Annotated in this window: 23 protein-coding genes and 1 pseudogene (2 of these 24 only partly in view); 14 read left to right on the top strand and 10 right to left on the bottom strand. The window is 67.9% G+C overall.

Going from position 1 to position 57,671, the window contains the following annotated elements:
• The 4 genes in view from AAFP35_RS05885 to AAFP35_RS05870 are tightly spaced (each overlapping or abutting the next) and all read left to right on the top strand, a layout consistent with a single transcriptional unit that may run on beyond the window.
• Positions 1–4,622, top strand: partial view of an amino acid adenylation domain-containing protein gene (locus AAFP35_RS05885; RefSeq protein WP_419220618.1) — the final stretch only. It extends 8,968 nt beyond the left edge of the window; the window shows 4,622 of its 13,590 coding nt (coding positions 8,969–13,590); its start codon lies off the left edge, out of view; it ends in the stop codon at positions 4,620–4,622.
• A complete protein-coding gene (locus tag AAFP35_RS05880) occupies positions 4,619–4,873 on the top strand; it encodes an MbtH family protein (RefSeq protein ID WP_419220617.1) in 255 nt (84 codons plus the stop codon). Before AAFP35_RS05885 ends, AAFP35_RS05880 begins: the two co-directional genes overlap by 4 nt.
• Entirely contained in the window at positions 4,866–5,891 is a 1,026-nt protein-coding gene (locus tag AAFP35_RS05875; protein ID WP_419220616.1) for an ABC transporter ATP-binding protein, read from the top strand. The genes AAFP35_RS05880 and AAFP35_RS05875 overlap by 8 nt, the downstream gene beginning before the upstream one ends.
• The gene (locus AAFP35_RS05870) at positions 5,891–6,670 is read left to right on the top strand and encodes an ABC transporter permease (RefSeq protein WP_419220784.1); all 780 of its coding nucleotides are present in this window, start codon (positions 5,891–5,893) and stop codon (positions 6,668–6,670) included. The genes AAFP35_RS05875 and AAFP35_RS05870 overlap by 1 nt, the downstream gene beginning before the upstream one ends.
• 16 nt (positions 6,671–6,686) lie before the next feature.
• Here AAFP35_RS05870 and AAFP35_RS05865 read toward each other — a convergent pair whose 3' ends face one another.
• Positions 6,687–7,442 carry an anti-sigma factor gene (locus AAFP35_RS05865; protein WP_419220615.1) on the bottom strand — a complete coding sequence of 252 codons (756 nt, stop codon included), beginning with the start codon at positions 7,440–7,442 and terminating at the stop codon, positions 6,687–6,689.
• A complete protein-coding gene (gene sigK / locus AAFP35_RS05860; protein ID WP_419220614.1) occupies positions 7,435–8,013 on the bottom strand; it encodes an ECF RNA polymerase sigma factor SigK in 579 nt (192 codons plus the stop codon). Before sigK ends, AAFP35_RS05865 begins: the two co-directional genes overlap by 8 nt.
• 179 nt (positions 8,014–8,192) lie before the next feature.
• Between sigK and AAFP35_RS05855 the strand changes: the two genes are divergently transcribed.
• Positions 8,193–9,155, top strand: a complete 963-nt coding sequence (locus tag AAFP35_RS05855) for an alpha/beta hydrolase (protein ID WP_419220783.1) — start codon at positions 8,193–8,195, stop codon at positions 9,153–9,155.
• Between the two features lie 193 nt (positions 9,156–9,348).
• Here AAFP35_RS05855 and AAFP35_RS05850 read toward each other — a convergent pair whose 3' ends face one another.
• Together AAFP35_RS05850 and AAFP35_RS05845 are read right to left on the bottom strand one after the other, a co-directional pair.
• Entirely contained in the window at positions 9,349–9,690 is a 342-nt protein-coding gene (locus AAFP35_RS05850; RefSeq protein WP_419220782.1) for a LuxR C-terminal-related transcriptional regulator, read from the bottom strand.
• A 346-nt stretch (positions 9,691–10,036) separates the two neighbouring features.
• On the bottom strand, positions 10,037–10,735 hold the full coding sequence (locus tag AAFP35_RS05845) for a LuxR C-terminal-related transcriptional regulator (RefSeq protein WP_419220613.1): 699 nt from the start codon (positions 10,733–10,735) through the stop codon (positions 10,037–10,039).
• 310 nt (positions 10,736–11,045) lie between these two features.
• Between AAFP35_RS05845 and AAFP35_RS05840 the strand changes: the two genes are divergently transcribed.
• The 3 genes and pseudogenes from AAFP35_RS05840 to AAFP35_RS05830 all read left to right on the top strand — a co-directional run bounded on the left by AAFP35_RS05840 (position 11,046) and on the right by AAFP35_RS05830 (position 15,474).
• Positions 11,046–11,792, top strand: coding sequence for an acetoacetate decarboxylase family protein (locus AAFP35_RS05840; protein WP_419220612.1), 747 nt, complete (start codon positions 11,046–11,048; stop codon positions 11,790–11,792).
• 756 nt (positions 11,793–12,548) lie between these two features.
• Positions 12,549–13,804, top strand: a pseudogene (locus AAFP35_RS05835) (DUF222 domain-containing protein).
• A gap of 656 nt (positions 13,805–14,460) precedes the next feature.
• A complete protein-coding gene (locus AAFP35_RS05830) occupies positions 14,461–15,474 on the top strand; it encodes a pirin family protein (RefSeq protein ID WP_419220611.1) in 1,014 nt (337 codons plus the stop codon).
• 50 nt (positions 15,475–15,524) lie between these two features.
• Here AAFP35_RS05830 and AAFP35_RS05825 read toward each other — a convergent pair whose 3' ends face one another.
• Positions 15,525–16,205: an FMN reductase gene (locus tag AAFP35_RS05825; protein WP_419220610.1), complete on the bottom strand. Its 681-nt coding sequence runs from the start codon at positions 16,203–16,205 to the stop codon at positions 15,525–15,527.
• Positions 16,202–17,347, bottom strand: a complete 1,146-nt coding sequence (locus tag AAFP35_RS05820) for an LLM class flavin-dependent oxidoreductase (RefSeq protein ID WP_419220609.1) — start codon at positions 17,345–17,347, stop codon at positions 16,202–16,204. Before AAFP35_RS05820 ends, AAFP35_RS05825 begins: the two co-directional genes overlap by 4 nt.
• Before the next feature lie 131 nt (positions 17,348–17,478).
• Here AAFP35_RS05820 and AAFP35_RS05815 point away from each other — a divergent pair, with 131 nt between their 5' ends.
• Positions 17,479–17,991: a DUF4878 domain-containing protein gene (locus AAFP35_RS05815; RefSeq protein ID WP_419220608.1), complete on the top strand. Its 513-nt coding sequence runs from the start codon at positions 17,479–17,481 to the stop codon at positions 17,989–17,991.
• An 83-nt stretch (positions 17,992–18,074) separates the two neighbouring features.
• Here AAFP35_RS05815 and AAFP35_RS05810 read toward each other — a convergent pair whose 3' ends face one another.
• From AAFP35_RS05810 to AAFP35_RS05795, 4 genes are all read right to left on the bottom strand, one after another.
• Positions 18,075–18,386 carry a hypothetical protein gene (locus tag AAFP35_RS05810; RefSeq protein WP_419220607.1) on the bottom strand — a complete coding sequence of 104 codons (312 nt, stop codon included), beginning with the start codon at positions 18,384–18,386 and terminating at the stop codon, positions 18,075–18,077.
• Positions 18,387–18,641: 255 nt separating this feature from the next.
• Complete coding sequence (locus AAFP35_RS05805; RefSeq protein ID WP_419220606.1) at positions 18,642–18,881, bottom strand: MbtH family protein; 240 nt, start codon at positions 18,879–18,881, stop codon at positions 18,642–18,644.
• Complete coding sequence (locus tag AAFP35_RS05800) at positions 18,878–43,849, bottom strand: non-ribosomal peptide synthase/polyketide synthase (protein ID WP_419220605.1); 24,972 nt, start codon at positions 43,847–43,849, stop codon at positions 18,878–18,880. Before AAFP35_RS05800 ends, AAFP35_RS05805 begins: the two co-directional genes overlap by 4 nt.
• Entirely contained in the window at positions 43,846–51,873 is an 8,028-nt protein-coding gene (locus AAFP35_RS05795; RefSeq protein ID WP_419220604.1) for an amino acid adenylation domain-containing protein, read from the bottom strand. Before AAFP35_RS05795 ends, AAFP35_RS05800 begins: the two co-directional genes overlap by 4 nt.
• A gap of 463 nt (positions 51,874–52,336) precedes the next feature.
• Between AAFP35_RS05795 and AAFP35_RS05790 the strand changes: the two genes are divergently transcribed.
• The 5 genes from AAFP35_RS05790 to AAFP35_RS05770 form a co-directional block, all read left to right on the top strand.
• Positions 52,337–53,563 carry an ATP-binding cassette domain-containing protein gene (locus AAFP35_RS05790; RefSeq protein ID WP_419220781.1) on the top strand — a complete coding sequence of 409 codons (1,227 nt, stop codon included), beginning with the start codon at positions 52,337–52,339 and terminating at the stop codon, positions 53,561–53,563.
• A 14-nt stretch (positions 53,564–53,577) separates the two neighbouring features.
• Positions 53,578–54,351, top strand: coding sequence for an ABC transporter permease (locus AAFP35_RS05785; RefSeq protein ID WP_419220603.1), 774 nt, complete (start codon positions 53,578–53,580; stop codon positions 54,349–54,351).
• Entirely contained in the window at positions 54,348–55,169 is an 822-nt protein-coding gene (locus AAFP35_RS05780; RefSeq protein WP_419220602.1) for an ABC transporter permease, read from the top strand. The genes AAFP35_RS05785 and AAFP35_RS05780 overlap by 4 nt, the downstream gene beginning before the upstream one ends.
• A gap of 62 nt (positions 55,170–55,231) precedes the next feature.
• Entirely contained in the window at positions 55,232–55,588 is a 357-nt protein-coding gene (locus AAFP35_RS05775) for a GNAT family N-acetyltransferase (protein WP_419220601.1), read from the top strand.
• A 1,594-nt stretch (positions 55,589–57,182) separates the two neighbouring features.
• Positions 57,183–57,671 carry the beginning of a DUF222 domain-containing protein gene (locus AAFP35_RS05770; RefSeq protein WP_419220600.1) on the top strand. The gene runs 768 nt beyond the window's last position, so 489 of the gene's 1,257 nt are visible here — the first part of the coding sequence; it begins with the start codon at positions 57,183–57,185; the stop codon falls past the right edge of the window.

Raw genomic sequence — 57,671 nt, 5'->3', positions numbered from 1 at the left:
GCACCGGGGACATCGTGCACCGTGACAGCACGGGCGTGCTCGTGCACCACGGCCGCGGCGACAATCAGGTGAAGGTGCGCGGATTCCGCATCGAGCTCGAGGAGGTCTCCGCTGCGCTGGCCGCCCACCCCGCCGTCGATTTCGCGACCACTTTGGTGCGCGGCACCGGCCCCGACGCCGTCCTCGCGGCCTATGTGACCCTGCACGACACCGACAATGCGCCGAGTCCGGCAGACCTGCGGGCCGCGGCACGCGACCGGCTGCCGCGCCAGATGGTTCCCTCGTCGGTGACGGTGCTCGACCGGGTTCCGTTGACCCCCAACGGAAAACTCGACCATCGCGCACTCCCCGAGCCGACGATGACGGCCGACACCGTCGGTCGACGACCGGCCACGCCCGCGGAAGCCGCTGTCATCGGCATCGTCGCCGACGTCCTCGACGTCGATCCGGCCGCGATCTCCCCGGACGACGGTTTCTTCGATCTCGGCGGCACCTCCCTGCAGGCGACATCGGTGACCGCTCGGCTCAATCGATTCCTCGACCGCGCCGAGTGGCGTGTCCGGGACATCTTCGACGCACCGTCCCTGGCTGCGCTCGCGAGCCGGCTACCCGCAGACGCGGCCCCGGGGGTGTCGAGAACAACGCCGCCCGCGTGCGATGCGATCCGCCCCAGTCGAATTCCGTTGGCACCGGTGCAGCGTCGTCTGTGGGCGCTGGCACGATCGGCACCGGAATCGACCGAGTACCTGGTGCCGTTCACCATCCGGCTCGGCGGCCCCATCGACCTCGGGCACCTGCGTGGTGCGCTCACCGATGTCGTCACCCGGCACACGTCGCTACGGACCGTCTACCCCGTCGAAGGGGCCGAGCCCGTCGGCATCGTCACCGACAGTGCGTCTGCCGTCGTCGGCGACCTGCCGCTGCTCTCCGGTGGGGTCGGCGACCACGTGGATTTCCTGCTCCACCCGATCGACGTGACCACCGAGCCACCGTTGCGGGTCGCCGTTGTCGAGCACGGCCCCGACGACCACACCCTCGTCGCGGTCGTTCACCACATCGCCGCGGACGGCGCATCGCTGCCGATCCTCGTCGGCGACCTGCTCACCGCCTATCGCGAGCGCGTCGGTGGACGCGAGATCGACTGGGAGCCTGCGGCGCTCGACTACCGCGACTACGCCGTCGAGCTCGGCGGCGACTCCTCGGATGAGTTCCGCGAGGATCGCGACTTCTGGATGGAGACGCTCGCCGGAGCGCCTGCCGAGACGACCGTGGCCCCCGTGATCGATGCCCCCGCGGTCGCGGGACGGGGCACCGGCGCCTCGGTGTGGGCCACCATCGAACCCGAATTGCGCCACGCGCTGGTCGAGTTCGCCCGTGAACGCGGCACCACACCGTTCACCGTGCTGCACACGGCGCTGACCGTGCTGTTGCATCGGCTCGGGGTCGGCGACGACCTCGTGATCGGCGCACCGGTCGCCAACCGGACGCCACGGCACGGGAAGTCGTCCGACTTCGGCCGCGTGGTCGGGATGTTCGTCAACACACTCGCCCTGCGGACCCGGGTACGCCCCGACGACACGGTGGCCTCCCTCCTCGATCAGGTTCGCGGGGCCGACGCCGACGCCCTCGGCCATCTCGACCTGCCGTTCGACGACGTGGTCGCCGAACTCAACCCGACGCGCGAACTCGGTCGCCACCCCCTGTTCCAGGTCGCATTGTCGGTCCACGACCATTCCTCGGGGTCGGCAGGCACCGAGGAACGGCTGCAGGTGACCGACGACGTGACCGCAGGCGTCGACGAACTCGGCACCGACACCGCCAAATTCGACCTCCAGTTCACCGTGACAGGCTTGTCGGCGGCCGGCGGATCAGGCGTGCAACTGACCTATGCCACCGATCGGTACACGCACGCGGTCGCTGATGGGATCGTCACCCGATTCCTGCGTGTGATGCGCGCACTCGTCTCCGATCCCGAACGGGCGGTCGGCGATGTGCGGATCACCGACCCGCTCGAAGTGGCGCAACTGTGTCCGGCCAACGGCCCGAATGCGGCCACCCCGGCCACGTTCGCCGATCTGCTCGCCGACGCGGTACGTCGCAGTCCGGACGCCTTGGCCGCCGTCACCGACGACGACGCGATCACCTACACCGACCTCGACCAGCGATCCAACCGTCTGGCTCGTGTACTTCTCGGCCGTGGCGTCGGCGACAGTCCCGAAAGCGTTGTCGCGATGGCGGTCCCGAGGTCCGTCACGGCGCTCGTCGCGATCTGGGCGATCGTCAAATCGGGCGCAGCCTACGTGCCGGTGGATCCGACTTATCCGGCCGAACGAATCCGGCACATGCTCGACGACAGCGGCGCCCAGCTGGTGGTCACCACCTCGACCGCCGGCGCCGGGGTCGACGATGCCTGCCAGACGCTGCTCCTCGACGACCCGGCGACCGTGACACGGCTCGGACACTCGTCGCCGGAGCCGCTCCGCGACACCGAACGGACCGCTCCGTCACGGGTCGACCAGCTCGCGTACATCATCTACACGTCGGGATCGACGGGCCGCCCCAAGGGGGTGCTGGTACCCCATGCCGGGCTCGCCGCCGTCCGTGGCGAGTTACGCAGGCGGATGCGTCCCGAACCCGGTGACCGCGTATTGCATTTCGCGTCACCGAGTTTCGACGCGTCGGTCCTCGAGTTCCTGCTGGCCGCCGCGGGCTCCGCCACCCTCGCCGTCGTGCCCACCGGGATCTACGGCGGCTCGGACCTCGAAGGATTCATCCAACGCCACCGGGTGAGCCACGCCTTCATCACCCCGGCCGCGGTGGCAGGCATGGACCCGGCGGCGGTGCCCGGCCTGCGGACACTCGCCGTCGGTGGTGAGGCGTTCGGTACCGACCTGGTGCGACGATGGGCACCGCAACGCACCATGATCAACGTCTACGGCCCGACCGAGACCACTGTGATCACCACCGGCAGTGCGCCGTTGGCTGCCGATTCCCTGCTGACCATGGGCACTCCGAACAACGGCGTCGGCGCACTCGTGCTCGACCGCCGTCTGCATCCCGTACCCACCGGGGTGGCCGGGGAGTTGTACCTGATCGGCGATCAGGTGACCCGCGGCTACCATCGCCGTCCGCAGCTCACCGCGACCCGCTACCTGCCCATCCCGATGGTCGCGGGCGAGTCCGGCGCAGGCCGGCGGATGTATCGCACCGGCGATTTGGTGCGCTGGACCGACGACGAGCGCCTCGAATACCTCACCCGGGCCGACGGTCAGGTCCAGATACGCGGTTTCCGGATAGAGCTCGGCGAGATCGACGACGCACTCGCCGCCCATCCGGCGATCGACTTCGCAGTCACCGTCGTCGACGACTCGGGACGGTCTCCTGTGCTGCGCAGCCACGTCACCACACGCGACGGGACCGACGTCGACGTCCGCGAGCACCTCGCCGCGCGGCTACCGCGACACATGCTCCCGGCCTCGGTCATCCGGCTCGACGACATCCCGTTGACCCCGAGCGGCAAGCTGGATCGCGCCGCCCTTCCGACCGTGGTCGACCGACCGGCCTCCCGCGCACCGCGTCCCGGCCCGGAGCAGGAGATCGCGGCGGTGTTCGCCGACGCGCTTGACCTCGCCCCGGGGTCGGTGGGCGCCGACGACGGATTCTTCGATCTCGGCGGCAACTCGTTGCTGGCCACCACCGTCGCGACACGACTGACCGACGTCCTCGGTCACGACGTGCCGGTGAAGCGCCTCTTCGCGGCCCCGACCCCGGCCGAGCTGGCCGAGGGGCACCCATCCGCTCTCGAGAATGCCGCGGGCACCAGCGGTTTCGATCCGGTCCTGCGTCTTCGAGGCGGGACGGGTACTCGACCACCGCTGTTCGTGGTGCATCCGGCGATCGGGCTCTCGTGGAGCTTCACCTCCCTGCTACCCCATGTCGCGGCCGATCGCGGCGTGTACGGACTGCAGAACCCCACCTTGTCGGGAGGGGCTGCCGCGGGATCGATCACCGAACTCGCCGCCGACTACGTGGCACGCATCCGGGCCATCACCCCGCACGGGCCGTACCATCTCGTCGGGTGGTCGCTCGGCGGGCTGATCGCACACGAGATGGCCGTGCAATTGGAGGCCGCCGGCCACGACGTGGAGCAGTTGACGCTGCTCGACTCGTTCGTGTTGTCCTACCGACCGGCACTGGCATCCGAACCGTCGGTGGCCGATCTGCTCGCGGAGTTCGGGCTCGCCACAGGGCATCCCGGTGAGCCGTCCGTCGGCCAGGCATGGCAGGCGGTGCGCGCCGCCGGAGATGCTCTCGGTGGGCTCACCGAGGAGGAGTTCGGGGCAGTCCACGAAACCTTCCGTCAGGCCACACCGTTGGCCGCCGACTGGCGTCCCGGCGTGTTCGGCGGTGACGTCACCTTCGTGACCGCCGCGGCGGACCCGCCACCGGGATCACCCGCCTTCGACGACTGGAAAGGGCACGTCGGCGGTCGACTCGACCACATCGTCGTCGACTGCTCGCATGCGCGGATGCTGTTGGGAGAAAACGTGTCCCGATACGCCCGGGCGATCGATCCGGACGGCGACACCTGTCGCCGCACCACGACCGAGGAGGAACAATGACCAACCCGTTCGACAACACCGACGGAGTGTTCTTCGTCCTCGTGAACGACGAAGGGCAGCATTCCCTCTGGCCCGAGTTCGCCCCCGTCCCCGACGGTTGGCGCGTCGCACACGGGCCGGCCGGCCACGACGACTGCCTCGACTACGTCGAGCGGAACTGGCGAGACATGCGTCCCACCAGTCTGATCCGCGCCATGGAGGCCGATGCAGCAGAAAGCGAGGGCACCCGTGGGGCGACACGACATGACTGACGCCGTGGAGCGAGCCGAGCCCACCGCACGCGAGCCCGTCCCGCTGACGCCGACCGCAATCGTGCTGGAGTCGGTCCAGAAGACCTTCCGCTCCGGACCTCTCGGGCGTGGGCGTGTGGTGACGGCCCTCGCCGACCTCGACCTCGAGGTGCCGACCGGAACACTGCACGCACTACTCGGCCCCAACGGAGCAGGCAAGACCACCACCGTCCGCACCGTCGCGACGCTCCTGCGTCCCGATTCGGGGAGGGTGCAGATCTGCGGAATCGACGCCCTCGCCGATCCGGATGCCGTGCGGGAACGGATCGGACTCTCCGGCCAGTACGCCGCCGTCGACGGCAACCTGACCGGTTTCGAGAACCTGCGCATGGTCGGCCAGTTGTATGGCCGACGCCGTCGCGACGCTGCCGACCGGGCACGCGAGCTGATCGCCGAGTTCGGTCTCGACGACGCTGCCGACCGCCCGATGCGCACCTATTCGGGGGGAATGCGACGACGTCTGGACCTCGCGGGCGCTCTCATCAACCGACCGGAGCTGGTCATCCTCGACGAGCCGACCACCGGCCTCGATCCACGTGGGCGCCAACGGATGTGGGAGGTCATCGAGGACCAGGTGGCATCGGGCACCACTGTGCTGCTCACCACCCAGTACCTCGAGGAGGCCGACGCACTCGCCGACCGGATCACCGTGATCGATCACGGCACGGTCCGCGCCGAGGGCACCGCGAACGAATTGAAGACCACCACCGCACGATCAATACTGACCATCCAGACCTCCGACGACACCGCCGAGCGGACCGACCTCGTCGCCACCACCCTCGCCGACATCGGACTGGGGATGCCGCGGCGCCTGGGTCCCGACCGTTGGTCGGTCGCGGTGGCCGACGGGACCCGCAGCGGCGTCGACGCGGTGAAGATCTGCGATCGCGCCGGGATCGACGTCGTCGACGCTCAGGTCACCGCGCCATCTCTCGACGATGTCTTCCTGCGCCTCACCGAACGACGGGAGCCCACGTGATCCTCACCGATACCGCCGTCATCGTCGAACGGAATCTGCTGACCGTCCGCCGAGTCCCCACCCTGCTGATCAGCGCGACCGTTCAGCCGCTGATGTTCGTCTTCCTGTTCGCCTACGTCTTCGGCGCCACCCTCGGCGGTGGCGCCTACCGCGAATACCTGATGGCCGGGATCTTCACCCAGACCGTCGTCTTCAACGCGGCGATCACCACGGCCGGACTGGCCGGTGACATGTCGGACGGCATCATCGACCGGTTGCGTTCGCTGCCGATGACCAGGCTCGGCGTCATCGCCGGACGGGTCACGTCCGACATGCTCCTCGGCATCGTCGGTCTCGGCGTGATGGTGATCTGCGGGCTCGCGGTCGGTTGGCGCGTGCGCGCAAGCATGTTCGATGCCCTCGTCGCGTTCGGACTCATCGTCTTGTTCGCCCTGGCGATGGCCTGGATCGGAGCGGTGACCGGACTCGCCGCCCCGAATGTGGAAGTGGCACAGAGCATCGGCTTCCTCTGGATGTTCCCGGTGACCTTCCTGTCGAGCGCCTTCATCTCGGCGCAGAGCCTGCCGAGCCTCCTGCGGCCGATCGCCGAATGGAATCCGGTCACCGCGGTGGCCACCGCCTGCCGGCAGAAGTTCGGCAATGCTTCCCCACCGGATTTCCCCGCGCCGTCGGGGTGGGTGGCCCAGCATGCCGTGGGATACTCGCTCGCCTGCAGCGTGGCGATCCTTGTGGTCTGTGTCCCGTTGTCGCTCTTGCTCTATCGGCGTTCGACCGATTGACCGGCACCGACCACGATCACAGCGGGAGCTGCGCGAGGATCGATGTCGTCGGCTGGACCGAACCGCCCTTGGGTTCGACGGTCACCGCGAGCACCGTCGACGCGTCGATGGCGTCGACGACCGTCGGTGACTCACCACCGGACGGCGGGATGAGACCTGCCGACACCGGCGAATCCGCCTTGCCGATGAGCCACAGCTGGTAGTCGCGGTCGTCAGGAATCGGATTCCCGATGTCGCGCAACAACGCAACGGCCTGGTTGCGTTGCCGCGAGGTCACCACCGACATCGCGCCACGGTTGTCCGCCAACTGACCGGCCGAGAGTTTCGCATCCGGCGCGGCCAGCACATCGAGGACCACTCGCCCGGACTCGGCGACCGGTGGTGTCGACGGTTCCGGCGCGGTGCCACGACCGATCAGCACACCGGCGCCCAACGCGACGACGATCGCCGCGGCGGCCGCCGCGATGAGCGCGGCCCGTCGTCGCCCTCGGCGTGAGCGGGCCCGGTCGAGGTCGACGACAGCACTCGCGTCGTCCGTCGCGAACACGTGCTCGAGAACCCGCTCCCGCAGGGTATCCGGCGCATCGATGGCGTAGCTGCTCGCGAAATCGGCCATCACAGCCTGGGTTTCGATAATCCGATTCTCGTAGACCTGTCGTTCGGTGACCGTGAGATCGGCGAGTTCGGCCTGCACGCGATCATGTTCGTCCGGGGCCAGAACGTCCACGGCATAGAGTTCGATGTGCTCGTCGAGCCAGTCGGTGTCAGGCATCGGTCCGGCTCCTCAGGCAATTGCGCAGTTTGCGCAATCCGTCTCGTATGCGTGTCTTGATGGTGGGCAGCGGTGTCGACGTGTGCTCGGCCACCTCGGGATAGGTCATGCCGTCGAAGTACGACATCTCGATGCTGTCGCGCTGCAGGTCGGTCAGCCGGTCCAGGCAGCCACGCAACGCCTGGCTCTCCTCACGATCGATGACCACCTCGAGCGGCGCGGGCGCGTCGGGCGCCGGATTGCTCGTCTCGTACTGACCGAGCTTTCGGCTGTGGGTCTCTTCGGCCCGCACCCGATCCACTGCTCTGCGGTGCGCAATGGTCATCATCCAGCTGATCACACTGCCACGCCCGGGGTGGTACTCGCCCGCGTTCTCCCAGAACTGCAGGTATGCCTCCTGGACGACCTCCTCGGCATAGTGCCGATCGCGCACCACCCGCACCGCGAGTCCGTAGATGCGTGCGCTGGTCAGATCGTAGAGATGCGCGAAGGCACCGCGGTCACCACTCGCGGAATCGGCCAGGAGCGCTGTCAAGAGATGGGAATCACCGACGGGCCCGGTTAACGTCACGTCACCACCGTAACGATGTAGTCGTTGCGGACGTACACGTTCTCCACATACATCACTCCGCCGGGGGCTCACTGGTCGATCACATACACTGGGCAGCCGGTAGGCGCCGAACAGAATGGACAGGGAAATCAGTGGGTAGACAGCAGCAACGCCTCTTCGTCGGGGCGGTCGTGACCGTCATGGCCACCATCGCGGCACTACTCAGCGCAGTGGCCGGCGCCGCGACGGCCGCACCGCAATCGCGCATCGTCAGCGTCTATCAAGACGACCCGCATCAGGTCACCCTGACCGTCTACTCCGCGTCGATGAACCGGACCTTCCCGGTGACCGTGCTGACGCCCAAGGACCAGACGAAGGCGGCACCCGTCTTCTATCTGCTCAACGGGGCCGGTGGCGGCGAGGACTCGGCCACCTGGGATGCCCGCAGCGACTACAAGAAGTACTTCTCCGACAAGCACACATACGTGGTGACGCCCATCGGTGGAGCGTTCTCCTACTACACCGACTGGCAGCGCGACGATCCGGCTCTGGGCCGCAACAAGTGGCAGACCTTCCTCACCAAGGAATTGCCCCCGCTGATCGACGGACATTTCAACACCACCGGCCGCAACGCGCTGGGCGGGATCTCGATGGCCGGTACGTCGGTGCTGAACCTGGCGATCGCGGCACCGAAGCTGTATCGCTCGGTGGCCGCCTTCAGCGGCTGTGCACGTACCAGTGACCCGGTCGGCCAGCAGTACATCAAGCTCGTGGTCGAGAGCCGCGGCGGCGCGAGCGTCGAGAACATGTGGGGGCCGCTGAACGGACCCGGCTGGCGCGCCAACGATCCGTACCTGCACGCCGACAAGCTGCGCGGCACGAAGATCTACATGACCAGCGGTACCGGACTGTCCGGCAAGCACGAATCGCTGAAGGACCCCGAGGTCAACGGTGATCCGCTGTTCCTGGCCAATCAGGCGGCGCTCGGCGGTCTGATCGAGGGCGCCATCAACCAGTGCACCCGGCAGATGGCCGACCGCCTCAAGCAACTCAACATCCCGGCCGACGTCGACCTTCGCGGCACCGGCACCCACTCCTGGGGTTACTGGCAGGACGACCTGCACAACACCTGGCCGTCGCTCGCACGGGACCTGCGCCGGTAGATGAGCGCCGCTGGGTGACGACCGCCGTCATCGGTGCGGCACACACGACAAACCAAAAAATCCGCCCTCCACCGCGAGGTCGTCGACGTGATGTCGCCGGCTCGCATGTGGAGGGCGGATTTCGAGGTTTCCGGGGCCAGAGAGACCGCCGACCGGTCACATCACGACCGACCGGTCTCACGAACGCCGGAGATCACCAACGGTCGAGGCTGGTGTACCCGTCCTGCAACGCACGCGCGAGCAGATGCGTCTTCGTGGGGGCCTCACGACCCACCGCCGAATACTTCGCGCGGATGCGCGCGAGGTGGGTGCTCACCGTCGACGCCGAGATGAACAGGGCGCCTGCGGCGTCCTCCTTGGAATCGGCGGCCAGCCACGCGAGCAGAACCTCAACCTCACGGGAAGACAGCTCAGGGCGCCGGTAGGACAGCGTGCGGTCATCGGGTTCGCGATAGTCCGACATGCGGGCCACCGGTCGTCCGGGCAGTTCGGGAGCCGGGGAGCCGGCGTCGTCGCGCTGACGACCTCCAGGCATCCGGGCCACACCAATGGGCATCTGTGAAGTCGAGATCACGCGTCATCCTTCGCTCTGCAACAACCATCCCCGATCGACGGCGCGTCTCGGTCCCCCGACACGACCGCACCACAGGCTTTGCACGCTAGGTCTTCTCTGACCTGGACAGTAGACCCAGAATTGGGGACATGTGCCGTGAACGCTCGGACACCTCTCATCCGTGCAGGTCACCGCCGCGACATCAGGCTCGAGCGCGCACGGCCACGCCCAGGTGTGACGCAGCTCCCATCGCCGACGACGGGCCTGCCGGTCTCATGCCGGATGTTCGATGACCACCGTGACCCGCAACGCGGTGGCCGACAACGGCCTAGCGGAGATCCCCACCCGGGTCACCCGACCGCGACGACGGGTCCGCGCCCGGCGCGGGGAGCCAACCGTCCTCAACGGCTCGCTTGAACAGATCGAGCTTGGTCCGTGTGGGTCTGCCGGCAGCGGCGTACTTATGGCGGATTCGTTTCAGGTACTCGTTGACGGTCTCGGCGGTCACACCCAACGCCGCGCCCACACCGGCCGAGGTCTCGCCGGACGCATACAGGGTCAGCACACGCTGCAGCTGTGGACTCAGATCGACTGCGGCGAGTTCCGGATCGCCGTCGATCGCCGCGGCCCATTCGGTGGTGAGCACCTCGCGTCCGTCGGCTGCCGCGCGGATCGCCTCGACGATCTCGCGTTCGGTTGCCGACTTCAGCACCACCCCGAGCGTCCCCGCGCGCGCCGCCGACCGCAGCAACGCGGGATGCTCGCCGGAGGTGTAGACGATCGTCCCGATCCCGGCCCCGGTCAGCCGGGTCACATTCTCCCCGGGTGTGGTGCCGTCGCCGAGGCGCAGATCGAGCAGCACGAGGTCCATCGGTATCTGCTGCTCGAGCAGCGCGGCGACGGTGGCCGCCGAACCGACGAGTTCGAGATCCGGCTGATCGCCGAGGATGCGTTCAATTCCCCACACCGGCGACGGATGGTCATCGACCATCCCGACCCGGATCCGACTCGACTCACCGGCCGTCATGACGCCTCCTCCGACGATGCCCCGTCCCGACGACGGCACCGCACATCCTCCACGCAAGGTTCCTACGCACGTCTCTGGGCCCGTCTCAGTGGGCACATTCCCTCTGGGCACATCCCTCTGGGCACATCCCTCTGGGCACCTATTCGCACCCATTCTCCTGGGTCCACTCTCTGCGAGACGCCTCCCAGTGTGCCGCGCCGACGCGGGCAGGTTCCCAACCGGTCGTCGACCTGGCACCATGAACGCAAAACGAGAACATGTTCTACCTGACTCGCCGCGCCCCCTCGGGACGCGGAGAAAGAGGTTGTCGATGACGCACGCACCGTCCACCCACGACGTCCTGGGCACCACGGTCACCATGCCGGTCCAGATCCGGCACGCACGCTGCTTCGTCGCCGGATTCACCGCCGACACCGCCGCGGTGACCCAGGTGATCGGAGACCGGGTGCGGCCGCTGCGTATCCGCCCCGGGCGGACCATGTGCATGCTCGTGTTCGTCGACTACGTGGACGGCGACCTGGGCCCGTACAACGAGTTCGGCGTCTGCTTCCTCGTCGAGGACCCGACCCGTCCGCCCGCCTCGCCGGCGAAGGCACTGCGCTCCCTGCTCGCCGGTGACGCCCGGGCGCTGATCCACCGCCTCCCCGTCGACGGGGAGTTCACCCTGGCCGCGGGTCGGGGCATCTGGGGATTCCCCAAGACGCTCGCCGAGTTCGACGTCGACCACGACTCGGCGACACGACACGGCCGGGTCGTCCAGGATGAACAGTTGATCGCCGACCTCACCGTCCGCCCTGGTATCCGCGTGCCCGACAACACGAAGGACACCGTGCTCAACGCGTACTCGCACCTCGACGACGTGCTCCGGATGACGCCGTGGAAGCTCACCTCCACCTCGGGCACCCGCACCCGTATCGGCGGTGCCGACCTCACACTCGGCACACATCCGATCGCCGACGAACTGCGATCGCTGAAGCTCGGGCGTCGCGCCCTGATGACGTCCTCGGTCGATCGCCTGACGATGACATTCGAGGACCCGAACGTGATCAGCACCTAGGGCGTGCCCGACAAATGGGGTAGTCACAGTGCGATGGTCCGAACGACTGTTGCGCCGGTTACGCCGCGGCACCTTCGGGTGCGCGAGTAGATACTCGACGACGGGACCATCGTGGGATTGTCCGGTCCCGGCACGGTCAGGCCACCCCGAGCGGCGATCAGGCGCCTCGCTCGCCACTGCTGGTCGAGTAGGCGCCGAGGCGCCCCACTTGCTGGTCGAGTAGGCGCCGAGGCGCCAGCCGAGGCACCGTATCGAGACCGACACTCCGGCAGGGGATCTCGATACGCGGCCTCGCTGCGCTCGGACGCCACTCGATCGGCAAGTGCAGGGCCTACCCCACCGGCTCAGACGCTACTGAATTCGGCAGGCACACACACTGCTGGTCGAGTAGGCGCCGAGGCGCCAGCCGAGGCACCGTATCGAGACCTACGTTCCGGCAACAGATCTCGATACGCGGCCTCGCTGCGCTCGGACGCTACTCGATCAGCGGACTCAGGGACACCTCAGCGCGCTCGGACGCTACTCGATCAGCAGACAAGGCCTACCCCACGGCCGGTCGAGTAGGCACGAGGAGCCGTATCGAGACCAAGCAGGACCGGCAGAACCGCATTATCGATGCCCCTGTGTAACAACGTCAACCACCACCGCTAGCCTGTCGGAGGCCGCCGCTACAATGACACCAAGGTGACATCCGTTCGGTCGAAACATATTGTGGCACAGTAGAATACTTGTGGATGAACTCTTCTCGCCGAACGTATGTTCGACTACAATCGAGTCATGCCGCTGGACACCCTGATCCCGTTGCTGCGTGAGGTGACGATCGACGCCGATGCGTCCGGTCGCCACATCTTCGACACCACGAAGACCTTGATGAGTCTGCGTAACCTCGTCGACCACCAACTGGCCGTGCACGCCGCGAACCTTGACCGTCTCGGGGTGGCGCAACACACCGGCGGCCGCACCCGCAGCCTGTTGATCGAGATGGGCGCTGCTCCTGCCGTCGCCGACCGCTGGCTACGCATCGGAGCCGCCCTGGACCGGTTGGAACGCGTCGCTGCCTATTCTGCGGACGGGGTGTTCTCAGGCGAACACGTCGACGCCCTGGTGCGGGGGATGGCCCATATCGACCAACGGGCACCCGAACCGTTGTCGGCGGGGTCTGTGATCGAACACGAACTCGCCCTCATCGCCCAGGCCTTCTCCGGCGCCACACCACGTGAAGTACTCGCGACCGCCCGCTCACGCGGCAACCAGATCGCCGACGACCACGGCGGGCTACCGGCAGCCGAGGACCGCACGATCAACGAGGTCTCCACGACCGTGGTCGCCGATGGTCGGTTGGAGGTGTTCGCCAACCTCGACATCGTCACCGGCGAAAAACTCGTGTCCGCCGTCGAGTCCCTCGCGAAGAAGAGGCCCGAGCCCGACGGATCCGACGACGCCCGATCGGCCGGGCAACGTCGCGCTGATGCGTTGGAGATGATTCTGGATGCGGCGGCCAAGGCCACTCGCAGCGGTGACGCCGACATGGTGGTGCCCCGAAAACGCAGGTGAGTGTGACCGTGCCGGCTGATCATCCGGATCGAGCGTCTCTGGAATGGCTGGGGCCGGTCTCCCAGACCACCGCACATCTGGTGGCGTGTGATTCCGCCGTCACGGTGTTCGACGTCGACGAGCACGGTGCACCCCTCGGCGTGAGCAACGCAGCGAGGTTGTTCACCGCCCAGCAGCGCAAAGCACTCATCGTGCGTGACCAATGCTGCGTGAAATGCGGAGCCGCCGCCGGACATACGCAATGCCACCACATCATCTACTGGTCCCGAGGCGGTGCCACCGTCATCGACAACGGCTGCCTGTTGTGCACCGCCTGCCACGCCCAAATCCACGCATCAGACTGGGAGATCATCATGGGCGCCGACCGACACCCCTGGCTGATCCCACCCGCCGAGATCGACCCGACACGGACTCCATTGCCGGCCTACAACAGACGCACCATGACGCTCGCGGCCTGACCACGTCCCGACCGAGCGCCCGCCTGCCCCGGCCCCTGCGGCATAGCGGCCACCGCCTGCAGTGGAGGCACAGTCAGGAGGTTGATCTCGATACGCTCGCTCGGCTGGCGCCTCGCGCGCTACTCGATCGGCGGCGGGTGGGCATCCCGGACGCGGATTCGATGCCGAGGGCAACCACATAGCCGAAACAAACTGACCCAACACAACTTTCACCAAGCATAAACCAGCGACCCGGGACACCCGGGTTGTGCACGACCCTTGACAACTCCACAGTGTGAAATGGGAAACCCCGTTTCGGGTGCCCGCCGAGCAGTGAACCGGCGGGCACCCGAACGGCGGCCATGCCGCAACGCCCGAAAACCACCTGCCGACAGCCGAGATGCTCACACGCTGGACGCGCAGTCCCAGAGGTCAGGCGAAGGCGCGTCCGACGAACCTGGTGAGCGGTTACATGTGAGGCTCTGTCGAACGCCAATTCGGCCACCTCGAACAGTGGCGCGGCCTGGCCACTCGCCACCACACTCGCAATGTCTGCCGAACTGCGGCAGTCCTCAATACAGTGATCCCTGGACCCACACATTGGCGGACACCCTGGTCGATGCGTCACTAGACTTGAGGCGCACAGTCCGGACATCTGCGAGAGGTGGCGTGCGCCGATGAGCAATCTCGAAGTCGATCCTGCCGAGATCGATTGTCATTCAAGCACTCACCGTGCCGACGACCGGTCCGGACGCGCGATCTCGATCGAGGTGCTGACCGCACGGGACGTCCCGCTCGGCGGACCTCGGGCGATGACCGTGCACCGGACACTGCCGCAACGGCAGCGGTCGCTGATCGGGGCGTGGTGTTTCGCCGACCACTACGGCCCCGACGACGTGTCGGTGTCTGGCGGGATGGACGTGCCACCCCATCCGCACACCGGACTGCAGACCGCGAGCTGGTTGTTCACCGGGGAGATCGAGCATCGCGACACGATGGGCAACCACGCGATGGTGCGTCCGGGCGAACTCAACCTGATGACCGCGGGACACGGCATCGCGCACACCGAGGTCTCCACCCCGGAGACGACGATCCTGCACGGGGTCCAGCTGTGGATCGCATTGCCTGCGTCGGCGGTCGACACACCACGCGACTTCGCCCACCATGTCCCGGAGCCCCTCGACCGTGACGGCGTCACCGTCCGCGTGTTCCTCGGCGAACTCCTCGGCGACCGGTCACCGGTGCACACGTTCACACCACTGCTCGGCGCGGAACTGACATTCGCACCGGGCGCCGAGATCGACCTCCACGTCGACGAGGGATTCGAACACGGCGTTCTCGTCGATCAGGGCGCGATCCGCATCGTCGACTCCGCGGCAGACCCGCTCACCCGTACCGAACTCGGCTATGTGGGAGTCGGGGCGAGTCGGCTACGCCTGCGCAACGAGTCCGCCGAGGCGGGGCGGGTGGTGCTTCTCGGCGGGACGCCGCTCGACGAGGAGATCATCATGTGGTGGAACTTCCTCGGCCGCTCGCACGACGACATCGTTGCCTTCCGCCGGCAATGGACCGAGCACAGTGAGCGGTTCGGACAGGTCGAGGGATACCAGGGCGATGTCCAGCATCTGCCGGCACCCGCGTTACCGACCACCCACCTGCGCCCTCGCCACAACATCCCCGGGCGCGCCTGAGTTCCCGAGTTCGTCACGCGTCGCCGAGGGTCACCGAGAAGCGTGTCGTGTCAGTCGGTTTCGCCGAGCAGCCGGGCGAAGTTGGCGATCCCGGCCGCCTCGGTGGCCGCCTGCTGGGCATGTCGACGATCCGTCACCTCCGGTGACGCGGGTGACGAGTGCCGCACCTGGGTCGGCGTACCGCGGCCATCGTCGAGCGCCGCCGCCAATTCGCCTGCGGCACGCTCGATCCGGTCCGAGAGCGCGGCGGTGTCGCCTGACGTCCCGGCCCAATCCTGGGACGCGGCGTACACACCGGTCGGCAAGGTCGCCGCACGCAGATAGGAAAACAGCGGGCGCAGTGCATGATCGAGCACCATGGAGTGGCGCGGGCTGCCCCCGGTGGCGGCGAGCAGAACCGGCTTGCCCTGCATGCGTTCGATGTCGACGAGGTCGAAGAACGACTTGAACAATCCGCTGTAGGACGCGTTGAACACCGGCGAGGCGACGATCAGCCCGTCGGCATCCTGTACCGCCTCGATCGCTTCGGAGGCCGCCCCGATGGCGAACCCGGTGGTCAGCGAGCGAGCGATGTCGACGGCCAGTTCGCGCACATCGATCACCCGAATCTCCGGCGTCACGCCCGTACCGGCGCAGGCGTGCGACGTGGCCTCGACGAGGCGGTCGACCAGCAGCCGCGTCGACGACGGGTCGCCGAGGCCGGCGTTGACCGCGACCAGCCTCGACGTCATGCCCGCACCTCGTCGCTCTCGTCTGCTGCATCCCGGTCTGCGGCATCCCGATCTGCGGCAACCCGGTCTGCGGCATCCCGAGCGGCGACGAGCGAGGCGTGGGTCGGCGCATCGGGCACCTTGGCAGGCCGCCCCTCGGCGAAGCCCGCGCGCAGATCCGGCAGTACCTCACCGAGCAGGTCGAGCTGTTCGAGCACGGTCTTCAGCGGTAGGCCGGCGTGGTCGACGAGGAACAGCTGGCGTTGGTAGTCACCGAAGCTCTCCCGGAACGACAGCGTTCTGTCGACGAACTCCTGTGGGCTGCCGACCGTCAGCGGCGTCTCGGTACTGAACTCCTCGAGCGAGGGACCGTGTCCGTATACGGGCGCATTGTCAAAGTAGGGGCGGAACTCCCGGACCGCGTCCTGCGAGTTACGGCGGATGAAGAACTGCCCACCGAGACCGACGACGGCCTGATCGGCGTCGCCGTGCCCATAGTGCTCGTAGCGCTCCCGATAGAAGCCGATGAGTCGCTGGAAGTGCTCCTTGGGCCAGAAGATGTTGTTGGCGAAGAAGCCGTCCCCGTAATACGCGGCCTGCTCGGCGATCTCCGGGCTGCGGATCGAGCCGTGCCAGACGAACGGCGCGACACCGTCGAGCGGTCGGGGCGTGGACGTGAACGACGTCAGCGGTGTCCGGAACTTGCCCTCCCAGTTCACCACCTCCTCGTTCCACAGTCGGTGCAGCAGGTGATAGTTCTCGATCGCGAGCGGGATGCCCTGCCGGATGTCCTGACCGAACCACGGGTAGACGGGCCCGGTGTTGCCACGACCCAGCATGAGATCGACGCGGCCGTCGGCGAGGTGCTGGAGCATCGCGAAGTCCTCGGCGATCTTCACCGGATCATTGGTGGTGATCAGTGTGGTCGCCGTCGACAGTTGGAGCTTGCTCGTCTGCGCGGCGATGTAGGCCAGCGTCGTTGTCGGCGACGACGAGAAGAACGGCGGGTTGTGGTGCTCGCCGATGGCGAACACGTCGAGGCCGATGTCCTCGGCCTTCTTCGCGATCTCGACGATGGCCTTGATGCGCTCGTGTTCGGTCGGGGCGACACCGGTGGTCGGGTCGACGGTGATGTCACTGACGCTGAAAAGTCCCAGCTGCATGTCGTTCCTCCTCGGGGAGTCCGGAAAGCTTCACACCAGTTAACCGGACCGCGGTCCGATTAATTCCGGCCGAACGGTCCGCTCGCACCCGTGGGTTAGTGTTGGCTTACCCAATCAGGATGGAGTCGGATATGAACGTTCGAAAGTCGCTGGCAGCAGCCCTGCTCGCCGGTGCCACCGTGCTCGTCGCCGCAGGCTGCTCCGACGACACGTCGGATACCGTCAGCAGCGCGGCCAGCAAGGCGACATCCGCCGTCGGCTCGGCGGCGAGCGAGGCGAAGGAAGCGATCGTCGGCCTCAAGACCGACGACGCCCAGGTCATCGTCCGCAAGGCCGTGGACCCGGCGACCTCCTCGGAAGAACTCGACGCCGTGGTCGACACGAGCAATCCGGTCAGCAAGGCGGCGATCCAGGGTTACGCGAAGGCGTCGAACGCTGCCGGCTACACGCCCGAGGTGTACACGGTCAAAGAGGTGAAGGCCGACGGCGACAACAAGGCGATCGCGACGGTGTCCATCAAGAGCCCGCACGCGCCGCAGCCGATCGATCTGCAGCTGGCGTTCGTGAAGGTCGACGGCGACTGGAAGCTCAGCAGCGACGCGATCACTCAGCTGTCCTCGATGGGCGGTCAGCACGGCGGCTGATCGAGTCCGACCAGTAGACGACGAGCGCCGCACCGGAGATCCGGTGCGGCGCTCGTCGTTGTGCGTCTGAGGTGGTGTCGAGGTCAGCTGACCGCGCGCAGATGGCCGCGGCCCTGGTCCCCGGGCAGATGCCGCGCCAACCAGGCGACGACCTCGCCGACGACCCTGTTCTGCTCGGCGGCCGCCCCGATTCGGGCGATCGACGGCATGCAGTTGAGCAGGGTCGCGTAGAGCGCTGCGTGCGCGGACATGCCGTGACGATCCATCACGGCCGCATACGAGGTGATCCCGTCGTGGAGCGCACCATAGGTCACCGACTCCTCGCCGAGGCGCACCGCCACGAGGTGAGGCGCCGACTCGGCCCGGTCACGGATGTCATCGAGTAACTCAAGCATGGTGTGATCCCCCCACAACCAGACAGTCGACCGTGTTCATGTCGCCTCCGCATCAGAACCGTGCCGGGTCAACCTTTGCATCTAGCTTAGTCTGGCTAAGGATACTCGTCACCGGCTTCATGATCATGTGGTGCATTCCACAGTGATCTTGCTCAACATCTTCATCCGCAATGTTACGTACGTGATTGGTGATATCGGATGTGACGGATGCGCTTGATGTTCAAGTGTTATCGCCACGACACGTCACCGCGACGATCACTCCGACGATGCGCCCTTGGCCGCCTTGTCGGCCTCCATCGCGTCGATGAGGCTCTGCGGCCGCAGATCGGTCCAGTTCTTCTCCACATACTCCAGACATGCGGCCCGGCTGTCCTCACCGAAGACCTTGGTCCAGCCTGCGGGGATGTCGGCGAACGTCGGCCACAGCGAGTGCTGGTTCTCGTCGTTGACCAGCACGTAAAAACGGCCGTTCTCGTCGTCGAACGGATTCGTCATGGTTGATCCTCTCCTTCTGTGTTGCCGAGGTCGGCATCGGTGAACGGGTGGTCACCGGGGGTCAGCCACCTGTTCAGTGTCGGACCGATCACCTCGAGCGCCGCCGCGTTGGCGAGTCCGAGATGGTCGGCATCCACATCGACATTCGCGATCATCCCATCGACATGGGGTTCCCAGCCACGTGCCACCGCCCCCGGGTCATCCTTGTCCCTCGTCGCAGTGAACACCAGCAGCGGTCCGTCGAACCTCGCGGGTACGAACTGTCGGACCAGGTCTTCGCCGCAGGCGAAGCTGTTCATGACCCACTGCACCTGATCGGCGCGCAGCAACCCCATCGACGCGATCTGGTCGCGCACGATCTCGGCGACCTCATCGGCCGACGACGCCTGCACGTCGTCCCCGAGATCGAACAGGGCACGCCACCCGCCGAGGAAGTCCCCGACATCGTCACCGCCGAGGGCGACGGGCAGATCGGCCTCGTCGACGACTCGTTGCGGCACCGGCGACGAGTCCATGACGCCGAGGAAGGCCACCTCGTCGCCCTGCGCACGCAGCAACGTCGCCATCGCGTACGCGATGTAGCCGCCCAACGACCAGCCGAGAAGGTGATAGGGCCCGTGCGGTCGCACCCGGCGCATCTCCGCCACATAGCGCTGTGCCATCTCCTCGATGCTCGCCGCGCTCGGCTCGCCGGACACCGCGTGCGGGTCCTGCAGACCGTAGACCCGACGATCGCGGAGATACGGCACGAGTCCGCCGTAGAACCAGGCGAGACCACCTGCCGGATGCACACAGAACAACGGGGGCGCCGTGCCCTGCGCGTTGAGCGTGATCAGGACGTCCCCGGCGCCGGGTTCGGTACCGACCAGCCGTCCTGCGAGCCCACGCGGTGTCGGATCGTCGAACAGCCACCCGAGTTCGGCCTGATAGCCGTGGTCGTCGTCGCGCAGACGGGCCAGGACCCGCGTCGCCGACAACGAGTCCCCGCCGAGGTCGAAGAAGCCCTGGGTGGCGCCGACCCGTTCGAGTCCGAGCACCTCGGCGAACACGTCGGCGACGGCCTGCTCGTGCTCGGTGGCGGGTGGGACGTAGGTGCCGATCTCGGTGTCGATCCGCGGCTCGGGCAGCGCCCGCTTGTCGAGCTTGCCGACCGGGGTCAGCGGGAGCTCGTCGAGTATCGCGATGCTGGCCGGCACCATGTGCGTGGGTAGCCGGCGTCCGACGTACTCGCGCAGCGCGGCCGCATCGACCGTGTCGTCGGCGACCACGTATCCGGCCAGGGCGGTGGCGACCGAGCCGCCGACACCGACGACCACAGCGGTCTCCACCGCGGGATGGCCGGCCAGCACCGCCTCGATCTCGCCCAGTTCGATCCGCAGCCCGCGCAGCTTGACCTGGTCGTCGCCACGTCCGAGATAGTCGAGGACCAGGGGCCCCGATTCGTCGGACCGCCACCGGACGACGTCACCGGTCCGATACATCCGGGTTCCGGCGTGCCCGAACGGACACGCGACGAACCGTTCCGCCGTCAGACCCGGCCGGTCGAGATAACCGCGCGAGAGCGCACCACCGACCACGTAGAGCTCGCCCGGGACGCCCGCCGGCACCGGCTGCAGGTGTCCGTCGAGCACCATCAGGCCCACCCCCACCAGCGGCGCGCCCATCCGCACGGGCCGGCCTGCGGGCATCGCGTCACTGATGGTGACCCCGATGGTGGTCTCGGTGGGGCCATAGATGTTGTGCACGTTGGCATGTGGTGACCATGCGTCGACGAGCGCGGCCGGGACCGCCTCGCCGCCGGCCATGAATGCCGTCAGGTCGCCGACCGCAGCCGGATCCATCGTCGACAACACCGTCGGGGTCAGGAAGCCATGGGTGACCCGATGCGTCCGCATGAACGCCTCGAGCACCGCGCCGCCGACCGCTTCGGCGCTCCGGTAGGCGATCGTCCCGCCATTGCGCACGGCGAGTAGGTATTCGAGCACCGAAGCGTCGAAACTCGGTGAGGCGAAACCCAACACGACCGGTGCGTCGTCGACGTCGAGAATCCGGGTTTCCTGGGCGGCGAAGTTGGCAAGTCCGGTGTGCGACACCGCAACACCTTTCGGCCTGCCCGTCGATCCGGAGGTGTAGATGACGTAGGCGACGTTCTCCGGCCGAACGCGGCCGATCTTCTCGGCGTCGGTGATGTTCCCTGCGTCGAGCACCGTCAGTCGCGCCGTCATCGCCTCGTCGTCGACGCGCACCCACTCGAACCCGTGGTCGGGCAGATCGTCTGCCCCGACCCGCAGGCCGAGGATCGCTCCCGAGTCCTCCACCATGGCGGCCACTCGTTCGGGCGGATAGTCGGGGTCGATCGGTACGTACCCCGCACCGGTCTTGGCGACCGCCCAGATCGCGGTCAGCAGGTCGACGGACCGACCGATGGCCAAGGCCACCAACGACTCCACGCCGATCCCCCGTGAGATCAGCCACCGGGCCAGACGATTCGAGCGGGCGTCGAGTTCGCGGTAGGTCGATGACGCGCCGTGCCCGTCGACGACGGCCAGGCGATCCGGATGACGGTGCGCCGCATCGGCGAACATGTCCGCCAACAGGATCGGGGCGACACCGGGCCCGCCCGACACCGGTGTCAGGGCCGCCATCTGATCGGGACCGACGAGTGTGATGTCGGCGGTGACGGTGTCCGGGTGCGCGGCCACGGTGCGCAGGATCTGGGTGAGCGCACGTGCGAACACTTCGATCTGTGCGGTGTCGAAGGCAGCCGGAAGATACTTGAGCGTCAAGGACAGCGCCGCGCCCGGCAGGGGTGCCGTCGCCATGTTGAGCGGATAGTGGGTGGCGTCGGTGCCCTCGAAGTCGCGGATCTCCAGGCCACCGGTCAACGCCGCGTCCGCGGTCGACAACGATGCGGTGTCCACCGGATACGACTCGTGCACGGTCAACGTGTCGAACAGCGCGCCCGAGCCCGCGTCGGCCAGTGCGGTCAACTCCGGCAGCCCGAGGTGCTGGTGATCGAGCACCGCCACCTTCGATTCCTGCAGCCCGGCGAGGACATCGGCGATCGAGGCGCTCGGGTCCACATCGACCACCGCGGGCAGGGTGTTGATGAACAAGCCGACCATCGACTCGACACCCTCGAGATCGGCCGGGCGGCCCGACACCGTCTCGGCGAACGTGACGACCCGATTGCCGGTGAGTCGTGACAGCAAGACGGCCCACGCGAACTGCAGGACGGTCGCCACCGTCGCACCCGCTGCACGGGCTGCGGCCTCGACCCCCGCGACGAGTTCGGTGTCGAGGACGATCGAGTGATTGCGTGGCGGCTGTTCGGTACTGGCCACCGCGCCGGGCGCCACCAGGGTGGGCGCTTCGACCGGGGCCAGCACCGCGCGCCACGCCGCCAGCCCGGCAGCATGGTCGGCGATCGCGAGTCGCCGCACGTGATCGGCGAAATCACGCTCACCGCCGCCCAGCTGCCCGGTGTAGGTGGTACCCGACGCGTACAGCGCCAACAGATCCGCGAGGACCAGTGGGCCCGACCATCCGTCGATGAGGATGTGGTGGTTGGTCACCACGAGGTGCGCGGTCTCACCGTGACGGATCAGGGCGAACCGCATCAGCGGTGGTGCCGCGAGATCGAACGGCAGCGCGGCCTGCTCCTGCGCGACACGCTGCACCTCGGGGTCCACGTCCACGTCGGCGCCGAGATCGATGCTGTACCACGGAAGGTCGACCGTCTCGGGGATCACCGCGACGACCGCCCCGCTCGCCGTGCGGACGAATCCCGAACGCAACGCACGGTGATGGGTGAACAAGGCTTGCGCAGCGTCGCGCAGCCGCCGCTCGTCGATGTCCCCGCCCATCGTGAGCACCGCCTGGACCACGTACACGTCCATCGCGTCGGTCTCGCTCGCCACGGCGAGTTCCGCCTGGAAATGCAGCCCTCGCTGCAGCGGCGAGAGCGGCCACACGTCCGCGCGTGGGTAGCGCTGCGCGAGGGTGTCGAGATCCGACTGGGTGACGTCGCTGCCCGGGACATCGGCAGGCGACGGTCCGGGGTCGCCCATCGCCTCGACCTGATCGACGATCGCGGCCAGCTCCCCACCCCACCGCTGCGTGAGATCACGAACATCGTCGGCACCGAGAATCTCACGTGCATACAGGAAGTCGGCCACCAGCTCACGCCCGGACCCGCTCGTGGCGGTACCCACGTTGACGGTGAGGACGTTCATCGCCGACATCGCGCCGGACACCGTCGCCGGCAGGGCCGGAGCGGTCGGATCGGTCAAGAACGGCACCGACGGCCCGTCGTCACCCGCGCGTGTGCCCGCACCGAAGAAGTTGAATCCGATCGACGGCAATTCGGTGGCGGCCAGACGATCGTCCCCACCGAATCGCAACAGGCCGAAGCCCACTCCACGGTCAGGGGTCCGCAGGCGCTCCTCCTTGGCCGCCTTCACCGCATGCACCGGGTCCGACGACGGATCCAGCGCCGTCGGCACCAGGGTGGTGAACCAGCCCACCGTGCGCGACACGTCCGCCGACCTCGGATCCGGTCCCGCCTCGAACACTTCGTCGTACCGACCGTGCCCTTCCACCAGCACCGTGACCGGGCCGTCCGCATCGATCCCCCGCGCGATCTGCCAGCCGCGTACGGCCCGTGCCAGACCGGCCAGCAGCGCGTCGTTGACGTTGCCCGCGAAGGCTTCCGGAATGCGCGTCAGCAACGACTCGGTCACCGACGTCGGGATGCGGACCGACACCGTCTCGGTGGTGGAGAACCGGTCCCGGTCGCGGTCGCGAGGCGTACCGAAATCGGTGGCGCCCCGGCCCACCCGGGCCAGCCAGTGGTCGACCTCGTCGCGACGGGTCTCGACCTGCGCCGCCAGCGCGGCATGCCAGGCGCGGGCCGAGGTCACCTCGCCGCGCACCGACGGCTCCTGGCCGGATTCCAGTTGCGCCCAGACCGTGATCAGGTCCTCGATCAGGATCGGCCAGGACACCGCATCCACGCCGAGATGGTGGATCGCCAGGACCACTCGCGCGCCGTCGGGCGCGGCCACCGACACCGCCGAGACCAGCACACCCGTCGCGGGGTCGAGCCGCCGTAGGGCCTCGGTGTGCGCGTCGCGCAGGGCGGCGTCGAACCCATCGGTACCCAGGCGCGCCGACACCTCGACCACCGCGCTCACCGGCCCGGCACCCGCACCCGCCGTGTACGTCCACCGGTCGCAGTCGCGCTCCAGTCGTGCCGACAGCAGCGGGTGTGCCGCCACCACGGCGCGCAGCACACGGTCGAGCAACTCCTCGTCGAGCGCCTCCGGCGCAACCAGGACCATGGCCTGCGAGAAGTCCGCGAAATCAGCTGGGGTGTCGGATAGTTCGAGCATCCACCAGGCCACCGGCGGAAGGTCGACCGCCCCCACACCCCCGCCGACGGGCTCGTCGAGAGGACGTGACGTCCCACCACCGTCGGCGAGCATCCGGGCTATCGCTCGCACCGATTTGTGTTCGAAGACGTCGCGCGGCGATACGAGCAGACCTTCGGCGCGCGCCGCTGAGGACAGCGAGATGGCGAGGATCGAATCGCCGCCGAGCGCGAAGAAGGAGTCCACCACACTGACCCGGTCGACCCCCAGGACACCGGCGACGATGCGGGCCAATGCCTGCTCGGTGGACGATTCCGGGGCCACGTCGTCGGCGGACGAACCCGCGATCGTCGGCGCCGGAAGCGCCGCGCGGTCGAGTTTGCCGTTGGCCGTCAAGGGCAGAGCGTCGATCACGGTGACCACCGCGGGCACCATGTAGCCCGGCACCCGACGGGCCACATCGTCGCGCAGCCGGCGTGGCTCGACCACGACCCCGGCGTCTGCGACGACGTACGCGACCAACTGCTCACCGCGACCGGGCAGTTCGATGATGTCGGCGGCCGCCGCCGCGACACCGTCGCATCCGAGCAGTGCGGCCTCGATCTCGCCGTACTCGATCCGGAAACCGTGCAGTTGCACCTGCGCGTCTCCTCGGCCGAGGTACTCGATGTCGCCGTCGACCCGTCGCGCGAGGTCGCCGGTGCGGTACATGCGAGAGCCCGTGCCGGACGGATCGGGACCGAACGGATTGGCCACGAACCGGGTGGACGACAGCCCGGCGCGGCGCAGGTACCCGCGGGCCAGTTGTCCACCGGTGACGTACATCTCGCCGACCACACCGGGTGCGACCGGATGCAGACGGTCGTCGAGGATGTGGATCGCCAACGAACCCAGGGGCCGACCGATGAGCGAGGCGTCCCCGGCCGCGACCAGTTCCGGATCCAGGGGCCGGAAGCTGACGTGCACCGTCGTCTCGGTGATGCCGTACATGTTGACCAGTTGCGGTCCGGCCTGATCGGAGCCGCTCGCCGCCCGGTCGTCATACCACCTGCGCACCTGGTCGAAGCTCAGCGCTTCTCCACCGAAGACGATGTAGCGCAACGGGATCGCCACATCGTTGCGGCGTCGGGCGTCAATCAGCTGGTAGAAGGCCGACGGTGTCTGGCTGAGGACGGTGACCCCTTCGGCGGCCAGCATCACGACGAAGGCATCCGGGTCGCGGGCCACTGCTCGATCGACGATCACCACACGCGCGCCGGACAGGAACGGTCCCCACAGTTCCCACACCGAGAAGTCGAAGGCGTAGGAATGGAACATCGTCCACACGTCGGTGGGACGGAAGTCGAAGTCGCCGGCGGCGGTGTCCATCAGTGTCACCACGTCGCGGTGGGTGATCTCCACACCCTTCGGCTGTCCGGTCGACCCGGAGGTGTAGATGACATAGGCCCGGGACTCCGGATGTACCGCGACCGTCACGGGCGCACGATCGGCTCCCTCGACGACGAGATCACCCACCTCGACAGAGGTCACACCGGTCGGCAGGTCACCGAACAGTTCGTGGTCACGTGTCGTGGCATCGGTGATCAGGACGTCGACCGCGGCATCGGTGACGATGTAGGCCAGCCGTTGCGCCGGGTTGGTGGTGTCCAGGGGCAGATAGGCCGCCCCGGACTTGAGCACACCGAGGATGGCGACCGGCAGTTCCACCCCGCGGCCGGTGGCGACACCCACCAGATCACCCACCCGCACGCCGCGGGCGCGCAGCGCGGCGGCCACCGCGTCGGATCGCGTGTCGAGTTCGCCGTAGGTGAGTGACACCCCGTCACCGGTGACCGCCTGCCGGTGGCGGTGCCGAACGACCGTGCGCGCGAACAGATCGACCAGACCCGACTCGGCATTCGCGGTCCGCGTGACCGGGGCCGGCAACTGGGCGAGCGCGTCGAGTTCGTCCGCCGAGAGCAGACCGACGTCGCCGACCGGCGTGCTCGGTGCCGTGACAAGGTCCCCCAGCACCCGGACGAAGCGCTGCGCCAACGACCGGATGGTCGCCTCGTCGAACAGATCGGTCGCATAGACGATCTGTGCGGGCCAGGCGATGTCGCCACCGTCGGCGGCGACGGCGAAGGTGAGATCCACCTTGGCGGGCGTCTCGGGCGCCGCGACCGGCGAGATGTCCAGCCCGGCAACCGACATCGTGTCACCGGTGCTCGCCGTCGTGTTCTGGTGGAACGTGAGCAGCACCTGGGTGAGCGGCGCGAAGGCCTCCGAACGCACCGGATTCATGCGCTCCACGAGTGTCTCGAAGGGCAGATCGGTGTGTGCGAAGGCGTCCAGATCGGTCACCGCGACCTGGTCGAGCAGATCGGTGAACGGCATGCTCGAGTCGATGCGGGTACGCAACACGAGCGTGTTGACGAACATGCCGACGAGATCGTCGAGGACCCGCCGTCCGCGGCCCGCGACCGGGGTGCCCACCGCGATGTCGTCGGTCGCCGACAACCGGGCGAGCAGCACCGCCAACGCCGCGTGCACGACCATGAACTCGGTCACGCCGTGCGTGCGGGACATCGCACCGATGCGGGCCACCACGTCGGAGGGCACCTCGAAGGAGATCTGTGCCCCACGCTCCGACGCGACGGCCGGCCGGGCGCGGTTGCCGGGCAGATCCAGCACGTCCGGAAGACCCGCGAGCTGATCGGTCCAGTACGAGAGCTGCCGCCCGACAACCGACTCCGGATCGTCCGCGGAACCGAGGACATCGTGCTGCCAGATGGCGAAGTCGGCGAACTGCACGGCGAGCGGCGCGAACTGCGGTGCGGTACCGGCGGCGCGGGCCGTGTATGCGGCGACGAGGTCGGTCACCAGCGGGGTCATCGACTCACCGTCGGCCGCGATGTGGTGCGCCACGATGGCGCAGACGTGTTCGCGTTCACCGACGCGATGCACGCGCACCCGCAACGGCCACTCGGTGCTGACGTCGAAACCTGCCGACACCGCGGCGATCAACGCCTCCGCCGATGCGACGGTGTCCCAGTCGAGGCGATCGGCGACATCGGCGGTCGACCAGATCTGTTGCACCGGGGTGCCGTCAGGCGCGGGGAACGTGGTCCGCAACACCTCGTGGCGGCACACCACGTCCACGACGGCTGCGTGCAGGGCAGCGACATCCAAGTCGCCGACCAGACGGAGCAACACCGGGACGTTGTACGTCGACGCGGTCGGGTCGAACTGGTTGATGAACCACATCCGCGACTGCGCGAACGACAGCGGAACATGCTGCGGCCGAACCGGAACCGCGACGACCGGGGCCAGGTCGGTGCCGCTCCCCCGACCTGCCACCGTGGCCGCAAGGCCCCGCACGGTCGGCGACTCGAACAGATCTCGCACCGAGACATCGGTGTCGAACACCTCGCCGACCCGCGCGGCGACCCTGGTCGCCGACAACGAGTTGCCACCCGCGTCGAAGAAACTCTCCACCACGCTGATCTCGTCGACACCGAGCACCTCCGCGAACACCGCCGCGACCGCGTGCTCGGCGTCGGTGTCGGCTGCCACCACCACGTCTGCCTGCGCGGCATCGGGCTCGGGTAGCGCACGCTTGTCGAGCTTCCCGACGGGCGTGAGTGGCAGCGCGTCGAGGATCGTGATGCTCGACGGCACCATGTGCGTGGGCAACCGTTCACCGACAAAAACGCGCAGTCGCCCGGTGTCCACCGGCGCCCGCAGCACGACGTACGCCGCCAATGCGGAGGCGACCGAACCACCGACGCCGACCACCACGGCGGCATCCACCAGCGGATGCGACGTCAGCACCGACTCGATCTCACCCAACTCGATGCGCAGCCCCCGCAACTTGACCTGATCGTCGCTGCGGCCCACGTACTCGAGGACGAGCTCGCCACCGTCGTCGTGTCGCCATCGCACCACATCACCGGTGCGGTACAACCGGTCACCGGACGCCCCGAAGGGATCTGCCACGAACCGGCCTGCGGTGAGCCCGGCCCGCTTCACGTAGCCGCGCGCCAGCGCGTCTCCGGACACGTACAGCTCTCCGGCCACCCCGACCGGAACCACACGCAGACGTGTGTCAAGCACCATGAGTCCGACCCCGGCGATCGGCGAACCCATCGTCGTCGCCGTCCCGGGGCGCTTCGCGGCGCTCATGGTGACCACGATCGTCGTCTCGGTCGGACCATAGAAATCGTGGAACGACACCCGCGGCCCCCAGCGATCGACCAGGGTCTGTGGCACGGCCTCGCCCCCGGCAGCCAGCGCATGCAGCCCCGGCACTGCATCCGGGTCGAGTGTCGCGAGCACGGTCGGCGTGAGGAAGGCGTGCGTCACCTGCTCGTCATACATGAACCGCGCCAACGGTTCTCCGCCCAGCGCGTCGTCGGGCCGGTAGACCAGCGTCGCGCCTGCAGCCGTCGCCAGCAACCACTCCAGCACCGATGCGTCGAAACTCAACGACGCGAACCCGAGCACCCGCGCCCCGACGGTGACGTCGAGTCGACGTACCTCCGCCTGCGCGAAGTTGTCGAGCGCGCGAGCCGTCACCTGCACGCCCTTCGGCGTGCCCGTCGACCCCGAGGTGTAGATCACGTAGGCGACCGCATCGAGGTGTGGGCTGCCGATGATCTCGCCCGCCCGCAGCGGCCCCGAATCCAATCGCCCTACCCGAGAAACGAACCCGTCGTCGTCGATCAACGTCCAGTCGACCTCGTCACCCAGTCCGGCACGATGGTGTGCGGTCGTCACGCCGATGGCGACGCCGGAATCGGTGAGCATGTGCGCGATCCGATCGGGCGGATAGTCGGGATCGATGGGCAGATAACCCGCACCGGTCTTCGCGACCGCCCAGATGGCGGTCAACAACTCCACCGACCGACCGATGGCCAAGGCGACCAACGATTCCACCCCGATGCCCTTGCCGATCATCCACCGCGCCAGCCGGTTCGACCGGGCGTCGATCTCGGCATACGTCAACGACCCACCGGCGGTGTCGGTCACCGCCACCCGGTCTGGAAGCTGCTCGACCACGTCGGCGAACACGTCTCGTGGCAGTCGCGATCCCCGGCTCGCCCCACCCGACACCGGGGCCAGAGACGCCTGCTCCTCGGGAGCCAGCAGGTCGATGTCACCCACCTGGAGAGTCGGGTCGGCGACCATACCCTCCACCACCCGCACCCAGGCATCGGCGATCGACCGTACCGTCGACTCATCGAACAGTGCTCGCGCATAGACGAACTCGGCGGTCATCGCGGAGGCCGCCGTGCGCCCCGTGACGCTGACCGCCATGTCGAACTTGGCCACCTGATCGGGCAGCGCGATCGGCTCGGCGACGAGCCCGGCCGCTGCCACCTCGTCCGTATCGGACGCGGCCTCGACATGTGCGAACGCGATCTGCACGAGCGGTTCGAACGCCGTCGACCGCACCGGCGCGATCTCCTCGATGAGATCCTCGAACGCGACATCGGCATGGGCGAAGGCATCGAGATCGGTGGCCCGCACCGACGACACCACGTCGGCCACCGACCGCGTCGGCTCGATTCCCGTACGCAGGACCAACGTGTTGACGAACATCCCCACCAGATCGTCGAGGGCGGCGTCGGTACGTCCGGCGATCGGCGACCCGAGCACCACGTCCGTGGTGGCGGCCATCCTGGCCACCGTGATCGCCACCGACACATGGGCGGCCATGAAGCCGGTGATCCCGTGGTCGACGGCGAAGTGTTCGAGCCGCTGCGCCAACGCGTCGTCGACAGTCACCGAGACGACACCGGCGTCGGCGCTGCGCACTGCCGGACGCGGCCGATCCATCGGTAGATCGGTCACCTGCGGGAGGCCGACGAGATGGTCGCGCCAGTAGTCCATCTGCCGTCCCAGCGGACTGTCCGGATCGTCCACGCTGCCCAACGTCGCGCGCTGCCACAGCGCGAAGTCGGCATACTGCACCTCGAGTGGCTCGAGTGCCGGCGCATCCGATTCGATGCGGGCGCGGTACGCGACCAGCAGATCCCGCACGAACACCGACGTGGACCCACCGTCAAAGGCGATGTGGTGCACCGTCAACGCCACCTCGTGGACGCCGTCGCCGGTCCGTCGCAATCGGCCACGGATCGGCAGTTCGTCCGAGACGTCGAACCCACGCATGGCCGATTCGACGAGCTGCCCACGGTCGTCCACGACCGACCAGTCGAGCCGCTCGCGGGCCGACCCCGGATCGAGGATGCGCTGGTAGGGCCCCTCGGCATCCAGGCCGTACAACGTGCGCAGCACCTCGTGACGTTGCATCACATCCCCGACCGCGCCACGCAAGGCCGCCGCATCGAGATCGCCACGAAGGCGCAACATCATCGGCACGTTGTACGCCGCCGACGACGGGTCGAACCGGTTGATGAACCACATCCGCGCCTGCGCGGCCGACAACGGCAGACGACCGGGTCGCGGCATCGCCGTCAACGGCGGCAGGCCCTGCCCACGGCCGCCGAGGGCGACGACGAGCTCACGAACGGTGGGAGCGTCGAAGAGGTCGCGCACCGACACCTCGACACCCATCGACTGCGCGACCCGGGCCGCCACACGCATCGCGGCCAGCGAGTTGCCGCCCATGTCGAAGAACGACTCGGTGACGCCCACCCGATCGAGCCCGAGCACCTCGGCGACGATCGCCGCCACCATCGTCTCGCCCTGTCCCTCCGGCGCAGTCTCCACACGCGCCTCGAACACCGGCGCAGGCAACGACTTCCGATCGAGCTTGCCCGAACTGCTCACCGCGATCTCGTCGAGAGGCGACCACACCGACGGACGCATGTACTCCGGCAGCGCCGCCGCGACGTGCTCGATCACCGCGTCCAGATCGACCGTGGACGGCGAAAGATACGCGACCAGATGATCCCCGCCAGAGGGCGACTGCGCGACCACGCACGCCGCGTGCACGACTCCCGGAGCCGAGGCGATGACAGATTCGATCTCACCGAGCTCGATCCGCTGACCACGCAACTTCACCTGGAAGTCGGTGCGGCCCAAGTACTCGATCTCCCCCGCGCCATCGCGACCGGTGTGGGTCCGAACCAGATCCCCCGTCCGATACAACCGACCGCCCGGCGCGCCGAACGGGTCGGCGACGAAACGCTCCGCGGTCAGGCCCGGCCGAGATGCGTAACCGCGTGCCACCTGCACGCCACCGAGATAGAGCTCACCCGGGACCCCCGGCGGCACCGGATGCAATCGCGCATCGAGCACATGGGCCGACGTGTTCCACACCGGCCGCCCGATCGGGACCGACACATCCCGATGCGTCACGTCCAGCGACGTGACATCCACGGTGGCCTCCGTGGGACCGTAGAGATTGTGGATGGCCACCGTCGGCAACAATTCGTGCGCCTGCACCACGATCGCAGGCGGCAGCGCCTCCCCCGACGCGAGCAGCCACCGGAGCGAACCGAACTCCGAGAATCGTTCCGCAGGAACAATATCCAGGAAGACCGCCAGCATCGACGGGACGAAATGCACCGAGGTCACCCGTTGATCGGCGATCACGTCGGCGATGTGATCGGGTTCGAGGTGCCCGCCGGGCCGCAGAACCACCATCGTTGCACCCGCGAGCAACGGACCGAACAACTCCGGCACCGACACGTCGAAGGTGAACGGCGTCTTGACCAGGACTCGGTCGTCGCTCGACCAGTCGAATTCGTCGAGGCACCAACGCAACCGGTTCATCGCCGCAGCGTGCGACACGGTCACACCCTTCGGCCGCCCCGTCGAACCCGAGGTGAACAGGGTGTACAGGGCGTCGTCGGGCCGCAGCGGGGATCTGCGGTCTGCGTCGGTCACCGGACCGGCGGACAGATCGACCGCCTCGTCGGCGTCCACCGCGACCACCTCGACACGATCACCGAGCTCGACGACCGCAGCCGGTGGCACTCCCGGGCCGACGAGCACGATCCGCACCTCGGCGGTGTCGACCATGTAGCGCACCCGCTCACCCGGCGCCTGCGGATCCATCGGCACATACTGTCCGCCCGCGGCGACGACTGCGTGGATGGCCACCACCGCTTCGACCGAACGATCCAGGGACACACCGACGGCCGTACCCGGGCCGACGCCGCGGGCGATCAGCTGACGGGCCAGCACCGCGATGCGTGCGCTCAGTTCCCCGCCGCTGACCACCCGGCTGGCGAACACCACTGCCTCGCCATCCGGGTCGGAGTCCATCTGTGCGGCAATCGCATCCGGCATCGTCTCCGGTCCCAATGCGACGATCGGGCCGACGGCGGTGTCGAGCACGGCCCGACGTTGCACCGATCCCAGCAGGTCGGCGTCACCGACCGCGAACTCCGGCCGCGTGACCAAGCGGGTGAGCAGGTCGACGAAACGCTCGGCGAAACTCTGCACGGTCGACTCGTCGAACAGATCGGTCGCATAGACCATCGAACCGGACCAGTCCCGGCCGGGTGACGCCGTGCTCACCGTGACCGCCAGGTCCATCTGCGCAGCGACGACCGGGGGCGCCATCGAGGTGATCCGCAGGCCGCGCACCGTGAGCTCGGCCTGCTCGGCCGATGCCGCCGGATCGAAGGACAGCATCACCTGCGCGAGCGGGGTGAACGATTCCGAACGCACCGGGTTCACCGTGTCCACGACGGTCTCGAACGGGACGTCGGAATGGGTGAACGCATCGAGGTCGATCACCCGCACCCGATCGAGCAACCCGGCGAAGTCCTCACCGAGATCGATGGCGGTTCGCAGCACGAGCGTGTTGACGAACATGCCGACGAGCGGTTCCAGGGCAGCCTGTCCGCGGCCCGCGATCGGGGTGGCGACCGCGACGTCGCCGCCCGCGGACAAGCGTGCCAGCAGCACCGCCAAACCGGCGTGCACGACCATGAACGGCGTGACCCCGTACCGCTCGGCGAGCGCACCGATGTCATCGCCGAGCGCGGCGGGGATCGTGAAGCCGACACGGTCGCCGCGATGGGACGCCACCGCCGGCCGGATCCGGTCGGCGGGCAGCTCGAGCAGATCGGGCAACCCGTCCAGATGCTCCGTCCAATAGGCCAATTGGCGTGCCACGGGCGATCCGGGATCCTCGGCCGATCCGAGGGCCCGACGTTGCCAGACAGCGTGGTCGGCGGCCTGGACCGGCAGCGGCGGCAGGTGCGGACCGTGCCCGTCGGCACGTGCCTCGTATGCGGCCATGATGTCGGTCACCAGCGGCAACATCGATTCCCCGTCGGCGGCGATGTGATGTGCCACCAGCGCGATGACGTGTTCGTCGCGGCCCGCGTGCCAGAGACGCACACGCAGCGGCCAGTCCTGCGTCAGGTCGAATCCCGCCCGCACCGCCGCGTCCAGGTCGTCACGCGTCGACACCACCGCCCAGTCCAGACGGTCCACCGCATCGTCGGCGGGATCGATCTGCTGCACCGGGACCCCGTCGATCGTCGGGAAGGTGGTGCGCAGGATCTCGTGCCGCATCACCACATCGACGACCGCCGCCCGCAAGGCATGCGGATCGAGGACGCCGGTCAGTCGCAGCAGCACCGGGAGGGTGTAGCTGGCGGTATCGGGATCGAACCGGTTGATGAACCAGATCCTCGTCTGGGCGAACGACAGCGGGATCGGCACCGGTCGCGGTGCGCCTGCTTCCAGTGGTGGCAGGGTGCGCACCGCCGACTCCACCACCACCGCCAGCTGACGGACACTGGGCGCCTCGAAGAGGTCACGCACGGAGACGTCGGCACCAACCGCGTCGGCGATCCGTGCGGCCACCCGCATCGCCGACAACGAGTTCCCGCCGAGCGTGAAGAACGACTCGGTCACCCCCACGCGTTGGACGCCGAGCACCTCGGCGAACACGTCGGCGAGCACCGTTTCGGTCCCCGATGCCGGCGCCACCACCTCACCGGTCGCGAACACCGGTTCCGGCAACGACTTCCGGTCCAACTTGCCCGAACTGCCGAGGGCGATGTCGTCGAGGACCATCCACACCGACGGACGCATGTACTCCGGCAAGGCCGACGCGACGTGGTCGGTGACCGCGTCCAGGTCGACCGTGGCGGGCGACAGGTACCCGACGAGATGCTGTCCACCCGACGGTGATTCCGAGACGGTACACACCGCGTGCACGACGCCGGGCGCCGCTGCGAGTACGGATTCGATCTCGCCGAGCTCGATCCGCTGCCCCCGTAGCTTCACCTGGAAGTCCGTGCGACCGAGATACTCGACCTCCATCGCACCGTCGCGACCGATGTTCCACCGCACCAGGTCTCCGGTGCGGTACAGACGGGCACCCGGCGGACCGAACGGGTCGGCCACGAACCGCTCCGCGGTCAGGCCGGCGCGCGCGGCATACCCTCGGGCCACCTGCACACCACCCAGGTATAACTCGCCGGGCACGCCCGGGGGCACCAGATCCAGTCGGGCGTCGAGCACCAGCGTGGAGGTGTTCCACACCGGCACACCGATGGGGACGGACCGTTCGGCGTGCGTGACGTCGGCGACCGCCACCTCGACGGCGGCCTCGGTCGGGCCGAACAGATTGATGATCGAGACCTGCGGCAACGCGGCGTGCGTCTGGGCCACCACCGCGGGTGGCAACGCCTCCCCCGAGCAGAACACCCACCGCAACGAGTCCAACGCCCGGATACGTCGGGCCGGAACCACGTCGAGGAACACCGACAGCATCGACGGGACGAAATGCACCGAGGTGGCCGCCGTGGTCGAGATCAGTTCCGCGAGGTAACCGGGATCGGCGTGACCGCCGGGTCGGGCGATCACCACCGTGGCACCGGACATCAACGGCGCGAACAGTTCCGGAACCGACACGTCGAAGGTGACCGGGGTCTTCTGCACGATCCGGTCGCCGATGGTCCAGGGATACTGCTCGAGTCCCCACCACAGTCGGTTCGCCACCGACGCGTGGGTGACCGTCACCCCCTTGGGTCGGCCGGTGGACCCGGAGGTGAACATCGTGTACAGGGCATCGCCGGTTCGCAACGGCGCCAACCGATCCTCGTCGGTCACCGGTGGAGTCGTCAGGTCGACCCCGCCGTCGGCATCCACCTCGACGATGGTGACGCGGTCGAGTTCGGTCAGCGCCGCGGGGACCCGACCGGCCGATACCGCGACCACGCCGACACCGGCGGTCTGCACCATGTACCGCACGCGGTCGGCCGGCGCGGCGGTGTCGAACGGCACGTACTGGCCGCCTGCGGCCACGATGGCGTGGATGGCGACGACGAACTCGACAGACCGCTCCACCGAGACGCCGACGGGCACCTCGGGCCCCACTCCCATCGCGATCAACTGCCGGGCCACCACCGAGACCCGGGCACCGAACTCTCGGTAGGTCACCTCCCGGCCCTCGAACATCAACGCGATCGCCTGCGGAGTCGCAAGCACCTGGGCGGCAACGGCGTCGGCCACCGTCAGGTCGGCCACACCGACCTCCGGGCCGAACGATTCGGCGGCGATCAGGCGGCGGCGTGCGTCGTCGACCAGCGCGACGTCGGCGACCACGGTGTCGGGTGCGGTCGCGATCGTCTGCAGGATCTGCATCAGAGCGTCGGCGAACACGCCGATCTGTTCATCGCCGAAGGCCGCGGGCAGGTACTTGAGTGTCACCGACAGCCGGTCCCCGTGAGGCGAGGTGACCATGTTCAGCGGGTAGTGGGTGGAATCGCTCAGCGCGATGTCCGCGATCTCCAGCCCACCGGTCGCCGTGGCGTCGGCGGTGGCGAGGGCCTCGGTGTCCACCGGATACGATTCGTGCACCGTGAGCGTGTCGAAGAGCGGTCCACCCGCCGCAGCGTCGGCGACCCGCATCAGGTCGGCCAGACCGAGGTGCTGATGATCGAGCACCTCGACCTTCGACTCCTGTAGCCGGGCGATCACCTCCGCGATGCGACGGCCCGGATCGACGTCCACCACGACCGGCAGGGTGTTGATGAACAGCCCCACCATCGAGGCCACACCCTCGAGATCGGCCGGACGACCCGACACCGTCTCGCCGAACACGACGACCCGGTTGCCGGTCAACCGCGACAGCAGCACCGACCACGCGAACTGCAGCACGGTCGCGACCGTCGCCCCCGATGCCCGCGCCGCAGCCTCCAGCCCTGCGGTCACCTCCGCTCCCACCTGCACCGTCAGGTCACGCGGCAATGCATCGCGAGTCGCCTCCACGCCCGGCGCGACCAGTGTCGAGCCCTCCAGCGCAGCGAGCACATCACGCCAGACGGCGATTCCCGCCTCACGATCGGCGACGGCCTGACGACGCACGTGATCGGCGAAATCTGCTGCGCCGTCGCCGATCTGCCCCGTGTAGGTGGCCCCCGCGGCATACAGGGCGAGCAGGTCCGCGAGGACCAGAGGTCCCGACCAACCGTCGAACAGGATGTGGTGGTTGGTGATGACGACCGTGACGCCCACCGCGTCACGCAGCACCACCACCCGCAGCAGCGGCGGTTCGGCGAGATCGAACGGGGTCACCCGCTCGTGGGCGATCACGTCGTCGACGACGGACCGGCGTCGGGCGTCGTCGATCTCCCCGAGTTCGACCGTGCGCCAGGGTATCCGGACATCATCGCCGACGACCGCGACCACCGCACCGCCGTCGGTGGTGACAAACGCCGACCGCAACACCCGATGGTGTTCGAGCAGACTCTCGACCGCCGCCCGCAGCCGCTCCTCGTCGACATCCCCGGTCAACCGCAATGTCGCCTGACTGACGTAGACGTCGACCGCCTCGTGCCCGTCGTCGGCGGTGGCGAGCGCCGACTGTAGATACAGACCCTTCTGCAGAGTGGCCAGCGGCCACACCTGCGCGCCCGGATGGGTGAGCGCCAACGCATCGAGATCGGCCTGCGTGACGCCCGTGCCCGGGACATCCGACGGAGACAGGCCCGGATCGCCGCTCCGAATGCTCGCGACCACACCGGCCAGTTCCACCGACCACCGGCCGATGAGGTCTTCCGCGTCGGAGGCGGACAGGACGTGTTCGGCGAACAACACGTCGGCGACGAGTTGCCTGCCCGCCGAGGTCCCGGCCATACCCACGTTCAGCGTCACCGCACCGGTGGCACCCATCGCCCCGGACACCGTCGCGGGCAGTACCGGTGCCTGCGCGTCGACGGCGAACGGAATCCCGACCGACGCGTCGTCACGACCTCGTCCACCGACGCCGAAGAAGTTGAAACCGATGGTCGGCAGCGCCCGACCGGAGAGGCGCTGGTCGCCACCGAATCGCAATGGGCCGAAACCCATCCCGTGATCGGGTTGTCCGAGCCGTTCCTCCTTGGCGGCCTTCACCGCGTGCACGACATCCGTCGACGGGTCGACGAGCATCGGGGCGATGGTGGTGAACCAGCCGACCGTTCGCGACAGGTCGGCGCGGCGCGGCCGCGGACCGATCACCGCCCTGTCCTCGTAGCGTCCGTGGCCTTCGACCAGGACGCCGACCGGCGTGTCCTCATCGATTCCGCGAGCGTTCTGCCAGGACCGCACGGCACGCGCCAGCGCGGCGACGAGAGCGTCGTTGACGTGGGCGCCGAAGGCCGCAGGTACCGCGGTGACCAACGCCTCCGAGACGTCGGCGTCCACCCGGTGTCGTATCGAGCGCACCGACGAGAGCCTGTCGCGCACCGGATCGACAGCGACACCGAGGTTCGTCGGCTCGGGCAATCGGGACAGCCAGTAGGGTGCCTCCGCGTCTCGCCGGTCCACCTGGTCGGTCACCGCCGCGTGCCAGGCGCGCGCCGAGGTGATCTCGGGCCGTATGGACACGTCCTGTCCCGCGACGACCTGACCCCACACGGTGATGACGTCTTCGAGCAGGATCGACCACGACACCGCATCCACGCCGAGATGGTGGATGGCCAGCACGACTCTGCCCGCGTCGGATCCCACGACGAGTTCGGCGGCCACCAGCCGACCCGCAGTCGGGTCCAACCTCCGCAGGGCGGCTGCGTGCGCCGTGCGCAGCGCCTCGTCGAAGACCTCCGATCCGACCGGAGCGGACACCACCGTCTGGGTGACCGTCGGACGCCCGCCGACACCCGACATCACCGCCCAGCCGTCATCGGTCGACACCAAGCGGGCCGACAGCATCGGGTGGGCGGCGATGACCTCGCCGAGTACCCGCTCGAGCACATCCGTGTGGAGGCCGTCCGGGGCCACCAGCACGACCGACTGCGAGAAATCTGCGATGTCGGCTACCGAATCGGAGAGTTCGGCCATCCACGCCACCACCGGAGGCGTCGCCACCTCCCCGACTCCGCCGTCGTCGGGTTCCTCGAGCAACGGCACGCGATCGCCGCCGCCCGTGACCACCCGGGCGAGTGCGCGAACCGACTTGTGTTCGAAGACATCTCGCGGAGAGACGACCATCCCGGCGGCACGCGCCGCCGACGCCAACTGGATCGACAGGATCGAATCGCCGCCGAGGGCGAAGAAGGACTCGACGACACTGATCCGATCGACCCCGAGCACTCCGGCCATCACCTCGGCGAGCCTGCGCTCCACCGAGGTCTCGGGGGCCACGTAATCCTCGGTGCCGGTGTCGATCACGGGGTCGGGCAATGCCCTGCGATCCAGTTTGCCCGCAGGCGTCAGCGGCAACCGGTCCAGCACGGCGATACTCGCCGGGACCATGTGCGCGGGCAACCGCGCGGCGACATGATCGCGCAGGCGTGCGGCGTCGACCGTGTCGTCGGCCGCCACGTAGGCGGCCAACGCGCTCGCCACCGAGCCCCCGACACCCACCACCACCGCCGCCGACACACCGGGATGGGAGGCCAGCGCCGCCTCGATCTCGCCGAGCTCGATGCGCAGACCGCGCAGCTTCACCTGATCGTCGCTGCGCCCGACGTATTCGAGTACCAGCTCGTCCGGTGCGACACGTCGCCACCGCACGACGTCGCCGGTGCGGTACATGCGTTCGCCGTCGCCGTGGGGATCGGCGACGAACCGCTCGGCGGTCAGTCCGGGCCGGTCGAGGTAGCCTCGCGCCAACGCGACACCGACCGCGTACAGGTCGCCGGGCACCCCCACCGGGACCGGGTGCAAGCGCGCGTCGAGCACCATCAGGCCGACTCCCGGCACCGGGCCACCGATGTGAACCGGCGAACCGGGCGTGAGGGCGCGACTCATCGCCACCGCAACCGATGCCTCGGTCGGGCCGTAGGCGTTGTAGAAGAGCAGACGGCCGGCCCAACGATCCACCAGGGCCTGCGAGACCGCCTCTCCCCCGGAGCCCAGGACCGCGAGTGCAGGCACCGACTCGGGCTCGAGGGTGGTCAGGACCGTCGGAGTCAGGAAGACATGCGTCAGTGCCTGCTCGCGGATGAACTGCGCCAGCTGGTCGCCGCCGAGCACCCCGTCCGGCCGATAGACCAGCGCGGCACCGGATGCCGAGGCCATCAGCCATTCCAGGATCGACGCGTCGAAACTCGGTGAGGCGAACCCGAGGACACGGGAGTCCGGACCGGTCCCGAAGCGATCGATCTCGGCGACCGCGAAATTGTGGATGCCCCGGTAGGAGACCGACACGCCCTTGGGCACCCCCGTGGACCCGGACGTGTAGATCACGTAGGCCACCGCGTCGAGATGTCGCGCAGCCACGAGTTCGGTGTCGTCGACCGGTCGGTCCTCGAACCGTTCGATACCGTCGGCCCCCGCGAGGTCCTCGATCGTCGTCCACTGCGGGCCGTCCGGCAGCGACGCACGTACCTGATCGGTGGTGAGACCATGGGCGACACCGGAATCGACGAGCATGTGCTCGATGCGGTCGGCCGGATAGTCCGGATCGACGGGCAGGTAGCCCGCGCCGGTCTTGGCGATCGCCCACATGGCGGTGAGCAGTTCCGGAGAACGGCCGAGAGCCAACGCGACGAGCGACTCCGCCCCGATCCCGCGCGAGATCAGCCATCGCGCCAGACGGTTGGCACGTGCATCGAGTTGCGCGTAGGTCAGCGCGACACCGTGGCCGTCGGTGACCGCGATCCGGTCCGGTTGCCGCAGAGTCAGTTCCGCGAACACATCCGCCAGATGCCGGGGCGTCGCGGCCGGGGCGCCCCGGACCGGAGTCAGACCGGCGCGGTCTTCCTCGTCGAGAAGAGATGCGTCGCCGACCGCGACACCAGGTTCTGCGGTCAACGCGTCGAGCAGCCGGACCAGTTGCGCCGCCAGGTGTTCGGCGGTCTCTTCGGAGTACAGGTCGGTCGCGTAGATCAGCGATCCGTGCCAGCGGTCGCCACCATCGGTGATCCCCACCGTGAGATCGACCTTGGCGGGAACCATGTCGACCGCCAACGAACTCACCTCGACCCCGGCGATGTCGTCGGCCAGCACACCCCCGCTCGCGAATTCGGCCAGCACCGACTGATCGAACGACAGCAGTACCTGGGTGAGCGGGGCGAATGCCTCCGAGCGCACCGGCGCGAGTCGCTCGACAATCGTCTCGAAGGGGACATCGGCGTGTGCGAAGGCGTCGAGGTCGACGGCGCGTACGTGCTCGAGAACGTCGAGAAACGAAGCGTCCGTGTCGATCTGCGTCCGCAGTACCAGGGTGTTGACGAACATGCCCACCAGCGGATCGAGGACCTGCTGTCCCCGACCCGCGATCGGGGTGCCGACCGCGATGTCGTCACCGGCCGACAGACGCGCCAACAACACCGACAGCGCCGCGTGCACCACCATGAACGGCGTGACCCCGCGTTCGCGGGCGAGGATCTCGATCCGGTCGATCACCCATCCGGGCACCTCGAACGACACCGGTGCCCCACGCAGGGACGCGACCGTCGGGCGTGGATGATCGGTGGGCAGCTCCAGAACATCGGGCAGGTCGGCCAACTGTTCCGACCAGTACGCGAGTTGTTGTCCGACCACCGATTCCGGATCATCGACGGTTCCCAGCACGTCGTGCTGCCAGATCGCGAAGTCGGCGAACTGCACGTCGAGCGGCGCGAACTCGGGCTCTTGCCCCGCGACGCGGGCCGCATAGGCAGCGACCACGTCGGCGACCAGTGGTCCCATGGACTCACCGTCTGCGGCGATGTGGTGGACCACCAGGGCGAACAGGTGCTCGCCACGACCGCGGTCCTGTAGGCGCGCCCGCAGCGGCCATTGTCGGGTGACGTCGAAACCTGTCGACACCGCGCTCTCGAGCGCTGCATCCGATTCCACCTCGTCCCAGTCCAGCCGCCCCGCCACCATCTCCGGACCGTCGATCGCCTGCACGGGCGTGCCGTCGATCGACGGGAACGTGGTGCGCAGCACCTCATGCCGGACCACCACATCGGCGAGCGCCGCCCGCAACGCCGTCGGGTCCAGATCACCGTCGAGACGCAGCAGGACCGGGATGTTGTAGGTGGCCGCCGACGGGTCGTATTGGTTGATGAACCACATCCGGGCCTGCGCGAAGGACAGCGGAATCCGCGCGGGTCGCGGTGTGGCGGGCAGCACCGGCGCCAAACCTGCCCGGCTGTCGGCGATGACGCCGGCGAGTCCGCGCACCGTGGGGGCCTCGAACACATCGCGGACCGACAGGTCGACGTTGAACGCCTCCCCCGCCCGGCCGACGATCCGTGCCACCGCCAACGAGTTGCCACCGAGATCGAACACCGACTCGGTGACACCCACACGGTCGAGGCCCAGAACGTCGGCGACGATCTCGGCCAGGATCTTCTCCGCATCGGTCGCGGGGGCCACATACTCTGCCGCACCCTGGATCTCGGGTTCCGGAAGACCGCGGCGGTCGAGTTTGCCGTTCACCGTCAGCGGCAACGCCTCGATCGGCATCACCACATCGGGCACCATGTAACCGGGCAGCGCTCCGGCCGCGGCGATGCGGATCTCGGCGCCGCTGAGTTCGGCGCCGTACTCGGGCACGACGTATCCGACGAGCAGCTCGTCGCCACCGTCGCGCTGCTTGACCGCGACCGCGGCCGCGTCCACGCCCGGGGCGGCCAGCAGAGCCGACTCCACCTCGCCGAGTTCGATGCGGAAACCACGCAGCTTCACCTGCGCGTCGGATCGTCCCAGGTACTCCAGACTGTCGTCGCGGCGGATCGCCACGTCGCCGCTGCGGTACATCCGCTCGCCGGTGAACGGATCGGCGACGAACCGCGTCGACGTCAATCCCGGACGTCCCAGGTAGCCGCGCGTGACCTGGGTGCCGCTGACATAGATCTCCCCGGGGACACCGTCGGGTACCGGCCGCAAGCGGTCGTCGAGCACGTGGATCGTCAGCTCCGGCAATCCCGCACCGACATCCGACCCCTTCGCCGTCTCGACGAACTCGGGGCTCAACGCCCGGAACGAGGAGTGCACCGTGGTCTCGGTGATGCCGTACATGTTCACCAGCACCGGACCGACGACGCCCTCGGACTCGAGTCGGTCGGCGTACCACCGGCGCACCTGTGCGAAATCGAGGGCCTCGCCCGCGAACACCATGTACCGAACGCTCGGCGGCAACCGGCGATGTCCCGGACGGACAGCTGCGGCGAGTTGGTAGAACGCCGACGGTGTCTGTGAGACCACCGTGACCGCCTCGGTGGTGAGCAGTTCGGCGAACTCGTCGGGACTGCGGGTGGTGAGGAAATCCACCACCACCAGCCGACCACCGAACAGCAGCGGGCCCCACATCTCGAACACCGACACGTCGAACGCGTACGAATGGAACATCGTCCAGACGTCATCGTGGGTGAATCCGTAGTGCCGCTGCGCCGCCGACATCAACTGCAGGACGCTGCGGTGTTCCACCACAACGCCTTTGGGCCGTCCCGTGGAGCCCGACGTGAAGATCATGTACGCCGCCGAGCGTGGGTCGACCGTGGTCGCAAGCCCCTCCGACCACTCGGCGCCACCGTCGACGAGTTCGTCGATGGTGCAACGCTCGACGGACAGGAAACCCAGTGCGTCGCGACCGTCGTGATCGGTGACGATCAGCGCGGGCGCCGCATCCTGCACGACGAACTCCAACCGCTCGGCCGGATGCGACGTGTCCAACGGCAGGTAGGTGGCACCACATTTGAGGATGCCAAGGATCGCCACCATCACGTCGACGGTGCGCGCGGTCGCCAACCCGACGACACCACCGGCCTCGACACCGGCGGCACGCAGCCCCGCGGCGACGGCATCCGAGCGGTCGTCGAGTTCCCGATAGGACAGCGATGCGCCGGTCAGATCGCTCACCGCCGTCCGGTCGGCGAAACGATGTGCTGCAGAACGGAACACACCCGGCAGCGAACCCCAGTCGGTGGTTCCGGCGACCGCACACGCGGCAGCCCGGATGTCGCCGAGCGCCGACTGGATAGCGGCGGCCAGACCCGCCGGATCGAGCCCGGTCTTGGGCACCAGAGTGGTGACGATGGCACTCACCGCCGCCTCGGTGTCCAGACCGCGCGCGACGAACACATCCGCCGTCGCCGACACCCGACCGTGCAACTGTGCGAAGGTCACCGGACCGTTCGGCCCGGTCAGGGCCGTCGTCTCCGGTTCCAGCGCGGTTGCGATGGTGATCAGGTCTCGCGTCGGCGGACGCTGCCCCCATCTCGTGGAAATGTCTGCCGCGTCGACACCGATTCCGATCACGTTCGTTCGCTGCCTTCCGGTCTCATCGAATCCGTGGGTTGCTCGTAGGGTTCTCGATGTCGGACGAGAACCGCATTCGCCCGGTCGGCCAGCTCGTGCAGCAACCGATCGAACTCTTCCGGTCCGGATTCGGCCAGCCCCGGGACCAGGGTCATCAACGCCATGGTCAGCGCCGAATCGATGTCGGGGGCGGCCGCGTTCATCGCCGCGACCATCACATCGAGATCACCGAAGGTCACCGGGATCGCACCGTCGACGGCCACCGCCTCGGGTTCTGCTGCTCCGGCCGTCGACACCAGTTCCGGAAGTCGGACCGGCGCCGACTCCTCGGTCGACGCCACCACCTCGTCGTCGAGATGGATCGCGATATCCCCGACCACGATCTCGGGCTCGTCGGCGACCGCGGCCAGCACCCGGACATACCGGGCGGCGATGCGCTCCACCGTGGAACGGTCGAACAGCTCTGTGGCGTAGAGGAATTGGGCACGCATGCCGCCGCCACGACGTTCCGGCTCCGGATCGTTCGGGTAGACGGTGAGTTGCAGGTCGACCTTCGCCGCCGTCAACTCCTCGTTCTCCGGGCCGACCGTCAGGTGCTCGAACTGCAACGTCGGGAACTCCAGATCCTGGAACGCCAACATCACCTGATAGACCGGGTTGTAGGAACTCGGCGGCCGCGACAGGATGCGCGATGCGATCGTGTCGAAGGCCACGTCGGTGTGCGACATGTCCGCGAGGTCGTCGTTGCGGACACGTTCGAGCAGATCGACGAATCGCTCGCCGGGATCGATGCGGGTGCGCAGGGCGAGCGTGTTGACGAACATGCCGACGACGTCCTCGAGACTCTGCTCGCCACGACCGGCGAACGGGGTCCCGATGACCACGTCGTCCCGTCCGGACAGGCGACTCAGCAGCAACGCGAAGACGGCGTGGGTGACCATGAACGCGGTCGTGTGGTGTTGCCGGGCAACCGCGTCCAGCCGACCCACCACCGATCCGGGGATCTCGAAATCGACTGCATCGCCGACGAAGTCGGGGGTCTTGGGACGTGGGCGATCGAACGGGAGGTCCAGTCGCTCGGGTGCGCCGGCCAGGCGCTGATCCCAGTACTCGAGCTGCCGTTGTTCCTCGGTGGCACCGTCCTCATCCACCACGGCGAGCCGTTCGGAGGCCCACAGACTGTAGTCGGCGTACTGGACCGCGAGTGGTTTCCACGCCGGCTCGGCGCCCGCGCTGCGTGCCGCGTATGCCGTCATGAGATCGCGGGCCAACGGCGCCATCGACGCGCCGTCGGCGCTGATGTGATGGACCACGACGGCGAAGACGTGCTCGGTGGCCGACACCCGCAGCAGCACCGCACGCACCGGCGGGTTGGTCGTGATGTCGAAACCCTGACCGGTGACCTCGGCGATCGCCTCGGGCAGGGACCCCTCCACCTCGCGGACCTCCACGGTGAGGTCGCTGTCGATGACGTCGGCCGGGATGATCACCTGGATCGGGTCACCGTTGATCATCGGATAGGTTGTCCGTAACGCCTCATGCCTGCGGACCAGGTCGGCGGTCGCCAATTGCAGTGCGGCGACGTCGAGTTCACCGGTGAACCGCAGCGCCATCGCGACGTTGTAGGCTGCCGTGTCCGGGTCGGCCCGGCTGATCAACCACAGCCCGCGCTGCATCCCGGAGACGGGGACCAGTTCGGCGCGGCTGCGCGCCAGTAGCGGCGGTGCACCATGGCCTGCCGGTCCACCGGACAACGCATGCGCCAGCGTGGCGACCGTCGGATATTCGAAGAGCAGCTTGACCGGCACCTGCCGATCGAGCAGCGCCGACAGTCGCGACGTCACCTTGGTCGCCGACAACGAGCTGCCGCCCAGATCGAAGAAGTCGGCGTCGGCGCCGACCCGGTCCTGTCCGAGCACCTGACCGAAGATGCCCGCGACCACCACCTCGAGCTGCGAGTTGGGGGCGCGATACGGGGTGGACGTCGAGAAGTCCGCGGGCGGAAGGGATTTCCGGTCGATCTTGCCGGCCGTGGTCAGCCGGAACCGGTCGACGATCACCACGGCCCGGGGAACCAGGTAGCCGGGCAGATGTGCCGCCGCATGTTCGAGGATGTGTGCGGAGGTCACCGCGGCGCCGTCCACCAGGGTCACGTACGAGACCAGTGCGTCCTCGCCGCCCGGGCCTGCCACGCCGAGGCTGACCACCTCGGTGACCTGCGGGTGGCGCAGGATCGCGGCGTCGACCTCGCCCGGCTCGATTCGCAGCCCACGGATCTTGAGCTGGAAGTCGGTGCGACCGAGGTAGTGCAGATCGCCGGAGGCACTGCGCATCGCGCGGTCACCGGTGCGATACATCCGGGCACCCGGCTCGAACGGGTCGGCGACGAACCGTGTCGCGGTGAGGTCGGTGCGGCGATGATAGGCCTGTCCCAATTGGATGCCGGACAGATAGAGCTCACCGGGCACACCGACCGGGACCGGCCGCAGCCCCTGGTCGAGCACCAGTGCTCCCACCCCCGGGACGGCAGGACCGATCGTCACCTCGTCGCCGTCGTGGAGCGGACCGGCCGCCGTGGCCCAGATGGTCACCTCGGTGGGGCCGTAGAGATTGAAGAAGGCCCGACCGGCTTTCGCCCAGCGTCGCATCAGGTCTGGCGGGCAGGCTTCGCCGACGCTGATCACCCGGGTCAGCGAGGGCACCGCGGCCGGTTCCAGCGTGGCCAGTGCCGACGGTGTCATCACCGCGTGGGTGACGCGGTGCCGATCGATCAGCTCGGCGAGATCGTCGCCGCCGAACACGCCTGCCGGGCTGACGACCAGCTCGGCTCCGGTGCACAACGCCATCGCCAGTTCGAAGATCGACGCGTCGAAACTCGGGGACGCGACGTGCAGCACCCGGGAACGCTGGTCGAGGCCCAGGATCTCCTGCTGGTTGGCGACCACATTGGCCAGACCCCGATGGCTGATCGCCGCGGCCTTCGGCCGTCCGGTGGACCCCGATGTGTAGATCAGGTAGGCGAGATCGTCGAGCAGGGGCTCCCGGGTCAGCTCCCGGTTGTGCACCGGCGCGCCGCTGTGACCAGCGAGTCGGAGCTCGACGTCCTCCTCGTCGATCACCAGCCAGGGCACCCCGGCCGGGGCCTTGTCGTGTACGTCCAGGGTGGTGAGCCCCAGGACGGCGCCGGAGTCGTCCAGGATCTCGGCGAGTCTGCTCGCGGGATGCGCCGGGTCGATGCTGACGAACGCGGCGCCGGACAGGGCGACCGCCACCGTCGCGATCACCGAGTGGTGCGACCGCGGGATGCACAGCGCCACCACCTGACCGGGGCCGATGCCTCGGCCGGCGAGTTCGCGGGCCAGCTGGTTTGTCTGCGCGGCCAGCGACGACCAGGTCACGGTGGCCGCACCGCCGATCGCCACGGCTGCCGGATTCGCCCGCGCCACACCGTCGACGAGCAGATCCCGCAAGGTCTCCGGGACGGCACGTGCGGCCGCGGGCACGGTGAGCGCCTCGACCTCCGCGGCGTCGAGCAGATCCAGGGCGGCGATCGGGCGGTCGGGGCCTGCGATCATGCCGCGCAGGACCGTGATCAGCTGCCGGACACACCGCTGCACCGACTGCTCGTCGAAAATGTCCGAGGCGTAGGACAATTCGAGGTCATAGCCGGAGCCGCGGACCTGATCGGTGACGGTGAGCGACAGATCGAATTTGGCGGACGGGACCCGTGCGTCGAGGAACTCGGCCGATTCGGTCAGCGAGTCCAGGATCTGGGCCTGGCCGGGGTGCATCGTCAGCGACACCTGGAACAGCGGTGTGTGTGCGGCCGAGCGCTCCGGCGCGACGGCCTCCACCACCCGCTCGAACGGGATGTCGGCGTGCGCCATGGCGCGGGTCCGGGTGTCGTGGGCGCGGTCGAGCAGATCAGCGACACGGTCGGCGGGATGCAGCGGTGTCCGCAGCACGACGGTGTTGACGAACATGCCGACGAGGTCGGCGGTGGCGGGCTCGTCCCGTCCGGCGACCGCGGTACCGATCGCCACCTCGTCGACATCGGCCCAACGCCCCAGCACCAGGGCGAACGCGGCATGCAGCACCGCGAACGGGGTCACGTTGTGCTGCCCGGCGAGGGTGCGGATGTCGGCGGCGAGCTCGTCGTCGATCGACGCGTCGACATATCCGCCGCCACCGGTGGCCAGAAGCGGACGGGGGTGATCGGTGGGCAGCGGCAGAAAACCCGGCAGTCCGTCGAGTTCCTCGACCCAGAAACGCAGCCCCTCGGCCGCGATCGGGGTCGGGTCGTCGGGCGTGCCGAGCAGTCGATGCTGCCACATCGCGAAGTCTGCGTACTGCACGTCGAGCGGCTCGGGAGCCGACCTCTCGCCCGCCACCCGCCGGGTGTAGGCGTCGAACAGATCCCGGATCAGCGGCAGCAGCGAGAATCCGTCACCGGCGATGTGGTGCAGCACCAGCAGGAGGACGACTCCGTCCTCGTCGCGCAGCACCCTGGCCCGGAACGGGATGTCTCCGACCAGGTCGAATCCGCGGGATGCCTCCGCGGCGATCACCTCGCCGAGACGCTCGCCCACCGATGCGACCTCGGTGTCGATCGACTCGAGTGCCTCGTCGAGCGACAGGATGACCTGTTCGGGTTCGCCACCCCGCGAACCGAAGCGTGTCCGCAGCGTCTCGTGTCGCCCGACCACATCGGCGATCGCTGCCGTCAACGCCTCGACATCGATGTCGTGTCCGAGTCGGACCGCGCCCGGCATGTTGTAGGTCGGCGCAGCCGGATCCATCCGGTTGACGAACCACAGTCGGGTCTGGGCATGCGAGAGCGGGATCGTCTCGGGCCGCTCGTCGACCCGGACCAGCGGCGGTCGTCCGTCGTCGGCCGGTCCCGACCGCTCCGCGATCTCGCCGACGTCGATCGCGGTGAAGACATCGGTCAGGTCGACACGGACCCGGTGTTCCACACGCGCTCGCGCCACCAGTCGGGCTGCCAACAGCGAGTCGCCACCGAGGGCGAAGATGTTGTCGCGCAGACCGACCCGCTCCACACCCAGCAGTTCGGCGATCAGCCTGGCCAGGGTCTGCTCGACGGGCGTGCGCGGCGCCTCATAGGCGAGGGCGGAACTCAGATCCGGGGCGGGCAGTCGTCTGCGGTCGAGTTTGCCCGTCGCCGTCACCGGGAACTGGTCGAGCAACACCGCGGCCGACGGCACCATGTGCGAGGGCAGATGACGTCGACACCACGAGAGGGCAGCTCCCTCGGTGACCGAACCGTCGTCGCATCGCAGATAGGCCACCAGGACCGGCCCCGGACCGAGATCGGTGCGCGGGACCACCGCGGCGCCGTCGATGCCCGGCATCCGGTCCAGGACCGACTCGATCTCGCCGGGCTCGATGCGCTGCCCGCGGATCTTGACCTGGAAATCGGTGCGCCCCAGGTAATCCAGCTCGCCGTCGATGCCCCAGCGCACCAGATCGCCGGTGCGGTACATCCGCGAGCCCGCCGGCCCGAAGGGGTTGGCCACGAACCGATCCGACGTCAGGTCACTGCGACCGACGTAACCGTCGGCCAGCTGGCAGCCCGACAGGTAGAGCTCGCCGGCCACGCCGGAGGGCACCTGGCGCAGCCGGGTGTCGAGGACGTGCACGTCCGTGTTGGCGACGGGGTGGCCGATCGGCACCGGGACGTCGGCGGGTGTCACCCGGTATTCGGTGACGTCGACGGCGGCCTCGGTCGGACCGTAGAGATTGACCAGATCCGCCGACGATCCCTGGAGCACCCGATCCGCGAGCAACCGGCCGAGCGCCTCACCCGAGGTGAAGATCCGCCGCATCGCATCGGGGAACAACGTGTCGTGGCCGTCGTTCTGCAGGACCTCGGTGTAGACGTCGAGCATCGACGGCACGAAATGCGCCACGTTGACGCCGTGCCGGGCGATCAGATCGAGAAGGTATTCGGGGTCGCGGTGTCCGCCCGGACGGGCGATCACGGTGCGCGCGCCGTGCGCCGGCGGCCACAGCAACTCCCACACCGACACGTCGAAGGTGAACGGCGTCTTGTACAGCACCCCGTCGCCGGGACCGATCGGGTAGTTGTCCTGCATCCACGCCAAACGGTTGAGTACCCCGCGATGCGACACCTGCACACCCTTTGGCGTGCCGGTGGACCCGGACGTGAACAACACGTAGGCGGGCTCGCCGCCCCCGCCGACCCGGGACACACGCGGCACGTCGCCGGGCGCCGTGTCGGGATCGAATCCGATGCGCCGCAGGTGTGCATCGTCGAGGACGAGTCGGGCGCCGACCGTCTCGGCGATCACCCGGCGCCGTTCGTCGGGGGCCTGCGGGTCCACCGGCACGTAGGCGGCGCCGAGGGTGAGCACGGCGTAGATGGCGGCCACCTGGGCCACACCACGGTCGAGCGCGACCACCACCCGATCGCCGCGACCGACCCCGTCTGCACGCAGCGAGTGAGCCAATTGCCTTCGCAGAGAATCGAATTCGGCATAGTTCCACTCACGCCCGGAGAACTCCAGGGCGACCGCGGCGGCATCGTCACGCACCTGCTGCTCGAATGCGTCGAGCAGATGATCGGTCGGAGCGGGCAGGTCGCGCCGCGGCCCCTTGCCGAGTTCGACCATCTCTGCCGATTCACCGTCGATCAGGATGTCCACATCCCCGATCACCGTGTCGAGGTCGGTGAACACCCGGTCGAGGAACACGAGCAATCGACGCAGGTGCACATCCATCTCGTCGGCCGTGTAGAGATTGGGGTTGCCGTGCAGGTCGACGACCAGTCGGGCACCCGGGCTGGCCTGGTAGATGTTGAGGCGCAGATCTTCGAGGATGCCGGAGGTCAGGATCTGGTAATCGACTGTGGCCCCGGTCATCTCGATCGGCTTGTCGAAGAACATGAGGTTGACGATCGGCCCGAACGACGCCGTGTTCGCGTCCTGCAATCCGGCGTCGAGACGGATGTCCTCGAACCGATAGCGTTGGTGGCGCAGCGCTCCGGTGAGTTCGAGCTGCGCCTGCTCGACCAGATCCCGCATCGACAACGACGACACGTCGCGCAGCCGAACCGGCAACATGTTGGCGAGCATTCCGCTTGCGCGCTTGATCTTGGCCGTGGCGCGGCCGGTGACCGGCAGACTCAACACGACATCATCGGTGCCGGCCATCCGGGCCAGATACGCGGAGAAGCCCGCGCTGAGCAGGACCGCCGCCGAGGTGTTCAGGTTCGCCGCGGTCCGGTCGAGCTCGTCCTGCTGCTCGACGGTCAGCTCCGAGCCGGAGACGATGTTGCGCGGTGACAGGGCCGCAGCGGCCGACTGCCGCGCCAGCGTGACCCGCTCGGGGAGATCGCGAACACGTTGCGCCCAGTACTCGTGGTCGGCGACCCGACGGCTGCCGTCGATGTAGGCCTTGTCGTCCTCGACTAGTTCAGCGAGGCTCGCGCCCGGCCGCGCGGTGTATTCGGTTCCGTCGATGGCGGCGTTGTATCGGTTCAGAATGTCACGAACGGCGGTCAACGCCGCATAACCGTCCAGAGCAATATGATGTGCACGGACGTACCAGAAATTCCGGTCATCGGCGACTCTGAGCAACGTGGAAATGACCAACCGATCAGCCCGCAAATCCATGTTCTGCTGGTAGTCGGCGTTCATCCATTCGCGCGCCGCCGACACCGGATCCGGTTTCTCACGGAAATCCAGAATGTCGAGATCGTTCTCGATGCTCTGGTCCACGATCTGCTTCGGCACCCCGTCGACCTCGACGATTCGGGTGAAGGCGAGTTCCTGCATCCGGCCGGTGGCGACCACGGCCTTGCGGAACTGTTGCAGATCGAGTGGGCGGTCGACATCCCGGATGTCGAGATACTGAGCAACGGTAACGGAATAATCGGGAGAGAGGTTCTCCGCAAACCACATCCCGCGTTGCGCAGCGGTGAGTTCGAGGGGGACGAGTCCTGCGTCGTCATCGGTGTTATGGGTGTTCTCGATTGACCCCATAGCCCTTCTCTCCCAGGTCACCAACCGCCACGATCACCGGCAGTTCCGCACTACCGGACGATCGGGCGAACTGTCTGTTCACAAGGAATCTCGGATCCTCGAAACAATGTGCGTCATTATCGAACATCTGAATCGAAAAACTCCACCGTTCGCCTGTTTGGATGACGACGCACGAGCCACATCTGACCATCACAAAGGCGCGGCTCATGCCAACATTTCGATTTCCGCCATCGGTTCGTTACACGAGCACTTCGTGAGTCCTGCGAACGATGGAACCGACGGATGAAGAACGTAATGAATCGACCCGGCGATGCGACAAATTCTCGGGTGCGACGACCCGCTTTCGCCTACGATCGGCCCCACCGCATGCCGCGCATCCGATCGCAGCGGAGACGGCCTTCGTCGACGACACCGGCCGCACCCCGAGCACCCGCAGCCCGAACACCCGCACAGAGCCGCCCCGATCCGCGTCAGCGCTACCGGTCGGGCCCGAGAGGAGTTGGTCATGGCCGAGCAGTTCCCGTCGTCGACCACTGCTCCGACATCCACTCCGACATCCATCGACAGCCCTGCCGCCGACGCGCCCGACCCGGGTGCCGACACCGAGGAGACTCGACCCGACGGCTACGTACCGCGACATGCGGCACCCGACGACCACGACCATCCCGGTTCGTCGCCGTACGCGATCGAGGTGGTCGATCTGCACAAGCGCTTCGGTGACACCGTGGCCGTCGAGAACGTGAGCTTCACGGTGCGGCCGGGAACGATCCTCGCATTGCTGGGGCCCAACGGCGCGGGCAAGACAACCACCGTCAACATGCTCTGCACCTTGCTCAAACCCGACGGCGGCAGCGCACGGGTGGCCGGACACGACGTCGTCGCCGACGCCGCAGAGGTCCGTCGGTCGATCATGCTGACCGGTCAGTTCGCCGCCCTCGACGAAGCGCTCAGCGGGCGGGACAACCTCATCCTGTTCGGCAGGCTGATGGGTCTGAACAAGTCGTCGGCACGCGCCCGCGCCGACGAACTGCTGGAATCCTTCGGGCTCGCCGACGCCGCCAAGCGCCGGGTCGGCGAGTACTCCGGCGGCATGCGCAGGCGCATCGACATCGCGTGCGGCCTGGTCACCCAACCGGAGGTCGTGTTCCTCGACGAGCCGACTACCGGGCTCGACCCGCGCAGCAGACAGGAGGTGTGGGCACTCGTGGCCTCGCTGCGCGAGCAGGGGGTGACGACCCTGTTGACCACGCAGTACCTCGAGGAAGCCGACACCCTGTCCGATCACATCGTGGTGATCGACCACGGGCGGGTCATCGCCGCCGGCACCGCCGACGAGTTGAAGTCGGCGACGGGCGCCTCCCACTATCAGGTGACTCCCGCCGACCCGATCGATCTGGACCGCCTCGTCGAGTGCCTTGGTGCCCTGGTGACGCAACCGCCCGACCTCGACTCCGGCGACGACTCGGTGGCGGTGCCCGCACCGGATGGCGCCGACACCCTGGTGGAGATCGTCGCCCGCACGACACGGGCCGGTATCCGGTTGTCGGATGTGGCGCTGCGCCGCCCGAGCCTCGACGAGGTGTTCCTCGCCCTCACCGATCCGTCCCGGCCCGATCCCTCCCCGTCCGATTCCACCCCGTCCGATCCCGCGCCATCCGATCCCTCCGCCGACAGCGGCAAACGCCCGTGACCAGCGTCGCCACCGTGGGCAGACCACGGACCCGTGGCACCGCGCAATGGTGGGCGCTCACCGGACGTGGACTCGTGGCGTTGGTTCGCAGCGGGGAGATCATCTTCGCGTTCGTGGCGCCGGTTCTGCTCGCGATCTGCTTCTATCTGCCGCTGCGCTCGATCATGAACGCCGATCCGACCATGGATTACGCCGCGTTCCTGATGCCGATCATCTCGCTGCAATCGGTCAGCTTCGTCGCGTCGTCGGCCGCCATGCGCGCCGCGGTGGACACCACCAGGGGGATCAACACCCGATTCCGGACGTTGCCGATGCCGATGGCGATCCCGACACTTGCGCGGCTCGGCACCAACACGGCGCTGCTCGTCATCTCGGTGATCTGTGCGGCCGCCACGAGTCTGGTGATGGGATGGCGACCCGGAGGAGGTGTCCTCGACACGATCGGCCTGTTCGCGGTCGTGCTCGTCGTCGGCATGCTCATCGCGGTGCTCGCCGACGCCATCGGCCTGCTGTCCGACAGCCCCGAGGCGACCAGCCAGGCACTGTCCCTGCCGATCCTCGTCCTGGGCATGCTCTCCACCGGATTCGTCCCGGAAAGCCAATTCCCCCAATGGATTCAACCTTTCGTGCGCAATCAGCCGATCTCGCAGTTCGCCACGTCGATGCGAGCGCTCGGGGACGGCACGGCCACCTGGTCGATCCTCACGCCGACGATCTGGTGGTGCGTCGGATTGGCCGCCGCGGGGGCGGTACTCACCCTGATCGGCGTCCGGAGGACCGTGCGATGACCACCGTCGCGGGTGCACCGGTACGGTCGTCGGCGACCGAACGGACCGTGCGGGCGTGGGCAACACAGAGCGCCGTCCTCACCTGGCGGCAACTGTCGGTGATCGTGCGAGACCGTGCCACGTTTCTCCAGTACATTGCCGTACCGGTCCTCACTCTGCTCATGTTCAAGGTGGTCCTCGGAGACGCCATCGGCGGCGCCACCGGCCAAGACAGCACCTACTCGACGGTGCCACTGGTCATCCTCGTCAGCGCGATGTTCGGCTCCGTCGCCGCCGGTATCCGACTCAACCAGGAACGCGGCACCGGACTGCTCTCCCGGCTGTACGTACTGCCGATCAACCGTGCCGCCGACCTGACGTCGCGACTGCTGACCGAACTGATCCGGATCGCCCTGATCACCCTGCTGCTGATCGGCGTGGGCGCGACGATCGGCTTCACGATCACGGGCGGCGCCGCATCCGTCGCCGGCATCGTCGGCGTCGCCCTGTTGTTCGGGGCTGCCTACGCGATGCTGGTGCTCGCGCTGGCGGTGAGTGCCGAACCCTCAGCACCACTGGTCCCACTGCTGTCACTGGTGTCCAGCGTGCTCATGTTCTTCAACTCGGGCTTCTCCCCGATCGACGCCTACCCCTCCTGGCTGCAGCCCGTCGTCGAGCATCAGCCGATGACGCCGACCATCGAAGTGATGCGAGCGCTGGCAACCGGGCAGTCCGCCACCCACGATCTCATCGAGGTGGTGGCGTGGACCGTCGGCATCATCGCGGTCTGCCTCTATCCTGCGCTGCGTGGCTACCGCAAGGCGGCCACGGCGCGCTGACTCCTATGTACCGACACGTCTATGTACCGACGCGTCGCCCGAGACGCTGGCATGCTTGAACCATGCCCACCGACAAGACCGGCGCCGAGGCCACCGTCACCCAGAATCCGTCCGCCGACCGCTACGAGATCGCCGTCGACGGGACCGTTGCGGGATTCACCGCCTATCGGGACCGCACGACCAACGGCTCGGACGAACGAATCTTCTTTCACACCGAGGTCTCCGACGACTTCGGTGGACGAGGACTCGGCACGATCCTGGTCGCCGAAGCCCTCGACGACACCCGCGCCCAGGGCCGGATCATCGTCGGCGTCTGCCCGCTGGTCGCCGCCTTCCTGCGCAAACATCCCGAGTATTCCGATGCCACCCATCCCGTCACCCCGGACGTACTGACCTGGCTGGACTCCCAACTCGACTGAGCCGTCTCGCGAGCGCCGAGGCCGGCCGAGGAGCCCGCACCGAGACTGAGAGTGCCCGATCACGCTGAGGAAGAGTTGGTTCAGCGTTCTGGTACACGCGGGCGCCCACACCGCCGGTCGAGTTTCGAAACCACACACCGCCAGTCGAGATTCCGAACCACACACCGCCGGTCGAGTTTCGAAACCACACACCGCCGGTCGAGATTCGAAACCACACACCGCCGGTCGAGATTCGAAACCACACACCGCCGGTCGAGTTTCGAAACCGCTCACTGCCGGTCGAGTAGGCACCGAGGCGCCAGCCGAGGAGCCGTATCGAGACCCGAAGGCACCCGCATCGCAGTGCATTACAGTCGATTACCCGAACCGGGTCTCGCCATTGCTCGGACACCCCCAGGTCTCGATACGGATCTTCGGCTAGCGCCTCAGTACCTACTCGACCGGCACTGTGTGCGTGCAACCGTGGGGCCCGGACGCGAGATCATTGCCGTCGAACATGATCAGTCGACCGCAGGTTCCTCGATCATGCTGGGGAAGAGGTGGTTTCGCCTTCCGATAGCGTTATGGGCGCACCCCCACCGCCGGTCAAGTTTCGAAACCGCACACCGCCGGTCGAGTAGGCACCGAGGCGCCAGCCGAGGAGCCGTATCGAGACCCGAAGGCACCCGCATCGCAGTGCATTACAGTCGATTACCCGAACCGGGTCTCGCCATTGCTCGGACACCCCCAGGTCTCGATACGGATCTTCGGCTAGCGCCTCAGTACCTACTCGACCGGCACTGTGTGCGTGCAACCGCGGGGGACCGGACGCGAGAACATTGCCGTCGAACATGATCAGTCGACCGCAGGTTCCTCGATCATGCTGGGGAATTGGCGGTTTGCTTTCGGGGTGCGGGGCGCCCCACCGCCGGTCGAATCTCGAAACCGCACACCGCCGGTCGAGTAGGCACCGAGGCGCCAGCCGAGGAGCCGTATCGAGACCCGAAGGCACCCGCATCGCAGTGCATTACAGTCGATTACCCGAACCGGGTCTCGCCATTGCTCGGACACCCCCAGGTCTCGATACGGATCTTCGGCTAGCGCCTCAGTACCTACTCGACCGGCACTGTGTGCGTGCAACCGCGGGGGACCGGACGCGAGAACATTGCCGTCGAACGTGATCAGTCGACCGCAGGTTCCTCGATCATGCTGGGGAAGAGGTGGTTTGCGTTATGGGCGCGCCCATAACGCTGGTCGAGTAGGCACCGAGGCGCTAGCCGAGGGGCCGTATCGAGACCACATGGACACCCAGATCATATTGCATTGCAGTCGAATTCCCAGTTCGGCCACGTTGACGCGCGTCCGCACCGCCGGTCGAGTAGGCACCGAGGCGCCAGCCGAGGAGCCGTATCGAGATCACACAGGCATCCAGGCCAGCCGTGATCGAACACGGGCAGGCAGAACCACATTGTCAACACCCCTGTGTAACAACACCACTCACCACACCAAACCTGCCAGAGGTCGCCTCTACAATTGCATCAGGGAGACCGCCGTGCCACCGAAATATGTTGTGGCGCAATCAGATACCTGTGGATGAACCCTTCCCGCCGAACGCATGTTCGACTACAATCGAGTCATGCCGTTGGACACCCTGATACCCCTGCTGCGCGAGGTGACGATCGACGCTGATGCGTCCGGTCGCCAAGTCTTCGACACCACGAAGACATTGATGGACGTACGTAACCTGGTCGATCACCAGTTGGCCGTGCACGTGGCGGCGATGGACCGCCTCGGAGTGGCGCAGCGATCCGGAGGTCGCACCCGGAGCTTGTTGATCGAGATGGGGGCCGCTCCGGCTGTCGCCGACCGCTGGCTACGCATCGGGACCGCCCTGGACCGGCTGGAACGGGTCGCTGCTTATTCTGCGGACGGCGTGTTCTCCGGCGAGCACGTGGACGCACTGGTGCGCGGGATGGCCCACATCGATCAGCGGGCACCGGAACCTTTGTCGGCTGGGTCGGTGATCGAACACGAACTGGCATTGATCGCCCAAGCGTTCTCCGGTGCCACCCCACGCGAGGTACTTGAGGTGGCGCGCTCGCGG

This window comes from Gordonia sp. CPCC 206044 (assembly GCF_048537895.1).
In the GTDB taxonomy this organism is placed as follows: Bacteria; Actinomycetota; Actinomycetes; order Mycobacteriales; family Mycobacteriaceae; genus Gordonia.
This window is presented reverse-complemented; position numbering and strand designations above follow the sequence as displayed.

What these genes read in the sequence shown, in the direction of transcription:
- AAFP35_RS05880 (WP_419220617.1), top strand. Translation starts at nt 4,619, where the DNA reads ATGACCAACCCGTTCGACAACACCGACGGAGTGTTCTTCGTCCTCGTG.
- AAFP35_RS05875 (WP_419220616.1), top strand. Translation starts at nt 4,866, where the DNA reads ATGACTGACGCCGTGGAGCGAGCCGAGCCCACCGCACGCGAGCCCGTC.
- AAFP35_RS05865 (WP_419220615.1), bottom strand. Translation starts at nt 7,442, where the DNA reads ATGCCTGACACCGACTGGCTCGACGAGCACATCGAACTCTATGCCGTG.
- AAFP35_RS05855 (WP_419220783.1), top strand. Translation starts at nt 8,193, where the DNA reads ATGGCCACCATCGCGGCACTACTCAGCGCAGTGGCCGGCGCCGCGACG.
- AAFP35_RS05850 (WP_419220782.1), bottom strand. Translation starts at nt 9,690, where the DNA reads ATGCCTGGAGGTCGTCAGCGCGACGACGCCGGCTCCCCGGCTCCCGAA.
- AAFP35_RS05845 (WP_419220613.1), bottom strand. Translation starts at nt 10,735, where the DNA reads ATGACGGCCGGTGAGTCGAGTCGGATCCGGGTCGGGATGGTCGATGAC.
- AAFP35_RS05840 (WP_419220612.1), top strand. Translation starts at nt 11,046, where the DNA reads ATGACGCACGCACCGTCCACCCACGACGTCCTGGGCACCACGGTCACC.
- AAFP35_RS05830 (WP_419220611.1), top strand. Translation starts at nt 14,461, where the DNA reads ATGAGCAATCTCGAAGTCGATCCTGCCGAGATCGATTGTCATTCAAGC.
- AAFP35_RS05825 (WP_419220610.1), bottom strand. Translation starts at nt 16,205, where the DNA reads ATGACGTCGAGGCTGGTCGCGGTCAACGCCGGCCTCGGCGACCCGTCG.
- AAFP35_RS05820 (WP_419220609.1), bottom strand. Translation starts at nt 17,347, where the DNA reads ATGCAGCTGGGACTTTTCAGCGTCAGTGACATCACCGTCGACCCGACC.
- AAFP35_RS05815 (WP_419220608.1), top strand. Translation starts at nt 17,479, where the DNA reads ATGAACGTTCGAAAGTCGCTGGCAGCAGCCCTGCTCGCCGGTGCCACC.
- AAFP35_RS05810 (WP_419220607.1), bottom strand. Translation starts at nt 18,386, where the DNA reads ATGCTTGAGTTACTCGATGACATCCGTGACCGGGCCGAGTCGGCGCCT.
- AAFP35_RS05805 (WP_419220606.1), bottom strand. Translation starts at nt 18,881, where the DNA reads ATGACGAATCCGTTCGACGACGAGAACGGCCGTTTTTACGTGCTGGTC.
- AAFP35_RS05795 (WP_419220604.1), bottom strand. Translation starts at nt 51,873, where the DNA reads ATGGGGTCAATCGAGAACACCCATAACACCGATGACGACGCAGGACTC.
- AAFP35_RS05780 (WP_419220602.1), top strand. Translation starts at nt 54,348, where the DNA reads ATGACCACCGTCGCGGGTGCACCGGTACGGTCGTCGGCGACCGAACGG.
- AAFP35_RS05775 (WP_419220601.1), top strand. Translation starts at nt 55,232, where the DNA reads ATGCCCACCGACAAGACCGGCGCCGAGGCCACCGTCACCCAGAATCCG.